60 protein-coding genes, 1 tRNA gene and 1 pseudogene (1 of these 62 only partly in view) are annotated in these 54255 nt (G+C 73.0%); 36 read left to right on the top strand and 26 right to left on the bottom strand.

The genetic code is table 11. The features are described 5' to 3' along the window. Positions 1–1329 carry the 5' portion of an alpha/beta fold hydrolase gene (locus F8568_RS16895; protein ID WP_151594509.1) on the bottom strand. Its footprint begins 1158 nt before the window's first position, so 1329 of the gene's 2487 nt are visible here — the first part of the coding sequence; the start codon lies at positions 1327–1329; the stop codon falls past the left edge of the window. 129 nt (positions 1330–1458) lie between these two features. After that, positions 1459–2085 (bottom strand): TetR/AcrR family transcriptional regulator, encoded by a 627-nt coding sequence (locus tag F8568_RS16890; RefSeq protein ID WP_151594508.1) that lies wholly within the window; start codon positions 2083–2085, stop codon positions 1459–1461. Positions 2086–2204: 119 nt separating this feature from the next. Between F8568_RS16890 and F8568_RS50420 the strand changes: the two genes are divergently transcribed. Together F8568_RS50420 and F8568_RS16880 are read left to right on the top strand one after the other, a co-directional pair. Further along, positions 2205–4844 carry an MFS transporter gene (locus F8568_RS50420; protein WP_151594507.1) on the top strand — a complete coding sequence of 880 codons (2640 nt, stop codon included), beginning with the start codon at positions 2205–2207 and terminating at the stop codon, positions 4842–4844. A gap of 77 nt (positions 4845–4921) precedes the next feature. Next, the gene (locus F8568_RS16880; protein ID WP_151594506.1) at positions 4922–5749 is read left to right on the top strand and encodes a YceI family protein; all 828 of its coding nucleotides are present in this window, start codon (positions 4922–4924) and stop codon (positions 5747–5749) included. Here F8568_RS16880 and F8568_RS16875 read toward each other — a convergent pair. From F8568_RS16875 to F8568_RS16850, 7 genes are all read right to left on the bottom strand, one after another. Further along, a complete protein-coding gene (locus F8568_RS16875) occupies positions 5694–6152 on the bottom strand; it encodes a LysR family transcriptional regulator (protein ID WP_151594505.1) in 459 nt (152 codons plus the stop codon). The genes F8568_RS16880 and F8568_RS16875 overlap by 56 nt on opposite strands. Positions 6153–6201: 49 nt before the next feature. After that, entirely contained in the window at positions 6202–7224 is a 1023-nt protein-coding gene (locus tag F8568_RS16870) for a SecDF P1 head subdomain-containing protein (RefSeq protein ID WP_151594504.1), read from the bottom strand. 204 nt (positions 7225–7428) lie between these two features. Further along, positions 7429–8508, bottom strand: a complete 1080-nt coding sequence (locus F8568_RS16865) for a 2-oxoacid:ferredoxin oxidoreductase subunit beta (RefSeq protein ID WP_328600920.1) — start codon at positions 8506–8508, stop codon at positions 7429–7431. Continuing rightward, positions 8501–10342 (bottom strand): 2-oxoacid:acceptor oxidoreductase subunit alpha, encoded by a 1842-nt coding sequence (locus tag F8568_RS16860; RefSeq protein WP_151594503.1) that lies wholly within the window; start codon positions 10340–10342, stop codon positions 8501–8503. Before F8568_RS16860 ends, F8568_RS16865 begins: the two co-directional genes overlap by 8 nt. 333 nt (positions 10343–10675) lie before the next feature. Continuing rightward, the gene (locus F8568_RS51025) at positions 10676–10813 is read right to left on the bottom strand and encodes a putative leader peptide (RefSeq protein ID WP_407924477.1); all 138 of its coding nucleotides are present in this window, start codon (positions 10811–10813) and stop codon (positions 10676–10678) included. Between the two features lie 73 nt (positions 10814–10886). Next, positions 10887–12419: a hypothetical protein gene (locus tag F8568_RS16855; protein WP_151594502.1), complete on the bottom strand. Its 1533-nt coding sequence runs from the start codon at positions 12417–12419 to the stop codon at positions 10887–10889. Positions 12420–12537: 118 nt separating this feature from the next. After that, positions 12538–13872, bottom strand: coding sequence for a hypothetical protein (locus F8568_RS16850; protein ID WP_160573649.1), 1335 nt, complete (start codon positions 13870–13872; stop codon positions 12538–12540). Between the two features lie 152 nt (positions 13873–14024). Here F8568_RS16850 and F8568_RS16845 point away from each other — a divergent pair, with 152 nt between their 5' ends. The 4 genes from F8568_RS16845 to F8568_RS16830 are packed head-to-tail and all read left to right on the top strand — an operon-like array spanning position 14025 to position 16919. Continuing rightward, complete coding sequence (locus tag F8568_RS16845; protein ID WP_328600919.1) at positions 14025–14396, top strand: NADH-quinone oxidoreductase subunit A; 372 nt, start codon at positions 14025–14027, stop codon at positions 14394–14396. A 60-nt stretch (positions 14397–14456) separates the two neighbouring features. After that, positions 14457–15362, top strand: coding sequence for an NADH-quinone oxidoreductase subunit B (locus F8568_RS51470; RefSeq protein ID WP_151594500.1), 906 nt, complete (start codon positions 14457–14459; stop codon positions 15360–15362). Continuing rightward, positions 15359–15970, top strand: coding sequence for an NADH-quinone oxidoreductase subunit C (locus tag F8568_RS16835; RefSeq protein ID WP_151594499.1), 612 nt, complete (start codon positions 15359–15361; stop codon positions 15968–15970). The genes F8568_RS51470 and F8568_RS16835 overlap by 4 nt, the downstream gene beginning before the upstream one ends. After that, positions 15963–16919, top strand: coding sequence for a complex I subunit 1/NuoH family protein (locus tag F8568_RS16830; RefSeq protein WP_151594498.1), 957 nt, complete (start codon positions 15963–15965; stop codon positions 16917–16919). Before F8568_RS16835 ends, F8568_RS16830 begins: the two co-directional genes overlap by 8 nt. A 14-nt stretch (positions 16920–16933) precedes the next feature. Here the strand turns inward: F8568_RS16830 and F8568_RS50410 are convergent, their stop codons facing one another. Continuing rightward, positions 16934–17908, bottom strand: coding sequence for a ComEA family DNA-binding protein (locus F8568_RS50410; protein WP_151594497.1), 975 nt, complete (start codon positions 17906–17908; stop codon positions 16934–16936). Between the two features lie 108 nt (positions 17909–18016). Here F8568_RS50410 and F8568_RS16820 point away from each other — a divergent pair, with 108 nt between their 5' ends. From F8568_RS16820 to htpX, 7 genes are all read left to right on the top strand, one after another. After that, a complete protein-coding gene (locus tag F8568_RS16820) occupies positions 18017–18577 on the top strand; it encodes a NuoI/complex I 23 kDa subunit family protein (protein WP_160573648.1) in 561 nt (186 codons plus the stop codon). After that, a complete protein-coding gene (locus F8568_RS16815) occupies positions 18574–19107 on the top strand; it encodes an NADH-quinone oxidoreductase subunit J family protein (RefSeq protein ID WP_151594496.1) in 534 nt (177 codons plus the stop codon). The genes F8568_RS16820 and F8568_RS16815 overlap by 4 nt, the downstream gene beginning before the upstream one ends. Then, positions 19107–19481 carry an NADH-quinone oxidoreductase subunit NuoK gene (gene nuoK / locus F8568_RS16810; protein WP_151594495.1) on the top strand — a complete coding sequence of 125 codons (375 nt, stop codon included), beginning with the start codon at positions 19107–19109 and terminating at the stop codon, positions 19479–19481. The genes F8568_RS16815 and nuoK overlap by 1 nt, the downstream gene beginning before the upstream one ends. Beyond that, a complete protein-coding gene (locus F8568_RS16805) occupies positions 19478–21394 on the top strand; it encodes an NADH-quinone oxidoreductase subunit 5 family protein (protein WP_328600918.1) in 1917 nt (638 codons plus the stop codon). The genes nuoK and F8568_RS16805 overlap by 4 nt, the downstream gene beginning before the upstream one ends. Beyond that, entirely contained in the window at positions 21391–22893 is a 1503-nt protein-coding gene (locus F8568_RS16800) for a complex I subunit 4 family protein (protein WP_328600917.1), read from the top strand. Before F8568_RS16805 ends, F8568_RS16800 begins: the two co-directional genes overlap by 4 nt. Then, a complete protein-coding gene (locus F8568_RS16795; protein ID WP_151594494.1) occupies positions 22893–24383 on the top strand; it encodes an NADH-quinone oxidoreductase subunit N in 1491 nt (496 codons plus the stop codon). Before F8568_RS16800 ends, F8568_RS16795 begins: the two co-directional genes overlap by 1 nt. 88 nt (positions 24384–24471) lie before the next feature. After that, the gene (htpX, locus tag F8568_RS16790; protein WP_151594652.1) at positions 24472–25326 is read left to right on the top strand and encodes a zinc metalloprotease HtpX; all 855 of its coding nucleotides are present in this window, start codon (positions 24472–24474) and stop codon (positions 25324–25326) included. On the opposite strand, the gene map is transcribed toward htpX, so the two are convergent. Beyond that, entirely contained in the window at positions 25323–26090 is a 768-nt protein-coding gene (map, locus tag F8568_RS16785; protein WP_151594493.1) for a type I methionyl aminopeptidase, read from the bottom strand. The genes htpX and map overlap by 4 nt on opposite strands. A 35-nt stretch (positions 26091–26125) precedes the next feature. Here map and F8568_RS16780 point away from each other — a divergent pair, with 35 nt between their 5' ends. After that, on the top strand, positions 26126–26410 hold the full coding sequence (locus F8568_RS16780; protein WP_151594492.1) for a helix-turn-helix domain-containing protein: 285 nt from the start codon (positions 26126–26128) through the stop codon (positions 26408–26410). A gap of 50 nt (positions 26411–26460) precedes the next feature. On the opposite strand, the gene F8568_RS16775 is transcribed toward F8568_RS16780, so the two are convergent. Beyond that, a complete protein-coding gene (locus F8568_RS16775; RefSeq protein ID WP_151594491.1) occupies positions 26461–26958 on the bottom strand; it encodes a YajQ family cyclic di-GMP-binding protein in 498 nt (165 codons plus the stop codon). A 151-nt stretch (positions 26959–27109) separates the two neighbouring features. On the opposite strand from F8568_RS16775, the gene F8568_RS16770 reads away from it, so the two are divergent. Further along, positions 27110–27191 (top strand) — tRNA-Tyr (locus F8568_RS16770). A 342-nt stretch (positions 27192–27533) separates the two neighbouring features. Here the strand turns inward: F8568_RS16770 and F8568_RS16765 are convergent. Further along, positions 27534–27818, bottom strand: a complete 285-nt coding sequence (locus F8568_RS16765; RefSeq protein ID WP_151594490.1) for a hypothetical protein — start codon at positions 27816–27818, stop codon at positions 27534–27536. 52 nt (positions 27819–27870) lie between these two features. Here F8568_RS16765 and F8568_RS16760 point away from each other — a divergent pair, with 52 nt between their 5' ends. The 5 genes from F8568_RS16760 to F8568_RS16740 all read left to right on the top strand — a co-directional run bounded on the left by F8568_RS16760 (position 27871) and on the right by F8568_RS16740 (position 32341). Beyond that, positions 27871–28590, top strand: a complete 720-nt coding sequence (locus tag F8568_RS16760) for a class I SAM-dependent methyltransferase (RefSeq protein WP_151594489.1) — start codon at positions 27871–27873, stop codon at positions 28588–28590. 115 nt (positions 28591–28705) lie between these two features. Further along, on the top strand, positions 28706–29230 hold the full coding sequence (locus F8568_RS16755) for a M15 family metallopeptidase (protein WP_328600916.1): 525 nt from the start codon (positions 28706–28708) through the stop codon (positions 29228–29230). Further along, the gene (gene alr, locus F8568_RS16750) at positions 29227–30315 is read left to right on the top strand and encodes an alanine racemase (RefSeq protein WP_151594487.1); all 1089 of its coding nucleotides are present in this window, start codon (positions 29227–29229) and stop codon (positions 30313–30315) included. Before F8568_RS16755 ends, alr begins: the two co-directional genes overlap by 4 nt. Positions 30316–30495: 180 nt before the next feature. Then, positions 30496–31179: a response regulator transcription factor gene (locus F8568_RS16745; RefSeq protein WP_151594486.1), complete on the top strand. Its 684-nt coding sequence runs from the start codon at positions 30496–30498 to the stop codon at positions 31177–31179. Between the two features lie 10 nt (positions 31180–31189). Next, complete coding sequence (locus F8568_RS16740; protein ID WP_328600915.1) at positions 31190–32341, top strand: sensor histidine kinase; 1152 nt, start codon at positions 31190–31192, stop codon at positions 32339–32341. 12 nt (positions 32342–32353) lie between these two features. On the opposite strand, the gene F8568_RS16735 is transcribed toward F8568_RS16740, so the two are convergent. Continuing rightward, positions 32354–33112, bottom strand: coding sequence for a hypothetical protein (locus F8568_RS16735; RefSeq protein ID WP_151594484.1), 759 nt, complete (start codon positions 33110–33112; stop codon positions 32354–32356). Between the two features lie 318 nt (positions 33113–33430). On the opposite strand from F8568_RS16735, the gene F8568_RS16730 reads away from it, so the two are divergent. The 3 genes from F8568_RS16730 to F8568_RS16720 all read left to right on the top strand — a co-directional run bounded on the left by F8568_RS16730 (position 33431) and on the right by F8568_RS16720 (position 35103). After that, the gene (locus tag F8568_RS16730; RefSeq protein ID WP_151594483.1) at positions 33431–33673 is read left to right on the top strand and encodes a hypothetical protein; all 243 of its coding nucleotides are present in this window, start codon (positions 33431–33433) and stop codon (positions 33671–33673) included. A 144-nt stretch (positions 33674–33817) separates the two neighbouring features. Further along, positions 33818–34198 (top strand): BlaI/MecI/CopY family transcriptional regulator, encoded by a 381-nt coding sequence (locus F8568_RS16725; RefSeq protein ID WP_151594482.1) that lies wholly within the window; start codon positions 33818–33820, stop codon positions 34196–34198. Then, positions 34195–35103: a M56 family metallopeptidase gene (locus F8568_RS16720; RefSeq protein WP_151594481.1), complete on the top strand. Its 909-nt coding sequence runs from the start codon at positions 34195–34197 to the stop codon at positions 35101–35103. The genes F8568_RS16725 and F8568_RS16720 overlap by 4 nt, the downstream gene beginning before the upstream one ends. A gap of 21 nt (positions 35104–35124) precedes the next feature. Here the strand turns inward: F8568_RS16720 and F8568_RS16715 are convergent, their stop codons facing one another. Then, complete coding sequence (locus F8568_RS16715) at positions 35125–36570, bottom strand: MFS transporter (RefSeq protein ID WP_151594480.1); 1446 nt, start codon at positions 36568–36570, stop codon at positions 35125–35127. Positions 36571–36644: 74 nt separating this feature from the next. After that, positions 36645–37133 carry a MarR family winged helix-turn-helix transcriptional regulator gene (locus F8568_RS16710; RefSeq protein WP_151594479.1) on the bottom strand — a complete coding sequence of 163 codons (489 nt, stop codon included), beginning with the start codon at positions 37131–37133 and terminating at the stop codon, positions 36645–36647. A gap of 217 nt (positions 37134–37350) precedes the next feature. Between F8568_RS16710 and trpS the strand changes: the two genes are divergently transcribed. After that, on the top strand, positions 37351–38397 hold the full coding sequence (trpS, locus tag F8568_RS16705) for a tryptophan--tRNA ligase (protein WP_151594478.1): 1047 nt from the start codon (positions 37351–37353) through the stop codon (positions 38395–38397). Positions 38398–38421: 24 nt separating this feature from the next. On the opposite strand, the gene F8568_RS16700 is transcribed toward trpS, so the two are convergent. Beyond that, a complete protein-coding gene (locus F8568_RS16700; protein ID WP_151594477.1) occupies positions 38422–39063 on the bottom strand; it encodes a TetR/AcrR family transcriptional regulator in 642 nt (213 codons plus the stop codon). Between the two features lie 48 nt (positions 39064–39111). After that, on the bottom strand, positions 39112–39921 hold the full coding sequence (locus F8568_RS16695) for a class I SAM-dependent methyltransferase (protein WP_202125047.1): 810 nt from the start codon (positions 39919–39921) through the stop codon (positions 39112–39114). Between the two features lie 334 nt (positions 39922–40255). On the opposite strand from F8568_RS16695, the pseudogene F8568_RS51015 reads away from it, so the two are divergent. After that, positions 40256–40398, top strand: a pseudogene (locus tag F8568_RS51015) (LuxR C-terminal-related transcriptional regulator); the annotation flags it as partial. Between the two features lie 82 nt (positions 40399–40480). After that, complete coding sequence (locus F8568_RS16685; protein WP_236008838.1) at positions 40481–41119, top strand: TetR/AcrR family transcriptional regulator; 639 nt, start codon at positions 40481–40483, stop codon at positions 41117–41119. Positions 41120–41173: 54 nt separating this feature from the next. Here F8568_RS16685 and F8568_RS16680 read toward each other — a convergent pair whose 3' ends face one another. Beyond that, complete coding sequence (locus tag F8568_RS16680; protein ID WP_151594475.1) at positions 41174–41662, bottom strand: MarR family winged helix-turn-helix transcriptional regulator; 489 nt, start codon at positions 41660–41662, stop codon at positions 41174–41176. Positions 41663–41760: 98 nt separating this feature from the next. On the opposite strand from F8568_RS16680, the gene F8568_RS16675 reads away from it, so the two are divergent. Beyond that, positions 41761–42522 (top strand): dioxygenase family protein, encoded by a 762-nt coding sequence (locus F8568_RS16675; RefSeq protein WP_151594474.1) that lies wholly within the window; start codon positions 41761–41763, stop codon positions 42520–42522. Positions 42523–42582: 60 nt separating this feature from the next. Here the strand turns inward: F8568_RS16675 and F8568_RS16670 are convergent, their stop codons facing one another. Then, positions 42583–43434, bottom strand: coding sequence for an NAD-dependent epimerase/dehydratase family protein (locus F8568_RS16670; RefSeq protein ID WP_328600914.1), 852 nt, complete (start codon positions 43432–43434; stop codon positions 42583–42585). Between the two features lie 207 nt (positions 43435–43641). Between F8568_RS16670 and F8568_RS16665 the strand changes: the two genes are divergently transcribed. Beyond that, a complete protein-coding gene (locus tag F8568_RS16665; protein WP_151594473.1) occupies positions 43642–44154 on the top strand; it encodes an O-acetyl-ADP-ribose deacetylase in 513 nt (170 codons plus the stop codon). A gap of 67 nt (positions 44155–44221) precedes the next feature. Here F8568_RS16665 and F8568_RS16660 read toward each other — a convergent pair whose 3' ends face one another. Further along, positions 44222–45010, bottom strand: a complete 789-nt coding sequence (locus tag F8568_RS16660) for a TIGR03084 family metal-binding protein (protein WP_151594472.1) — start codon at positions 45008–45010, stop codon at positions 44222–44224. Between the two features lie 65 nt (positions 45011–45075). Continuing rightward, on the bottom strand, positions 45076–46689 hold the full coding sequence (locus F8568_RS16655; protein ID WP_151594471.1) for an AMP-binding protein: 1614 nt from the start codon (positions 46687–46689) through the stop codon (positions 45076–45078). A 130-nt stretch (positions 46690–46819) separates the two neighbouring features. On the opposite strand from F8568_RS16655, the gene F8568_RS16650 reads away from it, so the two are divergent. Beyond that, a complete protein-coding gene (locus F8568_RS16650) occupies positions 46820–47635 on the top strand; it encodes a class I SAM-dependent methyltransferase (RefSeq protein WP_151594470.1) in 816 nt (271 codons plus the stop codon). Between the two features lie 30 nt (positions 47636–47665). Here F8568_RS16650 and F8568_RS16645 read toward each other — a convergent pair whose 3' ends face one another. Next, positions 47666–48427 (bottom strand): SDR family NAD(P)-dependent oxidoreductase, encoded by a 762-nt coding sequence (locus tag F8568_RS16645; RefSeq protein ID WP_151594469.1) that lies wholly within the window; start codon positions 48425–48427, stop codon positions 47666–47668. A gap of 134 nt (positions 48428–48561) precedes the next feature. Here F8568_RS16645 and mshA point away from each other — a divergent pair, with 134 nt between their 5' ends. From mshA to F8568_RS16625, 4 genes are all read left to right on the top strand, one after another. Then, positions 48562–49905, top strand: coding sequence for a D-inositol-3-phosphate glycosyltransferase (gene mshA, locus F8568_RS16640; protein WP_151594468.1), 1344 nt, complete (start codon positions 48562–48564; stop codon positions 49903–49905). Continuing rightward, positions 49902–50408: a type III secretion system chaperone family protein gene (locus F8568_RS16635; RefSeq protein WP_151594467.1), complete on the top strand. Its 507-nt coding sequence runs from the start codon at positions 49902–49904 to the stop codon at positions 50406–50408. The genes mshA and F8568_RS16635 overlap by 4 nt, the downstream gene beginning before the upstream one ends. Positions 50409–50436: 28 nt before the next feature. Then, positions 50437–51255, top strand: a complete 819-nt coding sequence (locus F8568_RS16630) for a phosphoglyceromutase (RefSeq protein ID WP_151594466.1) — start codon at positions 50437–50439, stop codon at positions 51253–51255. Positions 51256–51321: 66 nt separating this feature from the next. Continuing rightward, the gene (locus tag F8568_RS16625) at positions 51322–51714 is read left to right on the top strand and encodes a VOC family protein (RefSeq protein ID WP_151594465.1); all 393 of its coding nucleotides are present in this window, start codon (positions 51322–51324) and stop codon (positions 51712–51714) included. 33 nt (positions 51715–51747) lie between these two features. Here the strand turns inward: F8568_RS16625 and F8568_RS16620 are convergent, their stop codons facing one another. Genes F8568_RS16620 through F8568_RS16610 form a run of 3 tightly spaced genes read right to left on the bottom strand, consistent with a single transcriptional unit; the run spans position 51748 to position 52765 of the window. Further along, on the bottom strand, positions 51748–52050 hold the full coding sequence (locus F8568_RS16620) for a hypothetical protein (RefSeq protein WP_202125044.1): 303 nt from the start codon (positions 52048–52050) through the stop codon (positions 51748–51750). 53 nt (positions 52051–52103) lie between these two features. Next, a complete protein-coding gene (locus F8568_RS16615) occupies positions 52104–52514 on the bottom strand; it encodes an ATP-binding protein (protein WP_160573647.1) in 411 nt (136 codons plus the stop codon). Beyond that, positions 52511–52765 (bottom strand): hypothetical protein, encoded by a 255-nt coding sequence (locus tag F8568_RS16610; protein WP_160573646.1) that lies wholly within the window; start codon positions 52763–52765, stop codon positions 52511–52513. The genes F8568_RS16615 and F8568_RS16610 overlap by 4 nt, the downstream gene beginning before the upstream one ends. A 52-nt stretch (positions 52766–52817) precedes the next feature. On the opposite strand from F8568_RS16610, the gene F8568_RS16605 reads away from it, so the two are divergent. Genes F8568_RS16605 through F8568_RS16595 form a run of 3 tightly spaced genes read left to right on the top strand, consistent with a single transcriptional unit; the run spans position 52818 to position 54244 of the window. Then, positions 52818–53765, top strand: coding sequence for a helix-turn-helix domain-containing protein (locus tag F8568_RS16605; RefSeq protein WP_151594463.1), 948 nt, complete (start codon positions 52818–52820; stop codon positions 53763–53765). Positions 53766–53792: 27 nt separating this feature from the next. Then, positions 53793–54071: a DUF397 domain-containing protein gene (locus F8568_RS16600; protein WP_151594462.1), complete on the top strand. Its 279-nt coding sequence runs from the start codon at positions 53793–53795 to the stop codon at positions 54069–54071. Further along, positions 54071–54244, top strand: coding sequence for a DUF397 domain-containing protein (locus F8568_RS16595; RefSeq protein ID WP_151594461.1), 174 nt, complete (start codon positions 54071–54073; stop codon positions 54242–54244). The genes F8568_RS16600 and F8568_RS16595 overlap by 1 nt, the downstream gene beginning before the upstream one ends. Positions 54245–54255 lie beyond the last annotated feature (11 nt).

Raw genomic sequence — 54255 nt, 5'->3', positions numbered from 1 at the left:
GTGGAGGGAGTGGTCGAGCGGGCGGGTGTCGAACGTGGCGGTCTGTCCGGGCATGTCGGTCGGGAGCCCGCCGCCCGCGGCGCCGAGCGAGTCGAGCGAGCCCAGCGCGCCGAGCCCGGGGAGCGCGGAGACGGCCGCGGGGGCGCCGCCGGCCGGGTTGTGGATCGTCTGCTCCGCCCCGGGCAGCGCCAGTTGCCGCGGGTCGCCGGACAGGCCGGGGTACGTGCGGGCCTTGGCCTCCTGCACGACGACCTTCTGGGTGGAGGAGTCGAGGCCGCCCGCGCGGGTTACCGTGAAGCGGGTGCCGAAGGTCCCGGCGTGCCGGAGCCGCGCGTCGAAGAAGTCGCGGACGAGCCCGCGCACGCGGCCGGTCTCCGGGTCGCCGCCGTCGTGCCCGCCCTGGTACCAGACGACGGAGACGGGCGCGCCGTTGCGGGCGATGGCCCGCGCGTTCGCGTCGGCCTGGTCGAGCGGGAACAGCGAGTCGGACTGCCCCTGGACGAGCAGGGTCGGCACCGTGATCCGGTCGGCGACGGAGGCGGGGCTGGATCGGCGCAGCGTCGCGATCGCGTCCGCGGTGGGCGCGCCCCGCTCGGCGACCTTCTGGTACATCGCGCACAGGGACGGCAGGAACCGTCCGCAGCCGGCGCCGCGGGAGCCGCTGGTGAAGAAGACGCCGGCCCACAGCTTCTTGAACACGCCGTTCTCGGGGCCGGCGCCGGCGGCGTTGGGGAACAGCACGTCCGGCAGGCTGTTCCAGGTGATCTGCGGTGCGATGGCGTCGACGCGCCGGTCGTAGGCGGCGGTCAGCAGCGCGATCGCGCCGCCGTAGGACTCGCCGGCCATCCCGAGGCGCGGGTCGCCGGGCCCGTCGAGCTGCACTTCGGGCCGTTTCGCGAGCCAGTCGATGAGCTGCCGGACGTCCTTGACCTCGTAGTCGGGGGAGTCGAGCGCGATCTGCCCGGTGGACGCGCCGAACCCGCGGGCCGTCCAGGTCAGGACGGCGTACCCGTCGCGGGCCAGCGCGCGCGCTTCGGCGGCGACGCCGTGCTTGTCCCCGCCGAAGCCGTGCCCCAGCATGACGGCCGGTGCCTTCGCGTGCCCGACCGGCTTGTAGAAGGTGGTGTCGAGCGTCACACGCTGGTCGTCGTGCGGGCCGTCGACGACCTGGATGCGCTGGTCGACGGTGTGCACGCGGGACGGCCCGCCGGCGGAGGCGCCCCAGACGGCGGTGCCGGCGGCCAGCGCCACGGCGGACCCGGCGGCGGCCCAGCGCGCCGTACGGCCCGTCCTGCCCCATCGCGCCCGGATCGCGCCGCCCACCCTCATGCCAGCAGCCTATGTGCGGCCCCGCCGCGGATCTCTCCGCCCTCGCGCCGATCTTCACTGCGCCCGCCGTCGTACGCCGCGTCCTGCCGTCCGCCTTCCGGCGTAGCGGGCTCGCCGGAGACCGGGTGTCTACGCGGGACCGGGACGGTCCGGTGCGGGCGAGCAGGGGGACAGGGCCGCGGCGAACATGGCGGCGAGGCGGTCGGTGAGCTCGGCCGGGTCGGCGCTGCGCAGGTCGTTGAGGCCGAGCAGGCGGCGGACGGGCCCGCCGCCCATGATGATCGTGGACGCGAGGAGCGCGCGGGCGCGCGGGTTCGGGCCGTCGAGCTGCGCGACGAGCGGCTCGACGATCACCTCTTCCAGGTAGCCGAGCAGGGCCTGCTTGACCTCGGGGTTGCCGGCGGAGCGGTCGATCATCCGGGTCATCGGGGTCGGCGGGTGGTGCGCGATCTGCCGGACGAAGTGCTCGGCGAGCCGGCGCGGCAGCCCGGCGGGGTCGCCGGCGATGACGCCGCGCAGCGCGGACTCGCCGGCGAGGACCTCGCCGAACAGCGCCGCCTTGGAGCCGAAGTACCGGTTGACCAGGGCGGTGTTGGCGTTCGCGGCGGAGGCGATCATGCGGACGGTGACGCCGTCGTAGCCGTGCTCGCCGAACAGGTCGCGCGCGGCGTCCAGGATGCGGCGCCGGGTCGCCTCCCGGTCGCGCTTGCGGTGTTCGCGCTGATCGGCTTGCTCGGCCTGCTCGACGCCCGTCATCGAATCCCGACCCGTCCCCGTGTGGATCACCGAATCGCCCCAGTATCCCCCGAGTTGCAAGTAAACAAGCGTGTACATAGCATATATGCAAAACACAGGTAATTACGTTCCATGGGGGCATGGTGGCTCAAGCGAGCGTGGCGCCGTCGGCGGGGCCGGTGGCGCCAGAGCAAGCGAGACCGCAGTACACGCACCGCCAGATCCTGGAGATCCTCTCCGGCCTGATGATGGCGATGCTGACGTCGATGATCTCGTCCACGGTGGTCAGCACGGCCCTGCCGACCATCGTCGGAGACCTCGGCGGTCAGGACCAGCTGTCCTGGGTGGCCAGCGCCACGCTGCTGACGATGACCGCCTCGACCCCGCTGTGGGGCAAGGTCTCCGACATCCTCGGCCGCAAGCTCTCCTTCCAGACCGCGCTCCTGATCTTCGTGGTCGCGTCCGTGGCGGGCGGGCTGTCCCAGAACATCGGCATGCTGATCGCGGCCCGCGCCGTCCAGGGCCTCGGCGCCGGCGGGCTGTCCGCGCTGGCGCAGGTCATCCTCGGCGACATCGTCGAGCCCCGGCAGCGCGGCCGCTACTCCGGGTACATGGGCGCCGTGTTCGGCGTCGCCACCGTCGCCGGCCCCCTGCTCGGCGGGTTCATCGTCGACGCCGACGGCCTCGGCTGGCGCTGGTGCTTCTACGTCTGCGTCCCGCTCGCCATCGTCGCCTTCGCGGTGATCCAGAAGGTGCTCAAGCTCCCGAAGGTGAAGCGCGACACCAGGATCGACGTCTTCGGCGCGTTCACCATCACCGGCGCCGCGACCGCGCTGATGCTGCTGCTGTCCATGGGCGGCAACGAGTTCGAGTGGGCGTCGGACTGGACGTACGCGCTCGGCGGGATCGCGGTCGTGCTGGTGATCGGGGCGGTGTTCGCCGAGCGGGCCGCGCGGCAGCCGATCCTGCCGCCCCGGCTGTTCCGCAACGGGACGTTCGTGCTGACCTCGCTCGGCTCGCTCTGCGTCGGCATGGCGATGTTCGGCGTCATGATCTACATGCCGCAGTACCTGCAGATCGTCAAGGGACTGAGCCCCACCGCGTCCGGCCTGATGACGCTGCCGCTGGTGTTCGGCATGCTGATCGCCTCCATCGGGTCCGGCCAGCTCGTCACCCGGACCGGCAAGTACAAGATCTACCCGGTGATCGGCCTGGTCTGCGTGGGCGCCGGGCTGTACCTGCTGTCGCGGCTGCACGTCGACTCGTCCAAGGTCGAGGTCGGCGGCTGCCTCGCGCTGCTCGGCGTCGGGCTCGGCCTCACCCTGCAGGTCCTGATCCTCGCCGCGCAGAACGCCGCGAAGATCGAGGACCTCGCGGCCACCACGTCCGGGGTGTCGTTCTTCCGCAACCTCGGCGGCGCCGTCGGCGTCGCCGCGTTCGGCGCGATCCTCAACAACCAGCTGCCCGGCGAGCTCGCCAAGGGGCTGAGCAAGGCGCACATCGCGATGCCGAAGGGCGGCGGTACGCTCGGTACCCCCGAGCAGGTGCACCACCTGCCGGAGCCGTTCAAGACGATCGTGCTCACGGCGTTCACCGAGTCGCTGGAGAAGGTGTTCCTCTTCGGCGTGCCGGTGGCGGTCGTCGGGCTCATCACCGTCCTCGCGATGAAGGAGCTGCCGCTGCGCGGCAAGGCCGGCACGGGCCGCGGCGCCCGGCAGGACACCGCGCCGGCGGACGCCCCGCCGCCCGCGCCGGCGGCCCCCGGCGCCGCCTCGGCGGTCGGCAGGCACGCCCGCGGACACGAGCAGGCCGCCGCCGCCGAGCAGCAGCTCGCGTCGGTCGGGGCAGGTGCGGTCCCCAAGGAGATGTCGATGAACGAAATGCCCGCGCACGGCCTGCCGTCCAACGGCGCGGCCGCGGCTCCCGGCGGGTCCCCGGCGGCCGACCCGGCCGCGCAGGCCCGGCTCCTCGCGCAGCAGAGCGCGTTCGCGCAGGACGGCCTCATGCGGCCGGGCCGGGGCGGCGTCCCCGTCCGCGGCGTGGTCCGCGCCGGCGACGGCGCGCCCGTCCCGTCCGCCGCGCTGACGCTGATCGGGGTGGACGGGCACCAGCTCGGCCGCGCCATCACCCAGGACGACGGCCGGTACGCGCTGCCGACCCCCGGCCCCGGCACCTACGTGCTGATCGCCGCGACCGGCGAGCACGAGCCGCAGGCCGCGACCCTCGTCGTCGGCGACCGGCCGGTCGAGTTCGACCTGATGCTGGCCGGCAACGGCGGCCTCGGCGGGACGGTCCGCAGCGCCGACGGCAGCCCGATCGCGAACGCGATGGTCGTCGTCACCGACGTGCGCGGCGAGGTCGTCGGCACCGGCCGCACCGACGCGTCCGGCCAGTACGCCTTCAAGGACGTCGTCACCGGCGCGTACACGCTCGCGGTCAGCGCCGCGGCGCACCGCCCGGTCGCGCTGCCGGTGGAGGTCGCGGGCGGCGGGCAGACCCGGCTGGACGTGGAGATGCCCGCGGGCGCCCGGGTCCGCGGCACCGTCCGCAACGAGGCGGGCGAGCCGGTCGGCGACGCCCGCGTCACCCTGGTCGACGCGGCCGGCAACGTCGTCGCGATGGCGATCACCGGCCCGGACGGGGAGTACGCCTTCACCGACCTGACCGGCGGCCAGTACACCGTCATCGCGTCCGGCTACCCGCCGGTCGCCAGCGGGCTGTCGCTGGCCGGCGGCGGCCTGGACGACCACGACCTGAAGCTCGGCTACCCCGACGAGTAGGGCCGAACCGGGGCCGCCCGACCGGGGCGGCCCCGGCCGACGCAATCACACGAGCGGAACTGGAGTGCGGGTCGTTGATGGAAGACAGGCGCGGTCTGCGCGGATCGGTGCGGACGAAGGACGGCTGGGCGGTGCGGCACGCCATCGTCACGGTCACGGACCTGGCGGGCCGGCAGGTCGCGCGGGAGCAGACCGGCGAGGACGGCGTGCTCGCCGCCGGTCCGCTGCCCGCCGGCACCTACACGGCGATCGTCACGGCGATGGGGTTCCAGCCGGCGGCGTCGACGCTGATCGTGCACGGCTCGGGCGCGGCGGACCTCGGCACGCTGGTGCTGGCCCGCGCGGGCGGCGCCGAGCTGCCGCCGCCCGGCCCGTGGACGATCGACCCGGCGCACTCGAACGTCGGGGCCGTCGCGCAGCACCTCGGGCTGTCCAGCGTGCGCGGCCGGTTCGCCGCGTTCGAGGGGAGCATCGAGATCGCCGAGCCGGTGGAGGAGTCCCGGGTGACGGCCCGGATCGAGGCGGCGTCCATCGACACCGGCAACAAGCTGCGCGACGACCACCTGCGCTCGGCGGACTTCCTGAACGTCGACGAGCACCCGGTGGTCACCTACGAGGGCGACGGCCTGACCGCGGCCGGCTCGGACCGCTGGACGGTGCACGGCCGCCTCACCCTCAACGGGATCACCCAGCCCGTCGACCTGGACATGCTGTTCCTCGGCAGCGGCTCGGACCCGTGGGGCGGGACGCGCGCCGCGTTCCGCGCGACCGCGGAGCTGCGCCGCACCGACTTCGCGATCCGCTACAACCAGATCCTGGAGGCGGGGATCGCGATGGTCGGCGAGAGCCTCAAGGTGGAACTGGAGATCCAGGCCGTCCAGGGGACCGAGCTTCCCCAGGCCTAACCGGCCTATCGCGGACGGGGCGCGGGGCGGGGCCGCGCTTCAGGTTCGGCTCGATCGGCAGGTCCGGACGGCGCGCCACGACCCGGCGAATCGTCCGCATCGGGTCGAACAGGTGCCCCCACACGTCCAGGCGCAGCGGCCGGTCGCGCCGCGCCGCCGTGACCGCGTCGTCCGCCGCCGCGAGCGCCCGCCGCGCCGGCTCCAGGAACCGCTCGCCCGCCGCCGTCAGCCGCACCGAGTGCCCGGTGCGGTCGAACAGCCGCACGCCGAGGACGTCCTCCAGCCGCGCGACCCGCTTCGACAGCGCCTGCTGGGTGAGGAACAGCTCGCCCGCCGCGCGCCCGAAATGCAGGTGCTCGGCGGTCGCGACGAACGCCCGCACCTGCGCGAGATCCAGGTCCACGCCGCCCAGCCTGCCCGACGGCCGCCGGACGCTCAAAAGGGGCGGCCGGTCAGCGTCCCTTGAGCTCGCGGACGAGGGTGTTCGCGGCGGCGCGGGTCGGCGACCCGGCCACCAGGACCTTCCCGTCCCGGATCGGCATGTCGACCCGCGGCAGCGTGACCAGCCGGTCGCGCACCACGAACGCCAGGTCGCGGCCGACGGTCGCGCCGGTCAGCCGCGCGAACGCGTGCCGGTCCACGGGCCGCAGCGTGAGCGCCACGTCGTACCCGGACGTCCCCCGCGACCTCTGCACCCGCAGGTCGGCGACCTTGTGGATCGCGATGCCCTGCGCGAGCCGGTAGCACGTCACGCCGGCGGCGGCCTGCCCGGTGATCCCCGGCGTCCCGGCCGGGCACTGCCCCGGCGTCGCCTGCGTCACCGGGTACACGTGCAGCGGCGCGGCCAGCGTCACCGGCCGCGTCCGCATCGACGCCGCGATCATGCCGCCGGTCACCGCGACCGCGGCGATCAGCAGCCCGAGCGTCAGCACCATGACCACCAGCGCGGAGCGGTGCTGGTCGGCGGCCCGGACCGGCTCCGGGACGGGCCGCTCCCGGTACGCCAGGCCCTGGCGGAGCGCGGCGCGGCTGCGCTTGGTCTCCGCCGCCGCGCGGCGCCGCTGCTCGGCGCGGGCCCGGCGCCGCCGATCCGCCTCCGGGACCTCGGGCGTCCGCAGCGGGGCCGTCGTCCGCTCCGGACCGCGCAGCGGCTCGGTTCCGGCCCGTCCGGGCGGCGAGAACCCCACCGGCCGCGCCGGGCCGGGCGGCGGCCCCTCCGGCTCCGGGATCAGCATGGGACCGGGCACCGGCTCGCCCGGCGCGTCCCGCAGAGGCGAGGCGCCCTGCTCGTTCTGCTCGGACGGGGGCGCGGCGCCGTCGGTGGGCCGGACCGGCTGCTCGGACGGGGCGAGGAGCGGAGCGGGCGGGGGCGGCCAGTCGAGCGGGCGGTCCGGGGCGGCCGCCGGGGGCGGGGGCGGCGGGGCGGTGTCCTCTGCCTCCCGACGACCCTTGCTGCGGCGCGGAACGACCCGCATCGTCACCTCCCCGGGCTGACAAGATCTCCGACAGTCTTTCAGGACGGGACGGTGCCCCGCATCGTGTCGCGGCCGAACCCGGCCGCCGATCGCCGAATGCTCGTCCCGTGATGAACACTGCCCCGTCCGCGCGGTTCCGAAGCGCGGAAAGCCCGTCCCCCAGAGCATGCGGGGACGGGCTTTCCGGAACGCGGACGGTGCCTGTCAGTCGATCCGCCAGGTGTCGCCGCCGGCGAGCAGCGCGGCGAGGTCGCCCGCGCCCTGCTTCTCGACGGCCTCCTCGACCTGGGCGCGCATCAGCTCGTCGTAGGACGGGCGGTCGACGTCGCGGAAGATGCCGATCGGGGTGTGCTCGAACGCCGGCTGGTCGAGCCGCGACAGCGCGAACGCCAGCGACGGGTCGGGGTTGTGCGCGTCGTGCACCGCGATGTCCGACGCGGGGACGTCGGCGACGTTCACCACCTCGAACGAGCCCGACGGCGTCCGGCGCAGGGCCTTCTGCCGCTCGGCGCCGAACACGATCGGCTCGCCGTGCTCGAGGCGGATCGTGATGTCGTCGCGGACGGCGGCGTCCTTCAGCGGGTCGAACGCGCCGTCGTTGAAGATGTTGCAGTTCTGGTAGATCTCGACCAGCGCGGTGCCGCGGTGCTCGGCGGCGGCGCGCAGCACCGACTGCAGGTGCTTGCGGTCGGAGTCGATGGTGCGGGCGACGAAGGTGCCCTCCGCGCCGATCGCCAGCGACAGCGGGTTGAACGGCGAGTCCAGCGAGCCCATCGGCGTCGACTTGGTGATCTTGCCGGTCTCGGAGGTGGGCGAGTACTGGCCCTTGGTCAGCCCGTAGATCCGGTTGTTGAACAGCAGGATCTTCAGGTTGACGTTGCGGCGCAGCGCGTGGATCAGGTGGTTGCCGCCGATGGACAGCGAGTCGCCGTCGCCGGTGACGACCCAGACCGACAGGTCGGGGCGGGACGTGGCGAGGCCCGTCGCGATCGCCGGCGCGCGGCCGTGGATCGAGTGGAACCCGTAGGTGTTCATGTAGTACGGGAACCGGGACGAGCAGCCGATGCCGGAGATGAACGTGATGTTCTCGCGGCGCAGCCCGAGCTCGGGCAGGAAGGACTGGACGGCCGCGAGGATCGCGTAGTCACCGCACCCGGGGCACCAGCGCACCTCCTGGTCGGTCTTGAAGTCCTTCATCGTCTGCCTCGCGTCGGTCTTGGGGACCAGGGAGAGCAGGCTGCGGCCGTTTCCGTTCACGGCGCCGTTTCCGTTGGTGTCACTCACTGTCGATCACTTCCTGGATGACGTCCTGCAGCTCCTCCGACTTGAACGGCAGGCCCCGGACCTGGTTGTAGCCGATCACGTCGATCAGCAGCCTGCCGCGCAGCAGCATCGACAGCTGGCCGAGGTTGATCTCCGGGACGACGACCTTGTCGTAGGAGCGCAGCACCTCCGGCAGGTTCGCGGGGAACGGGTTGAGGTGCCGCAGGTGCGCCTGCGCCACGTCGCGGCCCTCCGCCCGGACGCGCCGGACCGCCGCGGAGATCGCGCCGTAGGTGCCGCCCCAGCCCATCACGAGGACGCGCGCCCTGCCGGACGGGTCGTCGACCGCCAGTGGCGCGATGTCGTTCGCGATGCCGTCCACCTTGGCCTGGCGGAGCCGGACCATGGTGTCGTGGTTGGCCGGGTCGTAGGAGATGTTGCCGGTGACGTCGGCCTTCTCCAGCCCGCCGATCCGGTGCTCCAGCCCCGCGGTGCCGGGGACCGCCCACGGGCGGGCCAGCGTCTCCGGGTCGCGCCGGAACGGCTCGAAGCCCTCTTGCGACGGGGCAGCGAAGTTCGGCTCGATCTTCGGCAGCGCCGCCACGTCCGGCAGCTTCCACGGCTCGGAGCCGTTGGCGAGGTAGCCGTCGGACAGCAGGATGACGGGGGTGCGGTACTTCACCGCGATGCGGGCCGCCTCCAGCGCCGCGTCGAAGCAGTCCGAGGGGGACTGCGGCGCGATGACCGGGACGGGCGCCTCGCCGTTGCGGCCGTACATGGCCTGCATCAGGTCGGCCTGCTCGGTCTTGGTCGGCATGCCGGTGGACGGCCCGGCCCGCTGCACGTCGATGACCACCAGCGGCAGTTCGGTCGCGACGGCGAGGCCGATCGTCTCGCTCTTCAGCGCGATGCCGGGGCCGGAGGTGGTGGTGACGCCGAGCGACCCGCCGAACGAGGCGCCGAGCGCCGCGCCGACCGCGGCGATCTCGTCCTCGGCCTGGAACGTCCGGACGCCGAACCGCTTGTGCTTGGACAGCTCGTGCAGGATGTCGGAGGCCGGGGTGATCGGGTAGGAGCCGAGGTAGACGGGCAGGCCGCTCTGCACGCCCGCGGCGACGATGCCGAGGGACAGCGCGGCGTTGCCGGTGATGTTGCGGTACAGGCCGGCGTCGTGCTCGGCCGGCTTGACCTCGTACTGCACCGAGAACGCCTCGGTGGTCTCGCCGTAGCTCCAGCCCGCCTGGAACGCGGCGATGTTGGCCTTCATGATCTCGGGCTTCTTGGCGAACTTGCGCTCCAGGAAGCCGATCGTCCCCTCGGTGGGACGGTGGTAGAGCCACGACAGCAGTCCGAGCGCGAACATGTTCTTCGCGCGCTCGGCGTCCTTCTTGGAGATGTCGTAGCCGTCGAGGGCGGTCACCGTCATCGAGGTGAGCGGCAGCGCGTGCACCCGGTACTCGTCGAGCGAGCCGTCCTCGACGGGGCTGGCGGCGTAGCCGACCTTCGCGAGGTTGCGCTTGGTGAACTCGTCGGTGTTGACGATCAGGTCCGCCCCGCGGGGCAGGTCCCCGAGGTTGGCCTTGAGGGCGGCCGGGTTCATCGCGACCAGCACGTCGGGCGCGTCGCCCGGCGTGAGGATGTCGTGGTCGGCGAAGTGGAGCTGGAAGCTGGACACGCCGGGGAGGGTCCCGGCGGGGGCGCGGATCTCGGCCGGGAAGTTCGGCAGGGTCGACAAGTCGTTGCCGAACGCCGCCGTCTCCTGGGTGAAGCGATCGCCGGTCAACTGCATCCCGTCACCGGAGTCCCCGGCGAAGCGGATGATGACGCGGTCGAGCTGCTGGACCTGTTTGGTCACAGAGGAAGACCTCCTCGACGCGCAGCACCGGTCCTGGGGGAGGCACCCAGGATCGTGATGCTACTAAGGCTTACCTTCATGGTATGTCCGGGATGGAATGCTGGTCTCGGGGATCGGGCCGCTCAGCGGTACGGCGGGGCCCGGCGCGCGGCCTCGGTGCCGTGCGCCGTTCGATCTCCGCTGGTGGTGGCCGTGGTCTGAGAGGCGCAGACCGCGGCCGTCGCTCCGCCCGTCATGTGCGACATCCCGCCCTCGGGGAGGTCATGACCCCGTACTTCAAGGGTTATCACCTCGGGTGGGAGATCACGCGTCCCGGCCGGATTCGGGCAGGTCCTAACCGGTGCTACGAACCGGACGGGTCCCCGGGTTCACCGCTGAACACAGGGCGCTGGCCAGCCGGCACAGGTCGACGTGCAGCCGCCTGACCAGCCGGGCGGGATGGGCCGGGGAGCCGTCGCTCCCCGAGGGCACGGAGTTCACAGCCCGCAGTGTAGACAGGCGGAATCACGTTCTCCGCAACCGCCCCCGCGCCCTCGGCGGGGGCTCACGGCCGCGCGGTGCCGCCCGTTACGGCCGCGCGGGGCCCGGTGGGGGCGCCGGTCCCGCCCGGCGCGCCGGTCGCGCCGGGCGCCGGGGTGCCGGTCGCGCCGCCGGGGGCACCGGACAGTGTGCTCTTCACCACTGCGCTCCGCTCCTTGTCGAGGTCGGCGAGCAGCGCCTTGACGTCCGCGGCGGTGAGCGCCTCGCCGATCACCCGGGCCTGCGCCGAGTACGGGTAGGAGCCGGGGTGGTCGAGCGCCGACTTCACCCACGTCCGCCAGGCCCGTCCGGTGACGGTGCAGCTCAACGTGAACGACCGGTCGGACGGTACCGGCGCGGACGAGGTGCAGGAGCCGAGCGCGGTGCCGCGGGTGGTGATCGAGGCGCGCAGCGCGGCGCGCGCGCCGTCCGGCACCGTGTCCGGCGACGACAGCGTCGCCGGGACGCGCACCGTGCATCCCGCCGTGTTCTGGTCGCAGTCGACGAAGGTGAGCTTGCCCGGGTCGAAGTGCAGGTTCGGGTCGGCGGCGCCCGCGAGCGCCTTCACCCGGGGCCGCAGCCGCGCGAACAGCGCGGCGGGGTTCGGCAGGTCGGCGACGCTGAACCGGGCGGCGTCGGCGCCGGCCGCCTGCACGGCGAGCAGCCGGTACGGCGCCGCCGCCGACACCAGGTAGTTGGCCCCCGACGTCTTGATCTTGTAGGCGCGGACGCCGTTCACGGTCTCGGCGGGCGGCTTCGCCGGCGCCTTGGTGAGCAGCTTCGCGATCGCCTGCGCGCCCAGCACGTCCGGGACGTCGAAGCCGGGGACGGACGCGGGCGCCTTCGACCAGCGGCCCGCGTAGTTGTCGGGGTGCGCGCTCTCGCCCGCGTACTCGCGCCAGAACTGCGTTCCCGCCTTGATGTAGGTGCCGCCGCCGGCGGCCACGACCTCGGCGGTCAGCGGGCCGGCCGTGAACGTGCCGATCGCCGAGCCCGCCGCCGTGACCTGCAGGTCGGCCCGGACGGGGCGGCCGTTGGCGGCGGTGAGCGTGCCCTGGTAGCGGAAGCCGGGACCGGAGGTGAGCTGCCGTCCCGCCTCCAGCGCCCACGCGGAGGGCGCCGTGGCCGACGGCTTGGGGCGGGCCTTGCCGCCTCCGTCGCCGTCGGAGATGAACACCGCGGCGACGGTCGCGGCGGCCGCCACGACCACGGCGACTCCCGCGCCGGTCACCAGCCGCTTCCTGAGCCTCCCGGCGCGCGGCGGCGGCCCTCCGATGCCGGGCGGCAGCGGCATCCCGGGGATCGCGGGAGGTGCCGCCATCTCGGGCATTCCGGGCGCGCCCGGGGCCTGCGGGGGCATGCCGGCGCCCGGGCCGTGGTGCGGGAGGCCGTCCGGCGCGGTGGCGCCGGGCGCCTGGGGCGCCGGCAGGGCCGGCAGGGCCGGCGGCGGCGGTAGGGCGGGTGCGGTCCGGGGCGGGCCGCCGGCGACGAGGACGTCGTCCGGTGCGGGCCGGGCAGGTTCGGACTCCGGAGAAGCGTCGTCCTGATCAGCGCTCACAAGCCATAAGAATGCCCGACGATGCGAGCGGCCGGACCGGAAACCGTGCATCGCCGGGCATACCACGCCATCGGCCGGGGCGGCCGGCCTCCGCGCCGCCCGCCCCCGACCTGCGGGCTCACTCGCTGTCGAGCCCGCTCTGCAGTGCGGCGACCTCCGACGGAGTGGCGCCGATCACCTTGTACTGCGCGTGCTTGTAGAAGGTGCCGCCGGTGGACTTGGCCCAGCTCTGCCACGCCGCGGTCGCGATCCGGCAGCTGGCCCACACCGAGTTCGTGTCGTTGATCGTGATCGTGTCGGTGCAGTTGCCGAGGTCCTTGCCGGTCAGCGTGCCGGCGGTGATGTTGAACCGGACGTCGATCGTCACCGGGGTGGACGCCCCGTACGGCGGCCGGATCTTGGCCTCGACGGTGCAGCCGGAGTTGCTGTTGCAGCCGCCCTTCTTCCACTCGTCCACCGAGGGGCGCGACGAGGCGTCGAACGAGTTCTTCAGCTCGCCCATGCTGGTCCGCATGGTGGAGATCACCGTGGACGCCTCGGACGAGGACTTCGGCGTCACGTCCAGCGCGACCCGCGGCGTGGTCGCCTCGTAGCGCAGCAGCTGGGCGTCGTCGGCGTCGGTGATGTAGAGCGTCGAGGTGAAGGTGGTGAACTTCAGCGCCTTCTTGCCGGCCCAGGTCGTCTTCAGCGGCTTGACCTTGGCGGTCGCCGCGGCGCGCAGCTTGGCCGCCAGCGCGGTCGGCGACAGCTCCTGCTTGAAGTCGATGTCGAGCTTGTCGGCGCTCAGCCGGCCCCACTGCTGCCCGCTGCCGAGGTAGTACGGGGTGCCCTCGGTGCTCTCGATCTGGTCGCGCCAGTACGAGGCGTCGGCCTTCAGGAACAGCTTGCCGTCGGCCGACAGCAGCGTGACGCTGTCGCTGTTCCAGGTGACCGGGCCGGTCGCGCGGCCGCCCTTGGTCACGTCGAGCTGGCCCTGGATGTTGTCGGCGCCGCCGCCGAAGTCGCCCTTCAGCCCGACGGCGCGCTCGGCGGCCATCGAGTCGGCCGCGGCCTTCAGCTTCTCCTCGGGCGACTTGCCGCCGCCGTTGGCCGCCACCACGAACACCACGACGCCGATGATCAGGATCACCACGACGGCGCCGCCGATGAGGGCCGCGATCAGCGCGCCGCTGCCGCGCTTCGGCGGAGGCGGAGGCGGCATGCCCGGGCCCATCGGGGCGCCGGGGGGCGGCGGGAAGAACGGCGGCGGGGTGCCCGGGCCGCCGTAGCCGCCGGGGGGCGGCGGCGCGCCGGGACCGCCCGGTGCGCCCGGAACGCCCGGAACGCCTTGGCCGCCCGGGTAGCCGGGGCCGCCCGGACCGGGAGAACCGCCGGGCCCCGCGGGCGGCGGCGGAGGCGGCCAGGAGGCACCACCCGGGTTCTCCCAGCCCGGGTTCGGCGGGGGGTTGCTCATCCGGTCACGTCCTTCCAGGTCAATTGACCCCAATGCTTCCCTAGTGTGCAGCAAGACGATGACATTGTGATCCACCGAGGTGGAGGTACGACGTCACACTCGCGCGCGCTCCTTTCGGAGATACTTGGTTGGACGCAGCCGGGAGGGTGGCGGTGCATAACTATTTCGACTCATATGTCGCGCTCGCCGCGCTGGTGATCGCCGGCGGCGGCATCGTCGGCGGCGGCCTCGCCGCGAACCGGATGCTCCGCCCGCACCGCCCGACCGCGGAGAAGCTCACCACCTACGAGTGCGGCGTCGACCCGGTCGGCGACGGCTGGGCGCACTCCTACATCCGCTACTACGTCTTCGCCTACCTGTACGTGGTCTTCGCGGTGGACGCCGTGTTCCTCTTCCCCTGGGCGACGGTCTTCTCCGCCCCCGGCTTCGGCGCCACCACCCTCGGTGAGATGTTCGTCTTCCTGGGCTTCCTCGCCGTCGGGCTGCTCTACGCGGGCCGCAAGGGCGTCCTGTCCTGGGTCTGAACCCGCGGCCCGGCGTCCGGAGCCCCCGGCGGGGCCCGCGCGGGCTGTAACAATGCTTGCGTGGGCACCATCGATCTCCCGCCGCCGAGCGTCGGACCGCTGTCGCGGCTCGCCCCCAAGCCGGTCAAGTTCGTGCTCAACTGGGGCTGCCGCTACTCGCTGTGGGTCTTCAACTTCGGCCTGGCCTGCTGCGCGATCGAGTTCATCGCCACCTCGATGAGCAGGCACGACTTCATCCGGCTCGGCGTCATCCCGTTCGCGCCCGGGCCCCGCCAGGCCGACCTGATGGTCGTGTCCGGCACCGTCAGCGACAAGATGGCGCCCGCGGTCCGGCGGCTGTACGAGCAGATGCCCGAGCCCAAGTACGTGATCTCGTTCGGCGCCTGCTCCAACTGCGGCGGCCCGTACTGGGACTCCTACTGCGTGACCAAGGGCGTCGACCAGATCATCCCGGTCGACGTGTACGTGCCGGGCTGCCCGCCGCGTCCCGAGGCGCTGCTGCAGGGCATCGTCCACCTCCAGGAGAAGATCGCCGCCGAGTCGCTCGGCGACCGCTACGACGGCGGCGACCCGATGAGCCCGCCGCCCGCGCCGCGTCCGTTCTCGGCGACCGTCCTGCGCCGCCCCCTCCAGCCGCCGCCCGCCGAACCGCCCGCCCCGGACGAGCCGGACGAGCCGCCTCCGCCTGACGAGCCGCCCGCGCCGGACGCGACGCGACCCGTCCCGGTGCCCGAGGACGAGGCGGCGCGTCCGGAGGAGGAGACGCGTCCCGTCCCGCCCGTCGAACCGGAACCGGAGCCCGCGCCCGAGGCCGTCCGGCCCGACGACGAGACGCGGCCGATCCCGGCCACCGACGCCGAGCCCGCCGACGAGCCGGCGCGGCGCCCCCGGGACGAGCACGACCCGTCGATCATCCCGGGCCTCGCCGACGACGGGAACGACGACGAGATCGGGCGGGAACGATGAGCGCCCCCGCGGAGCTGATCGTCGCCTGGACGGACCGGTTCGGCGACGCGGTGACCACCGAGGAGACGGCCGGCGGGCTGTCGGTCGGCGTGCCGGCGGACCGCTGGCTCGAGGCGCTCGCCTTCGCCCGCGACGACCTGGCCTGCGGCTTCTTCGACTGGCTGACCGGCGTGGACGAGCTCGGCGAGGGCTTCGCCGTCGTCGCCCACGTGTACTCGCTGGAGCGGCGCCACCATCTGCTCGTCCGGACGCGGGTGCCGCGGGACGCGCCGTCGCTGCCGACCGCCACCGGCGTGTACCGGGGCGCGGCGTGGCACGAGCGGGAGACGGCCGAGATGTTCGGCATCGGGTTCGAGGGGCACCCGAACCTCGTCCCGCTGCTGCTGCCGGACGGCTTCGAGGGGCATCCGCTGCGCAAGGACTTCGTGCTCGCGGCGCGGGTCGCCAAGCCGTGGCCGGGCGCGAAGGAGCCCGGCGAGTCGGGGCACGGCGCGCCGAGCCGCCGCCGGGTCCGACCGCCCGGCGTGCCCGACGAGGGCCCGTGGGCGCAGGTCGCCGAGCGCCGCCGGGCCGCCGGCCGGCCGCCCCGGGAGGGCCCGGATGCTTGAGACCGTCGGGAAGCTGGTGCTGGTCGCGGCGGCGTTCGCGCTGCTGCCGCTGCTGGTCGGGCAGGCCGAGCACAAGGTGATGGCGCACATGCAGGGCCGCCTCGGCCCGATGTACGCGGGCGGTTTCCACGGCTGGGCGCAGCTCGTCGCGGACGGCGTGAAGTTCGCGCAGAAGGAGGACGTCGTCCCGCGCGACGCCGACCGGCGGGTGTTCAAGCTGGCGCCGGGCGTCGCGCTCGTCCCGTACCTGCTGGTGCTGGTCGTGGTGCCGGTCGGGCCGGGCGGGCAGGTCGCGCTGGACCTCGGCGTCGGGGTGTTCTTCGCGCTCGCCGTGATGGGCGTCGGGGTGATCGGCGCGATCATGGCGGGCTGGGCGAGCGCGAACAAGTACGCGCTGCTCGGCGGGATCCGGGTCGCGGCGCAGCTGATGTCCTACGAGCTGCCGATGGTGTTCGCGGCGTCGTCGGTGGCGATGGCGGCGGGCACGCTGTCGCTGCAGGGCATCGTCGGCGAGTGGCGCTGGTGGTGGCTACCGTGGCAGGCGATCGGCGCGGTGGTGTTCTTCGTCGCGGGCCTGGCCGAGCTGCGCCGCCCGCCGTTCGACATGCCGGTCGCCGACTCGGAGATCATCTTCGGCCCGTACACCGAGTACGGCGGGCTGCGGTTCGCGCTGTTCATCCTGGCGGAGTACGCCGGGATCGTGGTGCTGTGCGCGCTGACGGCGGTGCTGTTCCTCGGCGGCTGGAAGGGCCCGTTCCTGAACACCGAGCTGGGCTGGCTCTGGACGCTGGTCAAGGTCGCGGTGCTGGCGTTCTGCGTGATCTGGCTGCGGGTCAGCTACCCGCGGATGCGCGAGGACCAGCTCCAGAAGCTCGCGTGGGCGTGGCTCGTGCCGCTGTCGCTGGCCCAGCTCGCCCTGACCGGTGTCCTCAAGGTCGCGTTCGCCTGACCGCCGCCGGAGGATCAGGGAAGGAAGATCGTGTACTCGGAGAGCTGCGGCATGATCGCGGGGGGCAGGTCGCAGTCCACCGCCATCTCCTCGACCGAGACGAACGGGCCGTGCTCGTCCCGGTGCGCGACGACCCGCTCGGCCAGCTCGCCCGTCATCCCGGGCAGCGCCGCGATGATCTCCACCGGGGCGTGGTTGGCGTCGACGAGGCCGCCGTCGTCGTAGCCGCGCGGGACGTCCGGGCGGCCGATCCGCAGCTCGTGCGCGAGGGCCGGGTCGTCGGCGGCGATCGCGCGGGCGTCGGCGCGCAGGTTGCGCCGGTACTTGGCGTACTCGACGGCGTTCTCGTTGCTGTGGCTGCGCGGGGCCCTGCGGGGGTACACCTGCCGGCGGACGGCGAACGCGTGCGCGGTGCCCACCGGCCACAGCGTCAGCAGCAGGATCGTGCCGAGCGCGACCAGCAGGACGTTCCCGCTGGCCAGGGCGGCCAGCACGGTCACCAGGCCGATCCCGTATCCGGCCGCGGCGGCGCCGTGGGCCCAGGACCCGCGCTTGGCGGCGGCGTAGAGGAACGTCACGGGCGACGCGAACCCGAGCGTGAGGAACGGCATGATCGCCCACAGCACACCGTTGGGCTCGGGGGGCGGCGGCGGAAGCGGCGGCACCGGACGCAGCGGCGGCAGCGGATACCCTCCGGAACCCCAGGTCGGTGACGCGTCCGGCCGCCCCGGCGGCGGCACGGGACGCGCCGGCGGCACCGGGCGCGGCGCGGAAGGGCGCGGCGGAACGGCCGGTCGCGGCGGGACGGGCGCACCCGGCGGAACGGGCGGACGCGGCAGCGAGGTGCCGCGCGGCGGCGTGAAACCGTCCGGCTTGGTGGTGCCGTGCACCGGCATGCCTCCCGGCGGCGGGCCGCCCGAAGGCGTGGAGGACTGCAGGCGGGCGTGGTCGGCTCCGTAGTCGTACTGTCCGTCCGCGTGATGGCTCACATGACCTCCTTGCCCGCAGGCGTACAGGAGCGCGGGCCGCGGGAGCCCGCATAACGTCCGACGAACGCCGAACCCGCCGCGTTCCACCGCGGCGTTTCGTGCGCAATCATGTTGCGCGTGGGACGGTTGCCAGGAGGCGGGCTGGCCAAGGGGCTGGCCGTCACGTTGCGGACTATGACGCGGCGCTCCATAACGCGTCAATACCCCGAGGTGCAGCCCGAGCTGCCCCCGCGCAGCCGGGGGGTGATCGCGCTCTTCGAGGAGAACTGCACCGTGTGCATGCTCTGCGCGCGCGAGTGCCCCGACTGGTGCATCTACATCGACTCGCACAAGGAGACCGTCGCCGCCGAGGGCGGCGGGCGGCCCCGCGTCCACAACGTCCTGGACCGGTTCGCGATCGACTTCGCGCTGTGCATGTACTGCGGCATCTGCATCGAGGTCTGCCCGTTCGACGCGCTGTTCTGGTCGCCGGAGTTCGAGTACGCCGAGTACGACATCGCCGAGCTGACCCACGAGAAGGAGCGGCTGCGGGAGTGGATGTGGACGGTCCCGCCGCCGCAGGCCCACGACCCCGCCGCCGAGCCGCCGAAGGAGGTCGCGGCGGCGCGGAAGGCGGCGGCGCGGGCCGCGCGGCGCCCGCCGCCCGGCCGCCCCGGGGGCGGGCCATGAGCGGCCAGGAGATCGTCTTCACGCTGCTCGGGGTGGTGGCCGTCGGGTCCGGGATCATGGTGGTGACGACGCGGCGGCTCGTCCACGCGGCGCTGTGGCTGGTGCTGTCGTTCGGCGCGCTCGCCGGCGGCTACCTGGTGCTGACCGCGGAGTTCGTGGCGTGGGTGCAGGTGCTGATCTACGTCGGCGCGGTCGTCGTGCTGCTGCTGTTCGGGATCATGCTGACCCGCGCGCCGATCGGCGACTCCGCCGACCTCGACTCCGGCAACCGGTGGGCCGCCGCCGCGGTCGCCGCCGCCACCGCCGCGGTCCTGGTCACCGTCATGGTCATGGGCTTCCGCAACGAGCGGATGCCGCTGCGCGCGGGCGGCGGGTCGGCGAGCGCGCTCGGCGGGAGCGTGTTCCGGACGTGGGTGCTGCCGTTCGAGGTCCTGTCGGTGCTGCTGCTGGCCTCGCTGGTCGGCGCGATCGTCCTGTCCCGCACCGACATCGGGTCCCGGGTCGCCGGGCGGCGGAAGGGGCGCGGCTGATGCATCTGGCCTACCCGACCGTCGTCGCGGCGCTGCTGTTCTCCGTCGGCGTCTACGGGGTGCTGGCGCGGCGCAACGCCATCCTCGTCCTGATGTCGGTCGAGCTGATGCTGAACGCGGTGAACCTCAACCTCGTCACGTTCGACATGCGGTTCCGCGACCGGCTGCACGGCGGGCAGGTGCTCACCCTGTTCACGATCGTGATCGCGGCGGCGGAGGTCGGGCTCGGCCTCGCGATCGTCCTGCTGGTGTACCGGAACCGGCAGAACGTCGACATCGACCGGCTGCGCTCGCTGGCCGAATCCGACGACGCGCCGGACGAGGAGACCGAGCCCGGACCCGAGCCCGAAACGGTCGAGAGGGCGGCGCCGTGATCTGGCTCGCGTCCCTGGCGATCCTGCTGCCGTTCCTCGCCGCGTTCGGCGGGATGCTGGGCGGCCCGTCGCTCGGGCGGCTGCTCGGCGGACGGTCGGCGCTGCGCGACGGACCCGCGCTGATCGCCTGCGCGCCGGTCGCCGTCTCGCTCGTCCTGGCGGCGGTCGTCGCGTTCGTCGTCTGGCAGGACCCCGGCGAGCGGACCGGCACGCTGACGGTGATCGACACCGGCTCCGTGCCGATCCGGGTCGGGCTGCAGGTGGACGGCCTGTCCGCGGTCGTCGCGCTGATGGTCTGCTGCGTCGCCCTCGCCGTCCAGGTGTACTCCGTCGCCTACATGGACGGCGACCGGCGCTACTCGTCCTACGCCGCGTTCATCTCGCTGTTCACCGCCGCGATGCTGCTGGTGGTGTTCGCCGGCGACCTCCTCGTCCTGTACGCCGGCTGGGAGGTCATGGGCATCTGCTCGTACTTCCTGATCGGCCACCGCTGGGAGGAGCGCGCCAACTCCCGCGCGGCCGTCAAGGCGTTCCTGGTGACGCGGCTCGGCGACGCCGGCTTCCTCATCGGGATCATCGTGCTCGGGCTCGGCGCCCGCACGTTCGAGATCCACGGCGTCCTGTCCCGGGTCTGGACGATGCCGGACGCGACGCTCACCGCCGCCGCGCTGCTGCTGCTCGCCGGCGTCGCGGGCAAGAGCGCCCAGTTCCCGCTGCACACCTGGCTCCCGGACGCGATGGCGGGCCCCACGCCGATCAGCGCGCTGATCCACGCCGCGACGATGGTCGCGGCCGGCATGTACGTCGTCGCCCGGCTGTACGGGGTCTTCGCCGCCGCGCCGGGCGCGCTCGCGGTCCTCGGCGTCGTCGCGGTGGTCTCGATGGTCGGCGCGGCGCTCGCGGCCCTCGCCCAGGACGACCTGAAACGCGTCCTCGCCTACTCGACGATCAGCCAGCTCGCCGTGATGGGGGCCGCGCTCGCGGTCGGCGCGAAGTCCGCGGCGGTCTTCCACCTGCTGGCGCACGGGGCGTTCAAGGCGCTGCTGTTCCTCGCCGCCGGCTGCGTGATCGCGACCACCGGGTCCGCGCTGCTGGCGAACCACGGCGGGCTCCGGCGCGGCATGCCGGTCACGTTCTGGTCGATGACGGCGGGGTTCGCGGCCCTCGCGGGCGTCCCGCCGTTCAGCGGCTGGTTCAGCAAGGACTCGGTCATCGAGGCCGCCCAGCACGCCGCCCTGCACGGCGGCGGGACGACCGAGGCGGGCTGGTTCGCCTACGCCCCGCTGAACTCGACCAGGCACGGCGAAATTACCGGCCCGCCGGGCGGGGTGGCGTGGCTGGTCTACCTGGGGTTGCTGCTGACGGTCGCGCTCACGGCGGCGTACGCGATGCGGGCCTGGCTGATGGTGTTCTTCGGGGAGCCGCGCGGGACGTACGAGATCCGCGAGCCGTCGAGGATCATGACGTGGACGGTCGCGGCGCTGGCCGTCCCGGCGGCGGTCCTCGGGTTCTTCGGGCTCGGGGCGAGCGAGCTGCGGCCGCACCCCGGCCCGGCGCTGCTCGGCATCGGGCTGGCGATCCTCGGCGCGGGGACGGTGTTCCTCGTCTGGAACCGCGACCCGGCGTCCGACCCGGCGGCCGGACTCGGGCCGGTGCGCAGGGTGTTCGCGCGGGGCTTCTACGTCGACGAGTTGTACGCGATGGCGATCGTCCGTCCCGTGCAGGCTCTCGCGCGCGGGGTCGTGCGGTTCGACCGGCGCGGCGTGGACGCGGCCGTCGTCGCGTCCGGACGGGGCGCGCGGCGGCTCGGCGGGCTGCTGAGGATCCCGCAGAACGGCAACCCGCAGACGTACCTGACGGGGCTGCTCGCGGGCGTCGTCGCCATCACGGCCCTGGCGGTGATCTTCCGGTGATCTTCGTGTGGATGATGGCGATCCCGCTGTGCGGGGCGCTGGCGATGCTCGTCCCGGCGGACCGGTTCCTGCGCACGGACTTCGCCGTCCGGGCGTTCGGGACGGGCGTGTCCGCGGCGACGCTGCTCGTCGCGGTGTCGGCGATGACCGCGTTCGACTTCGGCGACACCTCCCGGACGCAGCTCCAGGTGAACGAGGCGTGGGCGCCGTCGATCGGGCTGCGGTTCCACCTCGGCGCCGACGGGATCTCGCTGCCGCTGGTCGTGCTGACCGCGCTGCTGACGTTCCTGTGCTTCCTCTACACGCTGCGGCACCCGCCGGCGGGCGGGCGGATCCGGCTGCTGACCGCGCTGCTGCTCGTCCTCGAGGTCGGGCTGATCGGCACGTTCACCGCCCTCGACCTCGTGCTGTTCTTCGTGTTCTTCGAGACCGTGCTGATCCCGATGTACGTGGTGATCATGCTGTGGGGCGGGGACGGCCGCCGCGCCGCCGCGTCCAAGTTCATCCTGTACACGCTGCTCGGCTCGGGGCTGGTGCTCGCCGGGATGCTGCTGGTCGCGGTCAACGCGGGCACGCTCGACATGGTCCAGCTGGCCGCGCGGCACGGCTCCGGCGTCTCCCGCGGGGTCCAGATCACCGCGTTCGCGCTGATGGGGATCGGGTTCGCGGTGAAGGCGCCGATGTGGCCCCTGCACACCTGGCTGCCGGACGCGCACACCGAGGCGCCGACCGTCGGGTCCGTGCTGCTGGCCGGAGTGCTGCTGAAGATGGGCACCTACGGGCTCGTCCGCGTGGCGCTGCCGCTCACCCCGGACGGCGCGCGGGTGTGGGCGCCGTGGCTCGGGCTCCTCGCCGTCATCGGGATCGTCTACGGCGCGCTCGCCTGCCTCGCCCAGCGCGACCTCAAACGGATGATCGCCTACTCGTCCGTCGGGCACATGGGCTTCGTCCTGCTCGGGATCGCGACGCTCACCCCCGTCGGGATCGACGCGGCGCTGTTCGGCAACATCGCGCACGGGCTGATCACCGGCCTGCTGTTCTTCCTGGCCGGAGCGGTGAAGGACCGCTGGGGCAGCACCGACATGGACGCGGTCGGCGGCGGCATGCTCGGCACCGCGCCGCGGCTGGCGTCCGTGCTGACCTTCGCGTCCGTCGCCTCGCTGGGGCTGCCGGGCCTCGCCGGGTTCTGGGGCGAGATGCTCGCGATGACCGGCGCGTACCGCCCGGACGCCGACCTGCCGCGCGGCGCGTTCGTCACGTTCATGGCGGTCGCGGGGATCGGCGCGCTGCTCACCGCCGGCTACTTCCTGCGCATGCTCGCCAAGATCACGCACGGGACGCGGCCGGCCGCCGCGGCGGACCGGGGCCCCGCCGTGTCGGCCCAGGAGTACGCCGCCTGGGTGCCGCTGATCGCGCTGACCCTGCTCGTCGGGCTGTGGCCGAAGACCCTGCTGGACGTGACCGCCGCACCGGTCCGCGCGCTGCTCGGAGGCGGCTGATGATCCAGGGCATCGACTACGCGGCGATCGCGCCGCCGCTGATCGTCGCCGCCGCCGCGCTCGCGCTGCTGCTCGCCGACGCGTTCGACGCCCCGCGCCGCGCTCTCGGCCTGGCGTCCGGCGGGGCCCTCGGCGCCGCGCTGATCGCGGTGATCGCGCTGGCGCCCGGCGACCGGCGCGCCACCTTCTGCGTGCCGGCGTCGCTGCGCGGCGGCGGCCCCCGCTCCTGCTCCTACGTCACCGACGACTTCACCCTGCTGTTCCAGGGGATCGTGCTCGCCGCGGCCCTGGTCGTCGTGCTGCTGTCCCTCCAGGAGATCACCGACGCGCAGATGCCGGCGGGGGAGTACCACTTCCTGCTGCTGTGCGCGGTGGTCGGCGCCCTGACGCTCGTCGCCGCCCGCGACCTCGTCCTGCTGCTCGTCGCACTGGAGACGCTGTCGCTGCCGGTGTTCGCCCTCGTCGGGCTCCGCCGCTACGACGGCCGCGCGTCCGAGGCCGCGCTCAAGCTGTTCCTCGTCTCCGTCGTCTCCACCGCGATCATGCTGTTCGGCATCTCGCTGGTGTACGGGACGACCGGCGCCATGCACCTCGACCGGATCGCGCCCGCCCTCGGCCGCGTCCCGTCCGACCTGGACCCGGTCGCCGCCGTCGGCGTCGTCCTCGTCCTCGCCGGGTTCGCGTTCAAGGTCGCCGCCGTCCCGTTCCACTTCTGGGCCCCGGACGTGTACAACGGCGCGCCGCTGCCCGTCGCCGCGTTCCTGTCCGTCGTGTCGAAGGCCGCCGGGTTCGCCGGGCTCGCGATCGTCCTCGCCCTCGGGCTGCCCGCGTACGGGCACGTGTGGGGCCCGGTGATCGGCGTCCTCGCGGCGCTCACCATGACGCTCGGCAACCTCGTCGCGCTCCGCCAGCGGACCGCGATCCGGCTACTGGCCTGGTCGTCGGTCGCCCAGTCCGGCTACATGCTCGCGCCCCTGTCGGTCGGGTCGCACCGCCTGCCCGAGGCCGTCGCCGCGACCACCGCCTACGTCGCGCTCTACGCCGTCATGAACCTCGGCGCGTTCACCGTCGTCACCGGCTTCGCGCGGCGCGCCCTCCACGGCGCCCGCCCCTACCGCGACACCCTCGACGGCTACCGCGGCCTCGCCCACCGCAGCCCCGCCACCGCGACCGCCCTCGCGTTCTTCCTCATCTGCCTCGCCGGCCTCCCGCCCGGCGTCATGGGGCTGTTCGCGAAGGTCGTGGTGTTCCGCTCCACCGTCGCCGGCGGCGTCACCTGGCTCGCCGTGATCATGGCGATCAACACCGTCCTCGGCCTGTACTACTACCTCGCCTGGGCCGTCCGGCTGTTCACCCCGCCCGTCCGCCCCTTCGCCGACCCGCTGCCCGGATGGCCCGTCCGCGCCGCCCTCGCCGCCACCGCCGCCGGCGCGGTCGTGCTGTCGGTCGCGCCGCAGATCGTCCTGCAGACCGTCTCCGCCGCCACCTAGCCTGGAAGGGAGGACACCGGCCTCGGGAACGTTGGGGCTGGTCACACCGTTGTCGTTCATGGCGGGAATGGACGGGAGGCGGCGAAGAGTGCGGTTCAACGGCGTCAAGACGGCGGCACTGATCGCTGCGCTGTCGGCATTGATGCTCGCGATCGGCTGGGCGTTCGGCGGCACCGCCGGCCTCACCATCGCGCTGGTCATCGCCCTCGGCACCAACGGCGTCGCCTACGTGTTCTCCGACCGGATCGCGCTGCGCTCCATGCGCGCCCACCCCGTCGGCGAGGTCGAGGCGCCCGTGCTCTACCGGCTCGTCCGCGAGCTGTCCACCACCGCCCGCCAGCCCATGCCGCGGCTGTACGTCTCCGAGACCCGCCAGCCGAACGCGTTCGCCACCGGCCGCAACCCGCGCAACGCCGCCGTCTGCTGCACCCGCGGCATCCTGCGCATGCTGGACGAACGGGAACTGCGCGCCGTCCTCGGCCACGAGCTCTCGCACGTCTACAACCGCGACATCCTGATCTCCTCCGTCGCCGCCGCCATCGCCACCGTGATCACCTACCTGTCGCACCTGGCGATCTTCCTGCCGATCGGCCGCGCGGACGACGACGACGGGCCCGGCGTCCTCGGCGCCCTGCTCATGCTGGTCCTCGGCCCCGTCGCCGCCGCCGTCGTGCAGATGGCGATCAGCCGCACCCGCGAGTTCGCCGCCGACTCCGCCGGCGCCCGGCTCACCGGCGACCCGCTCGCCCTCGCCGCCGCCCTCCGCAAGATCGAGGCGGGCACCCAGGCGATGCCGCTGCCGCAGGACCCCGAGCTCGCCACCACCAGCGCCCTGATGATCGCCAACCCCTTCCGCGGCGCCGGCATCGGCAAGCTGTTCTCCACCCACCCGCCGACCGCCGAGCGCATCGCCCGCCTCGAACGCATGGCGAACCGGAGCTAAAGCGCCGTCAGCACCAGCGGCCCGTCCGCCGTGATCGCGATGGAGTGCTCGAAGTGCGCGGCCCGGCTGCCGTCGGCCGTCGCGATCGACCAGCCGTCCGCCAGCGTCCGCGCCTCGTCCGACCCGCCCTCGTGCAGCATTGGCTCGATCGCGATCGTCAAACCCTCGCGCAGCGGCATCCCCTTGCCCGCCCGGCCCACGTTCGGCACCGGCGGGTCCTCGTGCATCTGCGTCCCGATCCCGTGCCCGCCGCACCCCTGCATGATCCCGTAACCGGCCTTGCGCGCCGTCCGCTCGACCGCGTTCGCGATGTCGCCCATCCGGTTCCCCGGCACGGCCGCCGCGATCGCCCGCTCCAGAGCGGTCCGCGTCACGTCCAGGAGCCGCTGCCCGGCCTCGTCGCCGGTCCCCACGAAGAACGAGACGGCCGCGTCGCCGCAGTACCCGCCGAGCGTCGCCCCGCAGTCCACCGACACCAGGTCCCCGTCCTTCAGCACCTGATTGCCCGGAATGCCGTGCACGACGACGTCATTGACCGACACGCAGATGTTCGCCGGATACGGCACCGGCGCCCAGCTCGGCTTGTAGTGCAGGAACGGCGACGTCGCGCCGTTCTCCTTCAGGATCCGCCCGGCCACCGCGTCCAGCTCCGCCACCGGCAGGCCCGGCTCCGCCGCCTCCCGCGTCCCCGCCAGGATCCGCGCCACGACCCGGCCCGCCTCGCGCATGAGCTCCCACTCCCGTGGGCTTCGGTAAGTCACCATGGCGAAGATAGTAATACCAGTATTAGAATGCTTCCATGGTCCGCACGCCACTCACCGACGAGCAACGCGACCGGGGCCGGGCCCTCGGCCAGGTCCTCCGCGCCGCCCGCGGCCCCCGCAGCGCCGCCGCCGTCGCCCACGACGCCGGCATCTCCCTCGACACCCTCCGCAAGATCGAACGCGGCGCCATCGCCGCCCCCGCCTTCTTCACCGTCGCGTCCCTGGCCCGCGTCCTGGACCTCGACCTGACCGCCCTCGCCGACCGCCTCGAACCGTTCTGCGAAACGGGGCGAACCGACGAGCCCGCCGCCGCGTCATAAACCACGAGAGCGCGCCGGCCGCCTCTGCGGGGGAGGCGGCCGGCGCGCTCTCACCCCGGCGACCGGGAGGTGAACAACTGGAGCGCGACGTCCCGGTCCATGGCCATCCGCACCGCGATGACCTGCTGCAGATCGTCCTTCTTCTTCGAGCTGACCCGCAGCTCGTCCCCCTGGATCTGGGCCTTGATCCCCTTCGGCCCCTCATCCCGGACGATCTTGCCGATCTTCTTCGCGTCCTCCTGGGAGATGCCCTCCTTCAGCCCGACGCCGAGCTTGTAGAGCTTCCCCGACAGCTTGGGCTCGCCCGGATCGATCGCCTTCAGCGAGATGCCCCGCTTGACCAGCTTGTCCTTCAGCACGTCGAGCACGGCGTTCGCCCGCTCCTCGGTGTTCGCCTGGATCTCGATGCTCTCCCCGGACCACTTGATCCCCGCGTCCACGTTCCGGAAGTCGAACCGGTTGGCCACCTCCTTGGCGGCCTGGTTCAGAGCGTTGTCGACCTCCTGCCGGTCGAGCTTCGACACGATGTCAAACGACGAGTCGGCCATCAGGCACACTTCCCCTCAGCAGCACCTTCGCGGTCCTGAGAGCGTATCGACTCCCGCCGCGCCCCCGCCGCTCCGCACCGCCCGCCTCCGATGTCACGACCACTCGCCGCGTCCGCTATTCTTTCCAGTGCCGTCGCGAGAGCGACGCCACGGCGGGTTGCCCGAGTGGCCAATGGGAGCGGACTGTAAATCCGTCGGCTTAGCCTACGCAGGTTCGAACCCTGCACCCGCCACACCACGCAGAACGGTCCCTGACCAGGCAACTCTTGGTCAGGGGCCGTTCTCATGTTGTCCGGCTGTCTCTGATCGTTGACGGCCCTCTACGGCCGTCCGTGCCGAATACGTGCCGAAGTTCTAAGGGCTCTTTGGCCTGGTCGCTTCGCTGATTCGGCGCTTGGCGTCCTCCTCTTGACCGGCCACGCACTTGGCGTAGACGCGCGGCAAGACGGCCACGCTGTGCCCCGCCCACTCGGCGACCTGAGCCGGAGGCACGCCCGCGCCGAGCCACGTCGACACGGCCGCGTGCCGCAGGGCGTACGGCGTCTCAGCCAGCGGCGAGGCGGCCTCACGAGGCGTCAGCGCATTCTCTCGCGCCTTGCGCCGTTCACGATCACCTGGTCCGGTCGCCGGTCGAAGTGGCCGGCGTCGCGCAGGCGTCCGGCCAGTGTCACCGCCCAGCGGGGCAGTGGTGGGGCCGGGACGTCGCCCACGCCGCGACTGCCATAGTCGTAGCGGTGTCCGTAGTGCTGGACGCGTCGCCGCAGTTGCGACTGCCAGGGCTCGGCGTCGATGTCCGCTGCTAGCCGGTGTTGGCTGTCCTCGTCCAACCAGCAGGGGACGTAGAGAAGGCCTGGGACCATGGTCGAAAATTTATTCGATGGCGGTGCGACGGTGGGGTGAGGTCTGCGGGAGATGCTCGATTACGAGAAGGAAGCGGGTTCTTACGACCGGACTCGTGGGGGTGAGCCGCGGGCGGCGGCTGCGGCCGGGGCCGTGTTGGGGCTGATTCCGGCTGGCGCGGAGGTCGTGGTCGACGTCGGGTGCGGGACCGGGATCGTCACGGCTCGGCTTCGGGGGGCCGGGCGGCGGGTGGTCGGGGTCGACAGGGCTGCGGGGATGCTCGCTTTCGCCGTTCGGCGACTCGGGGCGGGGAACGCCGTTCTTGCGGACGCCGGTCGCCTGCCGTTCGCGGACGATTCGTGTGACGTGGTGGTCACCATGTGGCTGCTTCATCTGGTCGGGCGAAAGGAAGCAGATCGGATTCTCGCCGAATGCGCGCGGGTTCTGAGGCCGGGCGGGGTTCTGGTCAGCACGGTCGACAAGGATCTGGCCTTTTTCGAGACCGGCAGTGATGCGACGGAGGTGATCGCCCGGCACATGCCGGTCAATGGCAATGGGCGGCCTGACGGGGCCGGGCGGATCACCAAGGTGCTGGCCGAGTTGGGCATGGCACCAGTGGGAGAAGGGGCGTTCGAGGGCGTGGGGCAAGGGCGTAGCCCTATGGAGTGGCGCGACAGGTTGCCGTGGTGGGTGGGCGATACGACTTCGGTCCGGGCGGGGCTGGCGGCCTTGCCCGAGCAGGACGTTCCGCGCGCTGATCCGGTCTATCGGTTGATGGCTTTCGGCAAGTAGCCATATCGCGGGTGTATTGAAAACCGGATACGCCGCTGCAACAGGCGTCCGTCTTCAGTGAAGGCATGGACATAGGCCATGGTGCGGGCTCCGGCCGCGGACTTCGGTGGTAGCCGTGGCGATCAAAGTGCGGTTTTTCCAGGTCGTCACTCGGGTCGTCGCGGTGCTGCTGGTGCCGGTCGGGTTCTGCCGGGCGCCGGGGCGGGGGCGTTTCCTGGCGTGTCAATGGGCGTTGAGCCTGCGCTTTCCCGCTGAGGATCTGCGGGGGCTGGCGCCGGAGACGCTGGCGGCGTTCACGCGGGCGCGGGCCGAGGCGTTCTGGCGGGGCGGGCAGCTGATCGGCCTCACCTCGGGATACCGAACCGCGAGGGAGCAGTGCCGGATCTTCGCCGAGGAGGTGTGGCGCACCGGGTCGGTGCAGGCGGCGCGGCGCCGGGTGCTGCCGCCGGAGGAGTCGAGCCATGTGCGGGGGTACGGGCTCGACGTCCGGCCGACCGAGGGCGCGCGGTGGCTCGAACGGCACGGGTGGCGGTACGGGCTCTACCGCGTCTACGACAACGAGTGGTGGCACTTCGAGTACCGGACGGCCGCGCCGACCCGGCTGCCGCATCCGGACGCAGCGCCGCGGAGGCGGCCGTGAACGGGCCGACGTTGCGGACGCTGACCGGGGCGGTGGCGGCGAACGTGGCCGGGATCCGGACGCGGACGCGGAGCATGATCATGGCCGTGGTCAAGGCCGACGGCTACGGCCACGGCGCGGTCACGGTCGCGGAGGCCGCGGTCGCCGCCGGTGCCGGGTGGCTCGGGACGACGAGCGTCGGGGAGGCGTGCGCGTTGCGCGCGGCGGGCTTGGCGGTGCCGATCCTCGCCTGGCTGCATGCGTCCGGGGTCGACGCGGAGGCGGCGGCAGCGGCCGGGGTCGATGTCGCGGTCGGGTCGGTGGACGAGCTCGGCGCCCTCGTCGCGCAGGCCGCGTCGACGGTGCGGGTTCATCTCCATGTCGACACCGGGATGTCGCGGGGCGGCTGCCCCAGGAGGCAGTGGGACGAGCTGATCGGTGTCGCTCAGCGTGGTCACAGGGCCCGGAGGGTCCGGGTGGTGGGCGTCATGGGGCATCTTCCGCTGGCCGACCGGGCCGAGCCGGCGGCGAACGCGGCGGCGGTCGCCGGGATGCGGGAGGCGCTGAAGGCGGTCCGGGCGGCGGGGCTCGGGTCGCCGCTCGCCCACCTCGCGGCCACGTCGGGGGCGCTGACGGATCCGGCGACGCACTTCGGCATGGTCCGCATCGGGGCGGGACTGGTCGGCATCGATCCGTCCGGGACGGTGGAGATGCACGGCGCGTCCCGGCTGACCGCGCCGATCGTGCACACGTCGGCGGTTCCGGCCGGCACGCCGGTCGGTTACGGCGGCGCGTACGTCACCTATCGCGCCGCCCATCTGAGCGTCCTGCCCGTCGGGTACGCCGACGGGATTCCCCGGGAGCTCTCGCCCCGCGCCGGCGTCGAGGTCCGCGGTCGCCGCTTCCCGGTCGCCGGACGGGTCTCGATGGACCAGATAGTGATCGACACCGGTGACCGCTACTTCCCGACCGGGACGTCCGCGACCGTGTTCGGCCCGGACGGGGGCGCGACCCCGTCCGTTCACGACTGGGCCCATTGGGCCGGAACCATCCCGCACACCATCGTCACCGGCATAGGGCCGCGTGTGAGGAGGAGCATCGCATGATCGTGGTGATCGGCGGCGGTGAGAACGCCGAGCACGACGTCTCCTCGGCCACGGCCGAGGCGGTCGCGCGGCCCGGCTGTACGCGCGGCTGGTCGAGGCCGCCGCCGTCCCCGGCCCCGAGTGATTCGCCACGGTCTTTCGCATACGTCGGCGATATGCCGGCCCGCATAGCCTGGAGGCGTGCGTGTGCTGATCGTGGAAGACGAGCCCTACCTGGCCGAGGCCGTCCGGGACGGGCTCCGGCTGGAGGCCATCGCCGCCGACATCGCCGGCGACGGCGACTCCGCCCTGGAGATGCTCGCCGTCAACTCCTATGACCTGGCGGTCCTGGACCGTGACATCCCCGGCCCGTCCGGTGATGAGATCGCCCGGCGGATCGTCGCGTCCGGCAGCGGCCTGCCGATCCTCATGCTCACCGCCGCCGACCGGATCGACGACAAGGCGTCGGGGTTCGAGCTCGGCGCCGACGACTACCTCACCAAGCCGTTCGAGCTGCGCGAGCTGGTCCTGCGGCTGCGGGCGCTGGACCGCAGGCGCGGCCGCGCGCGCCCCCCGGTCAGCGAGATCGCGGGTCTGCGGGTCGATCCGTTCCGCCGGGAGGTGTTCCGCGACGGGCGCTATGTGGCGCTCACCCGCAAGCAGTTCGCCGTGCTGGACGTCCTCGTCGCCGCCGAGGGCGGGGTCGTCAGCGCCGAAGAGCTGCTGGAGCGGGCCTGGGACGCCAACGCCGACCCGTTCACCAACGCCGTCCGCATCACCGTCTCCGCCCTGCGTAAGAGGCTAGGAGAACCATGGCTGATCGCCACGGTGCCGGGTGTCGGCTACCGGATCGACACGACGCAGGCGGGCGGTGCCGATGCGTAGGCGCCCGGGGTTGAGCGCCCGGCTGAAGCTCACCATCAGCTATGCCGGGGTCATCGTCGTGTCCGGCGCCCTCCTGCTCGCCGTGGTGTGGGTGTTCCTGCTGCGCTACGTGCCCGACAATGTGATCACGCCCGGGCCCGGGTTCTACCGGCAGCGGGGGCCGGGGCCTCCGTTCATCCCGAACCGCTTCGACCTCTGGCACGCCTTCGCCCCCCGCGCGGCCCAGGCGCTGGCCTTCCTCCTGCTGCTCGGGCTGGTCGGCGGATGGCTCCTCGCCGGGCGGATGCTCGCACCGCTCACCCGGATCGCGGACGCGGCGCGGCAGGCCGCGGACGGGTCGCTGTCGCACCGGATCCGCCTGGAAGGCCCCAGGGACGAGTTCCGCGAGCTCGCCGACGTGTTCGACACCATGCTCGAACGGCTCGAGTCCCACGTCGCCGAGCAGCAGCGGTTCGCCGCGAACGCCTCCCACGAGCTGCGCACCCCGCTGGCGATCTCGCAGACGCTCCTCGACGTCGCCCGCAACGACCCCACCCGGAACCGGGACGAGCTCATCGAGCGCCTCCAGAGCGTCAACACGCGCGCGATCGACCTCACCGAGGCCCTGCTGCTGCTCAGCCGCAGCGACCGCAGGAACTTCACCCGCGAGCCCGTCGACCTGTCCCTGGCCGCCGAAGAGGCCGCCGAAACGCTGCTGCCCCTCGCCGAGAAGCGGCAGGTCACGCTGGAGGTCACCGGCGAGAGGGCGCGGACCGTCGGCTCGCCGGAGCTCATCCTGCGGATGGTGATGAACCTCGTGCAGAACGCCATCGTCCACAACCTCCCTGACGGCGGCGGCGTGACGGTCCACACCGCGGCGCGGCCGGACGCGAGCGTCGTGCGGGTCGAGAACACCGGTCCGCCGCTGCCACCGGAGCTGATACCGACGCTCACCGAACCGTTCCAACGCGGGACGCGGCGCATCCGCACCGACGAGCACGCCGGTGTCGGCCTCGGGCTGGCCATCGTCCACAGCATCGTCCGCGCGCACGACGGGACCCTCGACCTCGCGCCCCGCCCCGCGGGCGGCCTCGTCGTCACGGTCCGGCTCCCCGGCACGCGGCAGGACCCGTCCCCGACCGGGGCGCAGCAACCCGTCAGAGAGCCGTCGCCGGTGGTGTAGCGGCGGACGTTCTCAGCCGTCCTCGCGCGGCGGCTTCACCGCGATCCGGTTCATCAGCTCCCGGGCGGAGACGTTCAGGCCGTGCGCGGCGGCGTCCGCCGGCACGTCGGCGAGGGCGTTCACCAGCTGGTACAGGTAGGCGAACTCGTACGTCCGCAGGTAGCCGAGCTGCCCGATCACACCTTGGGACAGATGCACGCGCTCGTACGAGCACGCGCCGTTGATGACGAGCTTGCCGAAACCGAGCAGCATCGACGCCACCTCCGTGCGGATCTCCTCGTCCAGCGAAAGGCTGGTGGTGGCGCCGTTCGGGATCGGACGCATCTCCTGCAGGTCGTGCAGCACCAGATACAGATGGGTGAGCTCGTGGGCGAGCGCCATCTTCACGGCGTCGCGCGACCGGTAAAGGCTGCTGTCCATGTACAGCCCGAACTTCCCGGACCCCGTCCCGCCCGACGCAGGCACGCGCAGCTCCAGGTTCGCCGGGTACGGGCGGCCGGCCTGGATCCACACCCGTTCCGGCGGCAGGATCCCGACGTCGATTCCCAGCCAGGCGAGGCACTGCTCGTGGTAGTCGCGCGTCGATCCCCGAAGGCTTGACGGGTCGAGGAGGAACCCGGCGCCCTCGCGATCGCCGCGGAGAGCGGGGAACATCTCGTCGACGATCGCGTCCAGCTCGCGCGTCCGGCGCGTCGACCAGGCGGGGCGGACGTTGAACGGCCCGTCACCGGTGGACGGAGTCCGCGCCCTGCGCTGCCGAAGCCATCCCATCGACCGTTCCCCTCGAAGCCCGCGGCGTCCGCCGCTCCGCGCGAGCCACCCTAGGCACCCTCTCCCGGGAGAGGTCCCGCCACGGGTGCCGGACGGGGCGGCGCGCCGTGGTGCTCGATCCGGTGGACTGGGGCTCTTCCGATTGCGCTGATAGCCGGGGATTTTTTGGGCAGAAATGCACAGGACGCATTTCATGGACACCCTCTGATCGCCGGTTTACCGTACCCCTTGTCCGGCCGGTGATCTTGGTCGGAGGCGCGGGCGTGCGGCGCCTCCCGGGCTCGCCGGCGTGTGTCCCCCGCGAAGGGAAGTACCGAAATGCGCCTCCGCACCGCAGTCACCGGCGCCGCCGTCGCGATGGCGATCGGCGGGCTCGGCGTGCCCGCCCAGGCCGCCACGACCGCGAAGGCCTCCCCGCAGTACACCTGGACGTACATCGGCAACTACGGAAGCAAGAAGGCCTGCGTCGACATGGGTCAGCAGTACGAGCGGGAGGGCTGGAACGCCTACAAGTGCACCCTCGACGGCACGAGTTTCCCTTACGTGCTGTGGGTCCGATAGCCATAGGTCGATAGGCGCGGGCCGGGTCGCGCACGGTCGCCGACCGCGGCCCCGGCCCGCCGCCGCTACTACGAAAGGTAGTACGGGAGTTCGTAGTACTACCCCCCGTGGTGACCTGCCCTCTAGTCGGATAATCTGGACGTCGTGAAGGGTCTTGGAGAGCTTGAACGCACGGTCATGGAGGTTCTGTGGGCGCGGGAGGACGCCGGTTCCGGCGCCGCCACGGCCCGCGACGTGAGCCGTGCGCTCGCCCATGACCGCGACCTCGCCCACACCACGGTGATGACGGTGCTGGACAGGCTCGCCAAGAAGGAGTTCCTCGAACGCGAGCGGGACGGCCGCGCGTGGCGGTACCGGCCGGTGGCGAGCCGGGAGAGCTACGTCACCGAGCTGATGCTGGGCGCCCTGGACGAGACGGGCGACCGCGACGCCGCGCTGGCGCACTTCGTCCGGTCGGTCTCGAGCGACGAGATCGACGTGATCCGCCAGGCCCTGGCCGGCCTCACGAAGGAACCACCGGCATGACCGGCACCGCCCTGCTCGCATTGATCTCCCTGGGGACCGTCGGCGGGGCGCACCTGCTGTCCCGGGCCAGGTGGACGTGGCGGACTCCGCGCCTCGGCATCGCCCTCTGGCAGTCCCTCGGCCTGTGCTGGGGCGTCGCCACGATAGGGGCGCTGCTCGGCGTCGCGGTCGCGCCGTACCGCAAGGGCGTGCTGGGCGGCGTCCCCGGCCTCTACGACGATCAGGCCGCCAGGCTCGACGCGGTGCACATGGCCGCGCTGCTGGCGGCCGTGAGCCTCGCCGCCGTGCTGCTGGTGATGCTGATGTACGCGGTGGTCCGCGTCGTGCGCGCCAGGCACCGGCACCGAGTACTCCTCGCCCTCGTCTCCCGCCGCGATTCGGCCGTTCCCGGCACGCTGGTCCTCGACCATCCGGGCGCGGCCGCTTACTGCGTTCCGGGGGTCCGCTCGTCCAAGGTCGTGGTGAGCGCCGGCACCCTCGAGCTGCTGGACCGCGCCGAGCTGGCCGCTGTCCTCGCGCACGAGCGCGCGCACGCGCGCGAGCGGCACGACCTGGTGCTGCTGCCGTTCGCGTCGCTGCGCCAGGTGTTCCCGCAGTTCCGGCTGGTCGGGCGGTGCCTGGACGCGGTGGAGCTGCTGATCGAGATGGCCGCGGACGACCGGGCCCGCTCGGGCCGCCCGCCGCGCGAGCTGGCGACGGCGCTGCTGCGCTTCGCCGCCGCCCGCCCGGCCGCCGCGCCGTCCGGGACGCTCGGCGTCGCGTCCGCCGACGACATCCCGGTGATGGCGCGGGTCAACCGGCTGCTGGAGCCGAAGCCGCTGTCGCGCCGGGCCCGTCTCGCCGCGACGGCGGCCGTGCCGCTCCTCGCCGGCCTCCCGCTGATCCTGCTGGTGCTGCCCACCTGAGCCCGCAGTCCCCGCACATCTTCAGGCGCTGGTGGGGACGGACTCGACGGGCGCGGGGGCGTCCGGGGCGGGCTTCGGGTTGCGCAGCACGAGGAGGCCGACCGCGAACGCGGCGACGAGCAGGCCCGCCGAGACGCTGAACGCCAGGTGGTACCCGCCGGTCAGCGCGGCGGCCTCGGACCGGCCGTCCGCGCGCAGGTGCTCGGTGCGGGACGCGGCGAGCGTCGACAGCACCGCCACGCCGAGCGCCATCCCGATCTGCTGGACGGTGTTGAACAGCCCTGACACCAGGCCCGCGTCGTCCGGGCGGGCGCCGGACATGCCGAGTCCGGTGAGCGCGGGCAGGACGAGCCCGCCGCCGGAGACCAGCACCATGACCGGCAGCAGGTCGGCGGCGTAGCCCGCGTCCTGCGGGATCCGGGTCAGCCGCCCCATCGCGCCCATCAGCAGGACGAGGCCGGCGAGCAGCACGGCGCGCTCGCCGAAGCGGCGGCTCAGCCGCGCCGAGACGAACAGCGAGATCGCGCCGATCGCGACGGCGGCGGGCAGCATCGCGAGGCCGGTCTCCAGCGCGTCGTAGCCGAGGACCTTCTGCATGTAGAGCGCCACGATGATCTGGAAGGAGAACATCGCCGACAGCGACAGCATCTGCGCGAGGTAGGAGCCGGACGCGTTGCGGGAGCGCAGCAGGCGCAGCGGCATCAGCGGGGTCGCGGCCTTCGCCTGCCGGACGAAGAACCCGGCGAGCAGGGCCAGCGAGACGGCGCCGAGGCCGAGCGTGCGGCCGGACAGCCAGCCGGCGTCCTCGGCCTTGACGACGGTGTAGATGCCGAGCATCAGCCCGGACGTGGCGAGCAGCGCGCCCGCGACGTCGGCGCCGCCGCGCAGGCCGGTGCCGGTGTCGCGGGGCAGCGCGTAGAGCGCCAGCGCGATCGTGGCGAGCCCGATCGGCACGTTGATCAGGAAGATCCAGTGCCAGCTCAGCGCGTCGGTGAGCACGCCGCCGAGCACCTGGCCGAGGGACGCGCCGGCGGCGCCGGTGAAGCTGAACACGCCGATGGCCCTGGCGCGCTCGCCGGGCTCGGTGAACAGGGTGACGAGGATGCCGAGGACGACGGCGGAGGCCATCGCGCTGCCGACGCCCTGCAGGAACCGGGCGGCGATGAGCAGGCCGGGGGTGCCGGCGGCGCCGGCGAGCACGGACGCGCCGGTGAAGACGGCGTTCCCGGCGAGGAACATCGCCTTGCGGCCGATCAGGTCGCCGAGCCGGCCGGCGAGCAGCAGCAGGCCGCCGAAGGCGATCAGGTAGGCGTTGACGGTCCAGCTCAGCCCGGCGGCGGAGAAGCCGAGGTCGCGCTGGATGGACGGCATCGCGACGGTGACGATGCTGCCGTCCAGGATCGTCATCAGCGCGGCGGCGGACAGCACGCCGAGGGCGGTCCCGCGGGACCGTACGGACAGGTTCATGGGGTCATCTCCCGTTCGAGGCGAACGAGAGAGACACTAGCAGATAGTTTTGTTAGAGACGATCTATTGTCGACCTACTTGTTGCGCTCGCGCCGGCGCCGCACCGGCTGCGCCTGCTCCACCGGAGCGCTCAGATGCCCCTCGGCCAGCCGCCGCAGCGCCCGCACGAGGACGTCCCGCTCACCGTCCGGCAGCGCCCCGAGCGCCTCCGCGTGCACCCGGTCGACGATCTCCTGCCCCCGCCGGGCCGTCTCGGCGCCCTTCTCGCTCACGGCGATGATCCGCGCGCGCCGGTCCGTCGAGGACGGGCGCCGCTCCGCGAGCCCCGCCTTCTCCAGCGCGTCCACCGTCACGACCATCGTCGTCTTGTCCATGTCGCCGATCTCGGCCAGCTGGATCTGCGTGCGCTCCTCCTCGAGCGCGTGCACCAGCACGCAGTGCATGCGCGGCGTCAGCCCGATCTCGCCGAGCGCCGCCGTCATCCGCGACTTCAGCACATGCGAGGTGTGGTCGAGCAGGTAGGACAGGTCCGTCACGGTGTTGGCAGGGGCGAGCGCGGTCATGCCACCAGCCTACCCAGGTCGTCCCGTTCCGGATTATCTACTCCCATTCGGATCCGGATGGGATACCGTGAAGGCATGAAGCGCACCGCGTGCCTGTGCTGGCGGCCGTCCTAGGACGGCCGACACCCACGCACGCCTCGGGCCGTCCGCTGGACGGCCCGCTCTCTTCTCCGCCCCGGGTCCGTCCGGCGGGCCCCGGAACCAGGAGGAGAGACCCTTGCAGACCACAGAGACGCCCCAGACCGACCCGTACGCCGACCTCGAAGCGCGCGTCGCCGCCGACCCCGGCGCCTTCCGGATCCTCACCGGCGACCGGCCGACCGGCGCCCTGCACCTCGGCCACTACTTCGGCACCCTCGCCAACCGCGTCCGGCTCCAGCGCGCCGGCGTCGACCTGTTCGTGCTGGTCGCCGACTACCAGGTGCTCACCGACCGGGACGTCGCCGACCGGCTCGGCGAGCACGTCGAGGGGCTCGTCGCCGACTACCTCGCCGCCGGCATCGACCCGTCCACCGCGACGATCTTCCGGCACAGCGCCGTGCCCGCGCTGAACCAGCTGATGCTGCCCTTTCTGTCCCTGGTCACGGTCGGCGAGCTGAGCCGCAACCCCACCGTGAAGGACGAGATCGCCGCGTCCAAGCAGGCCTCGGTCAGCGGGCTGATGTTCACCTACCCCGTCCACCAGGCCGCCGACATCCTGTTCTGCAAGTCCAACCTCGTCCCCGTGGGCGCCGACCAGCTCCCGCACCTGGAGGTCACCCGGACGGTCGCGCGCCGCTTCAACGACCGGTACGCCCCCGTCTTCCCCGTCCCGGACGCCCTGCTGTCGGCCGCGCCGACCCTGCTCGGCACCGACGGCCGCAAGATGAGCAAGAGCCGCGGCAACGCGATCGCGCTGTCGGCGACCCCCGACGAGACGGCCCGGCTGATCAAGCGCGCCGTCACCGACGCCGACCGGCACATCGAGTACGCGCCGGAGACCCGTCCCGAGGTGTCCAACCTGGTGCTGCTCGCCGCGCTCTGCCAGGGCCGCGACCCCCGCGACGTCGCCGCGGAGATCGGCGACGGCGGCGGCGCCGCGCTGAAGCGGACGGTGACCGAGTCGGTCAACGAGTTCCTGCGCCCGATCCGCGCCCGCCGCGCCGAGATGATGGCCGACCGGGGGCACCTGCGCCGCGTCCTCGCCGAGGGCAACGAACGCGCCGCCGCGATCGCCGACCGGACCCTCGACGAGGTCCGCGAGGCGATGTCCATGACCACCTGAGGGAGGGCGCGGATCCCGGTGGGCTCAGGCCGGGCCGGAGCCGCCGGGATCGCCCCGCCCGATGCCCGCGAGGACGGCCATGACCAGGTCGTCCACCGAGTACCGGGCGGACGGCTCGGCGATGCCCCGGCCCTGGAACAGCGCCGACAGCACAGGCTCGTGGCAGGCGCCGACGATCATGGAGGTGACGGCGTCGACGCGGGCGCCGGCGGCGATGCGGCCGAGGCCGCGCTCGCCCTCCAGGTAGCCGCGCAGGCGGCGCCGCCAGTCCCGGTCGGGGTCGCTCATCCCGGCGAACCGGGCGAGCACCTCGGGGGTCGCGATCAGGCCGGTCAGCGCCGGGACCAGCCGGGCGTGCAGGGCCAGGCCGTGGGCGACGTAGGCGCGCAGGTTGTCCTCGACCGTGCCGGTGCCCGGCGCGGGCAGGGGCTCCAGGGCGCTCTCGATCGCCGTGGCGCGGGCGCGCAGCGCGAGGGCGATCAGCTCCTCCTTGTCGGCGAAGTGGTTGTAGAGCACCCCGCCCGCGACGCCCGCCTCCTGCGCGATGGCCCGGACGGTCAGCCCCGCCGTCCCGCGCTCGGCGATCATCCGCTCGGCGGTCGCGATCAGGTGCTCGCGCAGGGTCCGGTCGCCGCCGCGCAGCGCGGCCGCCTTACGAGGAGACATCACCTCGCATCGTATAGATCCGGCCGCCGCCGGAGACCGCGCTCCGGCTCATCGCCGGGCCTGGACCAGCAGCGCGGTGCCGCGGAGCCGGACGGCGCCGTCCCGCTCGAAGGGGCGCATCGCGTCGGTGATCGCGGCGCGGAGCTCCGGGCCGTCGCCGAGGTTGTGCCGGACGGGGCCCCAGCCGGCGAGGAACTCCGCGGCGTCGGCGGCGTCGCGCCCCCAGACCTGCTCGGCGTGCACTGTCCGGCAGGAGACGTCGCGGAACCCGGCCGCGTCGAGGATCGCGCGGACGCGGTCCGGGTCGGACATCGACATCGGCCCGGCGTGCCCGGTCACCGCCGCGGGCCGCGGCCCGATCGCGGCGAACACGGTGCCGAGGTCGGTCCCGGCGGGAGACGCCATGGCGAGGAAGGCCAGCCGGCCGCCGTCGCGCAGCGCGCGCCGGACGTTGCCGAACGCGGCGACCGGGTCGGCGAAGAACATGACCCCGAACCGGCTGACCGCGGCGTCGAACGCGGCGTCCGGAAACGGGTGGACCTGCGCGTCGCCCTGCTCGAACTCGGCGTTCGGGACGCCGTCCCGCTCGGTGAGGGAGCGGGCGCGGGCGAGCATCGGCGCGGACAGGTCGACGCCGAGCGCGCGGCCGAGCGGGGCCCGCCGCGCGGCGCGGCGGGTGATGTAGCCGCTCCCGCAGCCGAGGTCGAGGACGCGGTCGTGCGCGCCGATCGCGGCGGCGTCCAGCAGGACGCCGTCGAAGCCGTTGTTGACGGCGTCGTACCGGTCGTGGTGGTCGGCCCAGTGCTCGCCCTCGTAGCCGTTCCACGCCTCGGCCTGGGCGGTGTTGACGATGTCCATCGGAACCTCCATGTTATGAACGCCCGTTCATGAACGCATGTTCATAATGAGGGCGCGCTGCGCCGCGGGTCAAGGCCGAATGCGTTTCCTCAGCTCAGCGCGGTCCAGGATCAGCCGGCTGTGCTTGTCGGATGCCATGACCTCTACGGTCGTGACGCGCGGCCCGTGCCACATTGGGAGGAATACGTAGTCCGTCGGTCCGGGTCTTCAGGACCGCTACTGGGGCAAGGCGTTCCGGCCGCCGCTGCACGACCTGCGCTGCCGGGTGGCGATGGCCTGCGGCGACCTCGCCGCCGCCGCGATCCTCGCCGGCGCTCTGGACGGCCCCGGCCGGCAGATCGCGGAGGCGCTGTTCATCTCCGCCCGGACGGCGGGCGTCCACGTGTCCAACATCCTGGCGAAACTGGGGTCGCGTCCCGGACGCAGGCGGCGGCGCTGGCGCACGGGCTGCGCCTGTTCGAGCCGCCCGCCGGCTGATCCGGCGGCCATCTGACTGATGCTTTGGCCCGGCGCGGGCGACAACACAGAACGGAATCATTCGTTCCCTTAGTGTGGGCGCATGGAGGCCATCACGCCGGCGCCCATGAGCGGACGCAAGGCCCAGGCGGCGCGCAACGACGAACTGATCCGGGAGGCGGCCCGGGCGGTGTTCACCGCGGACCCGAACGCCCCCATCGCCGCCGTCGCCGAGCACGCGGGAGTCGGCATCAGCGCCCTCTACCGCCGCTACCAGAGCAAGGAGGACCTGCTCCAGAAGCTCGCCGACGACGGCATGGACCGCTACCTCGCCGAGGTCGAGGCGGCCCTCGCCGAGGACGGCGACCCGTGGGAGGCGTTCGCCGCGTTCATGCGCCGCTGCCTGGACAGCGGCGCCGGTTCCCCGACGATGCGGCTCGCGGGCGGCTTCCCCGTCACCGACGCGATGAGCGCCAAGGCGCGCGAGATGCACCTCGCCACGACGCGGCTGCTGGAGCGCGTCAAAAAGGCCGGCGCGCTCCGCCGCGACATCGAGGCCGGGGACGTCCCGGTGATGCTGGAGCATCTGCACGGCATCCGGATCGGCGACGACGAGCGGACGAAGCGGCTGCGGCACCGCTACCTCGAGCTGCTGCTCGACTCGCTGCACCTCGCGGACGCCGGCGAGCTGCCCGGCCCGCCTCCCGCCTGGCAGGAACCGTACGGCCGGCATGACGGCTGAGCCGGCGCCCGGAACGCGGCGCGCGGAGCGCTCGCCGACGCGCTGGTCGAGCGGTCAGGGGCGCCTGCTCGCGCAGGGCGCTTCGCCGTGCGGGTCGAGCGAGGTGAGCAGGGTGTGCAGGGTCCGCCGGAACTCCAGCATCTGCTCGCGGGTCAGCGGGTCGAACAGGGTCCGGCGGACCTCGGCGACGTGCCCGGGAGCGGCCTTCTCCAGTTCGGCGAACCCCTCGTCGGTCAGCTCGGCGATGGTCGTCCGGCGGTCCTCGGCGTCCTTGGAGCGGCGCACCCAGCCGGCCTCCTCCAGCCGGTTGACGGCGTGCGACAGCCGGCTCGGCGACGAGTGGACGATCGCGGCGAGCTCGGTCATGGTCAGCGCGCGGCCGGGGGACTCCGACAGCATCGCGAGGATCATGTAGTAGGCGTGCGGCATCCGGGAGTCGCGCTGGAGTTGGCGGTCGAGGGCCTCGTTCAGCAGCCGGGAGGTCCACAGGAACGCGCGCCAGGTCTCCTGCTCGTCGGCGTCGAGCCACCGGGTGTCGGTCATGTCCGTATTTTACGCAAGTGGTTGAACCCTCAAGACTTGAACGTTCAACCACTCGGGAGATATGGTTCAGATCTGAACTTTTCCGCGTGGGGGATGCCATGACCAGGATGCCGGTGCTCTACCTCAGCCACGGCGCGCCGCCGCTCGCCGACGACGCCGTCTGGACCGCCGAACTCGCCCGCTGGTCGGCCGCGCTGCCGAAGCCGGAGGCGATCCTCATGGTCTCCGCGCACTGGGAGGAGGCGCCGCTGTCGATCGGCGCGACCCGTCCCGTCCCGCTCGTGTACGACTTCTGGGGCTTTCCCGAGCACTACTACACCGTCCGCTACGACGCCCCCGGCGCCCCGCGACTGGCCGACGACGTGCGCAAACTCATCCCCGGCGTGCACCAGGACGAGGAACGCGGCCTCGACCACGGCGCCTACGTCCCGCTCGTCGAGATGTACCCGGACGCGGACGTCCCGGTGCTCCAGATGTCCATGCCGACCCTCGACCCCGGACGGCTCTTCGACATCGGCCGGACCCTCGCGCCGCTCCGCGACCAGGGCGTCCTGATCGTCGGCAGCGGGTTCACCACCCACAACCTGCGCGCGATGAGCCCCGCCCCGGACGCCCCGCCGCCCGCGTGGTCCGCCGAGTTCGACGCGTGGACGGACCGCGCCGTCGCGGACGGCGACGTCGACGCGCTGCTCGACTTCCGCGCCAAGGCGCCCGCCGCGCGCCTCGCCCACCCGCGCACCGAGCACTTCGCGCCGCTGTTCGTGGCGCTCGGCGCCGACGCCGACGCCCCGTCCGGGCGCCGGTCCGTCATCGACGGCTACTGGTTCGGGATGGCGAAGCGCTCGTTCCAGTTCGGCTGACCGCGCACACGGCGACGGCCCCGGCGGCGTTCAACCTCCGCCGGGGCCGTGCCCCGCAGGTCACTTCATGTCGGCGAAACCGGTGCGCCACGACGGCGTCTGCGGCTTCCAGCCCAGGCTGAGCGCCTTGGCGTTCGACACCGGACGGCCCGTCGTGGCCGCGTGCTTGCCGGCGCTGCCCGGCGTCGGCGCGCCGAGCGCCGCGCTGTAGACCGGCAGCCACTCCGCCGTCGTCGCCGGCTCGTCGTCGACGATGTTGACCGGGCCGGCCGGCCAGTCCAGCGCCGCCAGCGCCGCCGCGGCCGCGTCGTCGGCGTGCACGAACGACGTCCACGCCGGCGCCAGCCGCAGGCTGCCCGCCTTCACCCGCTGCGCGATCGCGCCGTCCGGCGCGTACCAGGTGCCGGGCCCGTACAGCGCCCCGTACCGCAGCACGACGCCGCGGTCCAGTTCGGCGACCGCGTTCTCCAGCGCCGCGATGCCCGCGTAGGGCGGCAGCGAGGCGTCCAGCGCGTCGGTCTCGGCCGCGGGCGTCTCGCCCGGCACGTACAGCCAGGCGATGCTCTGCGCGATCATCGTCTCGACGCCGGCCGCCTTCGCCGCGTCGACGAGGTTGCGGGTGCCCTCGATGCGCAGCATGGAGTTGGCCTCGAAGTCCTCACCGCTGAGATCGGTGAGCTGGTGCACGATCACGTCCGGCCGCGCGTCCGCGACGGCGTCGCGGATCGCGGCGGCGTCCAGGACGTCCACGACGACCGGCGCGGCGCCGAGCTCGGTGACGGAGCCGGTGCGCTCCTCGCGGCGTGTCGTCCCTGCGACCTCGTGGCCCGCCTGGACGAGCAGCGGGATCAGCCGGCGGCCGATGACTCCGGTCGCTCCGGCGAGGAAGATCTTCAAGGGGGTAACCTCCACGACTGTCACGCCTTTGTGGTCGTCTGACGGCAGGATAGGCAGAGTCCTGATCCAGGTCACGCGCGGCCCCGGCGCGGGCCGCCCCCCGTGGCCGCCGGACGACGGGCGGACGAGCCGCACCGCCCCGTGGAAGCCCGTCCGAGATGAGGGTACCGCCGGAGACCGTCCGTGTGCGTTTCGTGCCCGGCACGGGGGACAATTGCGTGCATGAACATCACTCTCGTCCGCGGTGACATCACCGAACAGGACGTCGACGCCGTGGTGAACGCGGCGAACTCGTCGTTGCTCGGCGGCGGCGGGGTCGACGGAGCGATCCACCGCAAGGGCGGCCCGGAGATCCTGGACGAGTGCCGCAGGCTGCGCGCCGCGCAGTACGGCGGCGGGCTCCCGACGGGGCAGGCGGTCGCGACGACGGCGGGGCGGCTGCCCGCCCGCTGGGTGATCCACACCGTGGGGCCGGTCTACGCGACGTCCGAGGACCGCTCCGGCCTGCTCGCCTCCTGCTACCGCGAGTCGCTGCGGGTCGCCGACGAGCTGGGCGCCGCGTCGGTTGCGTTCCCGGCCGTGTCGGCGGGCATCTACGGCTGGCCGATGGACGACGCCGCCCGGATCGCGGTCGGTACGGTGCGGGCGGCGCAGACCAAGGTGCCGGACGTGCGGTTCGTGCTGTTCACCGAGGACGCGTACGCGGCGTTCGAGCGCGCCGTCGGCGAACCCTGACCGGCCGTCTCCAGAACCGCGAAATCGGCTCGCGGGAACGCCGGGGCGCTCCGGTAGAGGCGAGTGCTCACCCGGCCGCGGGCGCCCGCCCGGGGCCGGGCGGCCCGGCGAACGCCTGCGCCACGTCCAGCCACCGGCCGGCGTCCGCGCCCGTCGCGACGACGGCGAGGTCCGCCCGGTTGCGCCGCTGCGTGACCAGGTGGCAGAAGTCGAGCGCGGGCCCGGTGACCGACTGCGCGGCGCCGTCCGGCCCCCACGTCCACTTCTCGCCGCCCGGGCCGGTCAGCTCGACGCGGAACTCCTCCGCCGGCGGTTCCAGGCCGCGGTTGCGGAACGCGAAGTCGCGGGTCCGGACGCCGATGTGCGCGACGTGCCGGAGCCGCGCCGTGGGCTCGCGCCGGACGCCGAGCGCGTCCGCGACGTCCTCGCCGTGCGCCCACGTCTCCATCAGCCGCGCCGTCGCCATCGACGCCACGCTCATCGGCGGCCCGAACCACGGCAGCCGCGTGCCCGGCGGGACGTCGGCGAGCGCCTCGACCATGCCGCGCCGCGCGTCCCGCCAGCGGGCGAGCAGGCGGGCGGGCTCCTCGGCGGCGCCCTCGCGCGCGCCCCGCTCGACATAGCCGGCGGGGTCCGCGAGGGCCTGTTCGAGGTGGTGGGCGAACGCGTCGGCGTCGGTCGCCGCGTCGACCGCCTGCCCGTCCGTCCAGGCCAGGTGGGCGATCTGGTGCGCGATCGTCCAGCCTTCGGCGGGCGTCGGGTCCGCCCAGCGGGCGGCGGGCAGCGGCGCCACCAGGGCGTCGAGGGAGTCGCCTTCGGCGGCGAGGTCGGCGAGCAGGCTGTGCAGGTCAGGCATCCGACCAGGATCGCGTGCCCGGCACCGTCCCGTACAGCCCCGGACGGCCGTCGACCGAACCGGATTCAGTCCAGCAGCGCGCGGGCGGCGGCGTAGTCGGCTTTGCCGTTGGGCAGCCGCAGCGACGCGTCGGTCCGCACGAACGCCTTGGGGATCTTGTAGCGGGCCAGGCGGGCGGCGCAGCCCGCGCGCAGCGCGCCGTCCTCCGGGGCCTTCGCCGGGCGCACCACCGCGACGATCTCGCTGCCCCAGCGTTCGCTCGGCCGGCCCACGACCAGCGCGTCCGCGACGCCGGGCAGCTCGCGCAGCACGTCCTCGACCTCCTCGGCGAACACCTTCTCGCCGCCGGTGTTGATCGTCGTCGCCTCGCGCCCGTGCACCTCGACGGTGCCGTCGGCGAGGTGGCGGGCCCGGTCGCCGGGGACGACGAGGCGCTCGCCGTCGACGGTCAGGAACGTCGCGGCGGTCTTGTCCGGGTCGCCGAGGTAGCCGAGCGGGATCGCGCCGCCGCCCTTGGCCAGCCAGCCCATCTCGTCCTCGCCCGGCGCGAGCCTGCGGGTGCGGTCGGCGCTCAGCACCGCGCCGCCCGGCGCCATCGCGAACGTGCGGGCCTCCGCGCCCGCGCGGGTCACCGCGAAGCCGCTCTCCGACGAGCCGAGCACGTCGACGATCCGCGCGCCCGGGATCAGGTCGAGCAGCCGCCGCTTCACCTCCGGGCTGATCGCCGCCGCCGAGTTGACCAGCGAGCGCAGCGACCCGAGGTCGTGCGGGCGGCGCTCCAGCGCGTCCGCGATCGGCCGCGCGAACGCGTCGCCGACCAGCGGCATCCTGGTCGCCCGCTCGCGCTCGGCGGTCGCCAGCAGGTCGGCCGCGTCCAGGCCGTCCACCCGGTCCGGGAAGATCACGCAGCCGCCGGCGCACCACGCGCCCAGCGCCGACCAGGTGCCGGCGCCGTGCATCAGCGGCGGCCCGACGACGACCCGCTGGTCACTGCGCCGCGCCCGCGCGACGGCCTCGTCCAGGTCGTCGAGCGGGGAGCCGTCGCGGCGGCGCAGGCCGAGCGGCCCGAGCATCAGGTCGCCGATCCGCCACAGCACGCCCTTGGGCAGCCCGGTCGTCCCGCCGGTGTAGAGGATGTGCAGGTCGCCGGCCTCAGGGCGGACGCCGGGCAGGGGATCGGCGGACGCCGCCGCGAGCGCCGCCTCGTAGTCGAGCGCGCCGGGCACGAGGCCGCCGCCGGACTCGTCGGCCACCTGGAGGAGCAGCGGCGGGGCGTCCAGGCGCTTGACGACCCGCTCGATCGCCTCGGCGAACCGCGCGTGGTACATGATCGCGGCCGGGCGGGCGTCGGCGAACAGCCGCGCCAGCTCGTCGTCGACGTACCGGTAGTTGACGTTGAACGGGGCGACGCGGGCCTTGTGCGCGCCGACCAGGCCCTCGACGTACTCGGGGCCGTTGTGCAGGTAGAGCGCGAGGTGGTCGTGCGGCGACTCCCAGGGCTCGGCGGTCCGCCGGTCCCGGACGCCGAGCCCGTGCTCGTGCAGGACGTGCGCGAGCCGGCGGGTCCGCTCGCCGGCCTCGGCCCAGCTCAGCCGCCGGTCGCGCCACACCATCGCCTCGCGGTCGGGAACGGCGGCGGCGACGGCCTCGTGCAGGGTCGCCAGGTCGAGCTGGGGCATGCGGCTCTCCTCCAGGGGACGGGCGCGGGTCGGGGGTGCGTGCCGGACGCCAGCGTAAAGGAACACTTACCGTCATGACCGAATCGGGTTCGATTACCGGCATGTCTCACCAAAGACCGACAATCTGCAGGTGGTCGGATCGCAAAAGCCCGTCGGGGAGGTGACCCGCGGCACCACCAACCCCAACCGCCTGCGCCGGATCGACCGCTGGATCGCCGCCACGCAGGCCGCCGCGCTGCGCGCGGGCGACCCGCCCCTCGCCGTCGACCTCGGCTACGGCGCCTCGCCCGTCACCGCCTTCGAGCTCTACACCCGGCTGCGCGCCGTCTCGCCCCGGCTCGAGGTCGTCGGCATCGAGATCGAACCCGACCGCGTCGCCGCGGGCCACGCCTTCCTCGGCCGGACCGGACCGCACGACGGGCTGTCGTTCCGCCGCGGCGGCTTCGAGGTGCCCGTGCCGCGCCGGCCCGTCCTGATCCGCGCGCTCAACGTGCTCCGCCAGTACGACGAGCCCGCCGCCTGGCGGGCCTGGGAGCGGCTGTGCTCGCGGCTCGCGCCCGGCGGCGTCCTCGTCGAGGGCACCTGCGACGAGATCGGACGCCGCGCCGTCTGGGTCGCGCTCGGCCCGGACGGCCCCCGGACGATCACCTTCGCGGCGCACCTCCCGGCCCTCGGCCGCCCGTCCGACCTGGCCGAACGGCTGCCGAAGACGCTGATCCACCGCAACGTGCCGGGCGAGCCCGTGCACGACCTCCTCGCGACGTTCGACCGCTGCTGGGCGACGGCCGCGCCGCACTCGGCGTTCGGCCCGCGCGCCCGCTGGATCGAGGCCGTCCGCCTGCTGGCCCGCACGCATCCCGTCCTGACCCGCCCGCCCTACGGCCCCCGCCGGCGCTGGCGCCTGGGCGAGGTGACCCTTCCCTGGACCACCGTCGCCCCCCGATGAGCCGCGGGCCGCGGTCGAGCCGACGCGGGATCAGGTCTCGCGGTGGAGCTTGTACGGGGCCGCCTGGACGCGGGGCTGGACGTCGATCCGGTCGATGTTGACGTGCGGCGGGCGCGTCACCGCCCACGCGACGCAGTCCGCGACGTCCTCCGCCACCAGCGGCTCCGGGACGCCCTCGTACGGCTTCGCCGCCCGCTCCTCGTCGCCGCGGAACCGGACCAGCGAGAACTCCTCCGTCTTCACCAGCCCCGGCGCGACCTCGGTGACCCGGACCGGCTTCGCCACCAGCTCCAGCCGCATGACCTCGTTCACCGCGTACGCGGCGTGCTTGGCCGCGTTGTACCCGCCGCCGCCCTCGTACGGGACGTGCGCCGCCAGCGAGGTGATGTTCACCACGTGCCCCGCGCCGCTCTCGATCAGCTTCGGCAGCAGCGCCTTCGTCACCCGGACGAGCCCGAGCACGTTCGTCTCGTACATGGCCCGGTAGTCGTCCAGATCGGCGGTCTCGACGGTGTCGAGGCCGAGCGCGCCGCCCGCGTTGTTGACGAGCACGTGGCAGGCCCCGACCGCCGCGACCAGGGCGTCCACCGACTCCTGTGAGGTCACGTCCAGGGTGAACGGCACGATCTTGGCCGCGCCCGGGACCTCTTCGGAGATCTCCTTGGCGAGCCCGTCGAGGCGCTCGCGGCGCCGTGCCGCCAGCACGACGTTGAAGCCCTCCGCCGCCAGCCGCCTGGCCGTGGCGGCCCCGATTCCGCTGCTTGCTCCGGTCACTACCGCGGTCTTACGCATGCCCACAGCTTCCCAGTTGGCGAGCGCGGCGCGGCCGGTGAGGTCCATCACTGTGGCGAGAAGTCACGGTTGTCCCCCTTAGTGGGGGAACAGGCAACGCGCTCGATAGGTTGCACTACCGGAGGTGGTGTCCGGTGTCGCGTCGTATCAACCGAGTTGCGACGGTCAGTGTTCATACTTCCCCCCTCGACCAACCCGGTACCGGCGACGCGGGCGGCATGAACGTCTACATCGTCGAGGTGGCCAAACGGCTGGCCGCCCGCGGCGTCGAGGTGGACATCTTCACCCGCGCGACCTGCCGCGCCCTGCCCCCCGTCGCCGAACTCGCCCCCGGCGTCCTCGTCCGGCACGTCGTCGCCGGCCCGTTCGAGGAGCTCGACAAGGGCGAGCTGCCCCGCCAGCTGTGCGGCTTCACCTCCGGCGTGCTGCGCGCCGAGGCGTCCTACGACCCCGGCCACTACGACCTCCTGCACACCCACTACTGGCTTTCCGGGCAGGCCGGATGGGCCGCCAAGCAGCGCTGGGGCGTCCCGCTCGTCCACTCGATGCACACCATGGCCAAGGTCAAGAACGCCGCGCTCGCCGACGGCGACAAGCCCGAACCGGACGAGCGCGTCCGCGGCGAGGAGCAGGTCGTCGCCTCCTCCGACCAGCTCGTCGCCAACACCCGCGAGGAGGCCGACGAGCTGATCGGCCTGTACGGCGCCGACCCCCGCCGCGTCGCCGTCGTCAGCCCCGGCGTCGACCTGTCGCTGTTCCGCCCCGAGTCCCCCGTCCTCGCCCGCAGCACCGGGCTCCTCCCGCACCGCACCGGCCCCGCCCGCCGCCGCCTCGGCCTGCCCCGCGAGGCCTACGTCCTGCTGTTCGTCGGCCGCATCCAGCCGCTCAAGGCCCCCGACGTGCTGCTGCGCGCCGCCGCCCGCATGCTCGCCGACGACCCGGCGCTGCGCGCCAGGCTCGTCGTCGCCGTCGTCGGCGGACCCAGCGGCTCCGGCCGGTGCCGCCCGGAAGGGCTGCAGACCCTCGCCGCCGAACTCGGCATCGCCGACGTCGTCCGGTTCGAGCCGCCCGCGCCGCAGGACGGTCTCGCCGACTGGTACCGCGCCGCCGACGTCACCGTCGTCCCCTCGCACAGCGAATCGTTCGGGCTCGTCGCCGTCGAGTCGCAGGCCTGCGGGACGCCCGTCGTCGCCGCCGGCGTCGGCGGTCTCCGCACCGCGGTCGCCGACGGCGAGTCCGGCGTCCTGGTCTCCGGGCACGACCCCGCCGACTACGCCGCCGTCCTGCGCCGCCTGCACGCCGAGCCCGGCCTCCACAACCGCCTCGCGCGCGGCGCCGTCCGCCACGCCCAGGACTTCGGGTGGGACGCCACCGTCGACCGCCTCCTGGACGTGTATACCGGTGCCATGTCGCTACCCGCCGTCCGGCTCGCACCGCCCGCGCTCTCGCCCGAGCTCACCGCGGAGGTGACGGCATGAGCGGACCGCACGCGAGCACCGTCGAGACGATCCGGGACGCGCTGAAGGCCGCCGAGCTCGAGTTCGACGAGCCGCGCGAGAACGCGTTCTTCGTCAGGCTGCCCGGCCAGCACAAGCTCGCCACCATGACCTGGCTGATCGTGGGCGACCACAGCCTGCACGTCGAGGCGTTCTTCTGCCGCCGCCCCGACGAGAACCACGCCGACTTCTACCGGTTTCTCCTGGAGAAGAACGGCCGCATGTACGGGGTCGCGTTCGCTCTCGACGACGTCGGCGACGTCCACCTCGTCGGCAAGGTGCCGCTGGAGTCCGTCAGCGCCGAGGAGATCGACCGGCTGCTCGGCTGCGTCCTCACCTACTCCGACGAGAACTTCGACAAGGCCCTCGAACGCGGGTTCAAATCGTCCATCCAGCGCGAGTGGGACTGGCGGGTCAAGCGCGGCGGGAGCCTCGCCAACCTGCAGGCGTTCGCGTCCTTCGCGGACCCGGCCAACCGCGAGTAGATCCGCACGTCCCGATAGGCTCTGCACCATGGCGACCCTGGTATTGCTCCGGCATGGCGAAAGCGTCTGGAACGCGGAAGACCTGTTCACCGGCTGGGTGGACGTCGACCTGTCCACCAAGGGCGAGAGCGAGGCGACCCGCGGCGGCGACCTGCTGCTCGACGCCGACATCACCCCCGACGTGGTGCACACATCGCTGCTCAAGCGGGCCATCCGCACCGCCAACATCGCGCTGGACGTCGCGGACCTGCTGTGGATCCCCGTCAAGCGCTCCTGGCGGCTGAACGAGCGGCACTACGGCGCCCTCCAGGGCAAGAACAAGGCGCAGACGCGCGAGGAGTTCGGCGAAGAGCAGTTCATGACCTGGCGCCGGTCCTACGACACCCCGCCGCCGCCCATCAAGGACGACGACCCGCTGTCCCAGGTGAACGACCTGCGCTACGCCGAGCTGCCGTCCGAGCTGATCCCGCGGTCGGAGTGCCTCGCCGACGTCGTCGACCGGCTGCTGCCGTACTGGTACGACTCGATCGTGCCGGACCTCGCCGAGGGCAAGACCGTCCTGGTCGCCGCGCACGGCAACTCGCTGCGCGCCCTGGTCAAGCACCTCGACGACATCTCCGACGAGCAGATCGTCGGCCTGAACATCCCGACCGGCATCCCCCTCGTCTACGAGCTGGACGACGACTTCGCGCCGCTGAAGCGCGGCGGCGAGTACCTCGACCCGGCCGCCGCGAAGGCCGCCATCGAGGCCGTGAAGAACCAGGGCGGCGGCAAGAAGCCCGCCGCGCCGCGCAAGCCCGACCCGAAGAAGGACGCCCCGAAGTCCCGGCGGGGCCGCAAGAAGTAGACCGCCGCGAGGGGCCGCCGTGGCCGGCGGCCCCCGCGATGATCGCCAACGGGATACCGTAACGCGATGGCATGCCGCATAACCGAGCTGGTCATCGACTGCCGGGACCCCGAGACGCTCGCCGAGTTCTGGTGCGCGGTGCTCGGCTACACCGTCCTGGAGCGCGATGACATCGGCGACATCGAGATCGGGCCCGGCGGAACCGAGCTTGGCGAGGACGGGCTCAGGCTGGTCCTGAGCCGCAGCGACGACCCGCGGCACGGCAAGCTGCCCCTGCACTTCGACGTGAACGCGACCGACCGCGACCAGGACGAGGAGCTCCAGCGCCTGCTCGACCTCGGCGCGCGGACCGCCGACGTGGGGCAGACGGGCGAGGAGTCCTGGCACGTCCTCGCCGACCCCGAGGGCAACGAGTTCTGCCTGCTCCGCCGCAGGGTGGACCCGGCGGCATCACGCTGACAGGCACCGCGCCGGAAGGCACGGCGCCGAGCGTCACTGCGCCGGGGACGCGGAACGCCTGCGCAGGGACGGGGTGGCGGCCGCCACGGCGGCGACGGCGCCGAGACAGAGCAGGCCGCCGCTGACGGCGGCCACGGTGCCGGACGTGGCGTCCGCGACGAGCCCGGCGCGCAGGTTGCCGAGGTCGGGGCCGGCCTGCCCGACGATCTGCTCGGCGGCGCCGACCCGGCCGAGGAGTTCGGCCGGGGTGCCGAGCTGGACGACGCCCGGGGGGTCGACGATGGCGGACGAGACGGCCACGCCGACGTGGGGCAGATGGGCGAGGAGTCCTGGCACGTCCTCGCCGACCCCGAGGGCAACGAGTTCTGCCTGCTCCGCCGGACGGTGCCTCAGCGGCCCCTGGGCACGGTGAACCAGGTGAGGGTGCCGAGGCCGTAAGGCAGGGTCCCCCACTCCCGCGCGAGGGCGTTGATCAGGTACAGGCCGCGCCCGTTCTCCGCGTCGGCCGAGTCGGCCGCCGCGCGCGGGACGGGAACGGATGCCGAGCCGCCCTGGTCGAGGACCTCGACGCGCAGCGCGTCGTCCAGCCCCATCAGCTTCACCGCGATCCGCCCGCCGTTCGCGCCGCTGCGCGTGAACCGGATCGCGTTGCTGACGCACTCGCACGTCAGCAGCTCGGCGTCGTCGGCGCTGTCCGGATTTCCGTTCCGCGCGAGCAGGCGCCGGACGTGATGCCGGGCGTCCGGCACCTCCGCGACGTCCCCGGGGAAGACGATCGAGCCGAGGAACCGCCCGCTCAACGGGCCATCGCCGCGATCCCGCGTGCTGCCCGCCCGTCCGCCGGAACCCGGTTCGAGGGGCTCCGCCCCCATGCGTAGAACCATTGCTCGCCTCGCAGTTCTGCTTTGATCTTGAGCTTCTCGACGGCCCTCGGCACGTACAGGACCGGCACGTCGTAGGCGCGCAGCGCGATCGTGCAGGACCGCCCGAGAGCGTCCAGCTCGACGGCGAGCAACACCAGGTGAAGCAACTGCACCTCGCGCCCCGTCATAGCCGCGTTCTCCCTCGTCAGCGATCTTGTGATTACCCTGCGCGCATACTCGATGACGGATAGCATCTATTCCGAAGGGGCTTCGCGCAAGGTGTTGCTTGAAACCCATCAAAATCCGATGACCGTTTGGAGTCGAATCGTGGCAAAAGGTAGGCATATCCCCACCGTCGCGAGCGCCCGCCTGGCCCGTGAGCTGCGCGCCCAGCGGGAGCGTGCCGGCTTCAACCAGGAGGCCGTGGCCGAAGAGATGGGCTGGGCGGAGAGCAAGCTCTACCGGATCGAGAACGACAAGAGCCGCGTCCTGCAGCGCGACGTGAAGCGCCTGCTCAAGATGTACGGCGTGGACGGTGAGGAGGCCGACGCCCTCGTCGAACTCGCACGCCTGGCCCGCGAGCCCGACTGGTGGCACCAGTACTCCGGCGCCATCCCCGAGTGGTTCCAGGTCTACGTCGTCCTCGAGGCGTCCGCGTCACACGTCTTCGGCTACGACACCGAACTCGTCTCCGGCATTATGCAAACTGAGGCATACACGCGAGCGATCATGTCGACCGCCCCGTCGCCGAAGAATGAACAGGAGATCGAGAACACGATCACTGTCCGTACCACTCGACAGGCGCGCCTTTTCGGAGAGGACCCGCCGGAGGTTTGGCTCGTCCTCAATGAGGCCGTGATCCGACGTGTGGTGGGCGGCCCAACGACCATGCGAGACCAGTTGCAGCACCTGGTGAAGCTTGCACAGCTCCGCAACGTCTGCCTCCAGATCCTGCCCTTCTCGGTCGGCGAGCACGGCGCGATGCATGGTTCGTTCAAACTTCTGAAGTTCGAAGCGACCGACGATCCGGACAGGGTCTACATGGAGCAGCAAATCGGCGGCCTCTACACGCAGAAGACGCCCGAGGTCGACCGGTATAAGCTGATGTTTGACCACTTGCGCGCTCAGGCGCTCGGCCCCGAGCAATCGATCGCGATGTTGCGCGCGGTGGCGACAGAGTTGACGTAGGCGGAGATCGAAATAGGGGTGACCCAAATGGACCGGAACGCCCTCAACTGGCGCAAGAGTTCTCTCAGCGGCAACAACGGTGGCGACTGCGTCGAGGTGGCCGTCGTGCGCGGGCGTGACTGCGAAGTCGCCAACAAGGTGGACGAGGAGTTCGTCGTGCTCGTCCGCGACAGCAAGAACCGCGATCGGGAGCCGCAGGTGTTCACGGTGGCGGAGTGGGACGCGTTCCTGGCCGGTGTCCGTCAGCAGGAGTTCGACTCCGCGCGCCTGATCGCCGAGTACGCGTCTCCCGTCGCGGTGTCCTGATGGACGCCCCGAGGTGGCGGAAGAGCTCTTTGAGCGGCAACAACGGCGGAGCTTGCGTCGAGGTCGCCGACCTCGCCGGAGGGATCGGCGTCCGTGACTCCAAGGATCCGGGCGGCCCGAAGCTGATCCTGCCCCGCGCCGCCTTCGCGACCCTCCTCAGAACGTTGCGTTGACTTGCGGCGAG

It is taken from the genome of Actinomadura physcomitrii, from assembly GCF_008923205.2.
Lineage (GTDB): Bacteria > Actinomycetota > Actinomycetes > Streptosporangiales > Streptosporangiaceae > Spirillospora > Spirillospora physcomitrii.
The sequence above is the reverse complement of the archived record's forward strand: the minus strand, read 5'-3'. Positions and strand labels throughout refer to the sequence as shown.

Coding starts and splice junctions, on each gene's coding strand:
- F8568_RS16890 (WP_151594508.1), bottom strand. CDS start 2,085: ATGACGGGCGTCGAGCAGGCCGAGCAAGCCGATCAGCGCGAACACCGC.
- F8568_RS50420 (WP_151594507.1), top strand. CDS start 2,205: ATGGTGGCTCAAGCGAGCGTGGCGCCGTCGGCGGGGCCGGTGGCGCCA.
- F8568_RS16880 (WP_151594506.1), top strand. CDS start 4,922: ATGGAAGACAGGCGCGGTCTGCGCGGATCGGTGCGGACGAAGGACGGC.
- F8568_RS16870 (WP_151594504.1), bottom strand. CDS start 7,224: ATGCGGGTCGTTCCGCGCCGCAGCAAGGGTCGTCGGGAGGCAGAGGAC.
- F8568_RS16850 (WP_160573649.1), bottom strand. CDS start 13,872: ATGAGCAACCCCCCGCCGAACCCGGGCTGGGAGAACCCGGGTGGTGCC.
- F8568_RS16835 (WP_151594499.1), top strand. CDS start 15,359: ATGAGCGCCCCCGCGGAGCTGATCGTCGCCTGGACGGACCGGTTCGGC.
- F8568_RS16830 (WP_151594498.1), top strand. CDS start 15,963: ATGCTTGAGACCGTCGGGAAGCTGGTGCTGGTCGCGGCGGCGTTCGCG.
- F8568_RS16820 (WP_160573648.1), top strand. CDS start 18,017: ATGTTGCGCGTGGGACGGTTGCCAGGAGGCGGGCTGGCCAAGGGGCTG.
- F8568_RS16815 (WP_151594496.1), top strand. CDS start 18,574: ATGAGCGGCCAGGAGATCGTCTTCACGCTGCTCGGGGTGGTGGCCGTC.
- nuoK (WP_151594495.1), top strand. CDS start 19,107: ATGCATCTGGCCTACCCGACCGTCGTCGCGGCGCTGCTGTTCTCCGTC.
- F8568_RS16795 (WP_151594494.1), top strand. CDS start 22,893: ATGATCCAGGGCATCGACTACGCGGCGATCGCGCCGCCGCTGATCGTC.
- map (WP_151594493.1), bottom strand. CDS start 26,090: ATGGTGACTTACCGAAGCCCACGGGAGTGGGAGCTCATGCGCGAGGCG.
- F8568_RS16780 (WP_151594492.1), top strand. CDS start 26,126: ATGGTCCGCACGCCACTCACCGACGAGCAACGCGACCGGGGCCGGGCC.
- F8568_RS16775 (WP_151594491.1), bottom strand. CDS start 26,958: ATGGCCGACTCGTCGTTTGACATCGTGTCGAAGCTCGACCGGCAGGAG.
- F8568_RS16765 (WP_151594490.1), bottom strand. CDS start 27,818: ATGGTCCCAGGCCTTCTCTACGTCCCCTGCTGGTTGGACGAGGACAGC.
- F8568_RS16760 (WP_151594489.1), top strand. CDS start 27,871: ATGCTCGATTACGAGAAGGAAGCGGGTTCTTACGACCGGACTCGTGGG.
- F8568_RS16735 (WP_151594484.1), bottom strand. CDS start 33,112: ATGGGATGGCTTCGGCAGCGCAGGGCGCGGACTCCGTCCACCGGTGAC.
- F8568_RS16730 (WP_151594483.1), top strand. CDS start 33,431: ATGCGCCTCCGCACCGCAGTCACCGGCGCCGCCGTCGCGATGGCGATC.
- F8568_RS16720 (WP_151594481.1), top strand. CDS start 34,195: ATGACCGGCACCGCCCTGCTCGCATTGATCTCCCTGGGGACCGTCGGC.
- F8568_RS16715 (WP_151594480.1), bottom strand. CDS start 36,570: ATGAACCTGTCCGTACGGTCCCGCGGGACCGCCCTCGGCGTGCTGTCC.
- F8568_RS16710 (WP_151594479.1), bottom strand. CDS start 37,133: ATGACCGCGCTCGCCCCTGCCAACACCGTGACGGACCTGTCCTACCTG.
- F8568_RS16700 (WP_151594477.1), bottom strand. CDS start 39,063: ATGTCTCCTCGTAAGGCGGCCGCGCTGCGCGGCGGCGACCGGACCCTG.
- F8568_RS16695 (WP_202125047.1), bottom strand. CDS start 39,921: ATGGACATCGTCAACACCGCCCAGGCCGAGGCGTGGAACGGCTACGAG.
- F8568_RS16685 (WP_236008838.1), top strand. CDS start 40,481: ATGGAGGCCATCACGCCGGCGCCCATGAGCGGACGCAAGGCCCAGGCG.
- F8568_RS16680 (WP_151594475.1), bottom strand. CDS start 41,662: ATGACCGACACCCGGTGGCTCGACGCCGACGAGCAGGAGACCTGGCGC.
- F8568_RS16675 (WP_151594474.1), top strand. CDS start 41,761: ATGACCAGGATGCCGGTGCTCTACCTCAGCCACGGCGCGCCGCCGCTC.
- F8568_RS16665 (WP_151594473.1), top strand. CDS start 43,642: ATGAACATCACTCTCGTCCGCGGTGACATCACCGAACAGGACGTCGAC.
- F8568_RS16660 (WP_151594472.1), bottom strand. CDS start 45,010: ATGCCTGACCTGCACAGCCTGCTCGCCGACCTCGCCGCCGAAGGCGAC.
- F8568_RS16655 (WP_151594471.1), bottom strand. CDS start 46,689: ATGCCCCAGCTCGACCTGGCGACCCTGCACGAGGCCGTCGCCGCCGCC.
- F8568_RS16645 (WP_151594469.1), bottom strand. CDS start 48,427: ATGCGTAAGACCGCGGTAGTGACCGGAGCAAGCAGCGGAATCGGGGCC.
- F8568_RS16635 (WP_151594467.1), top strand. CDS start 49,902: ATGAGCGGACCGCACGCGAGCACCGTCGAGACGATCCGGGACGCGCTG.
- F8568_RS16630 (WP_151594466.1), top strand. CDS start 50,437: ATGGCGACCCTGGTATTGCTCCGGCATGGCGAAAGCGTCTGGAACGCG.
- F8568_RS16625 (WP_151594465.1), top strand. CDS start 51,322: ATGGCATGCCGCATAACCGAGCTGGTCATCGACTGCCGGGACCCCGAG.
- F8568_RS16610 (WP_160573646.1), bottom strand. CDS start 52,765: ATGACGGGGCGCGAGGTGCAGTTGCTTCACCTGGTGTTGCTCGCCGTC.
- F8568_RS16605 (WP_151594463.1), top strand. CDS start 52,818: ATGACGGATAGCATCTATTCCGAAGGGGCTTCGCGCAAGGTGTTGCTT.
- F8568_RS16600 (WP_151594462.1), top strand. CDS start 53,793: ATGGACCGGAACGCCCTCAACTGGCGCAAGAGTTCTCTCAGCGGCAAC.
- F8568_RS16595 (WP_151594461.1), top strand. CDS start 54,071: ATGGACGCCCCGAGGTGGCGGAAGAGCTCTTTGAGCGGCAACAACGGC.